The 57,671-nt window shown below is 34.3% G+C and carries 48 protein-coding genes (1 of these 48 running past the window's edge); 6 read left to right on the top strand and 42 right to left on the bottom strand.

The window, feature by feature from the left end:
* Positions 1 to 263 precede the first annotated feature (263 nt).
* The gene (map, locus tag QVO42_RS05085; protein WP_022425073.1) at positions 264 to 1,121 is read left to right on the top strand and encodes a type I methionyl aminopeptidase; all 858 of its coding nucleotides are present in this window, start codon (positions 264 to 266) and stop codon (positions 1,119 to 1,121) included.
* A 42-nt stretch (positions 1,122 to 1,163) separates the two neighbouring features.
* Here the strand turns inward: map and QVO42_RS05090 are convergent, their stop codons facing one another.
* From QVO42_RS05090 to QVO42_RS05110, 5 genes are all read right to left on the bottom strand, one after another.
* Positions 1,164 to 1,940, bottom strand: a complete 777-nt coding sequence (locus tag QVO42_RS05090; RefSeq protein WP_022425074.1) for a sulfite exporter TauE/SafE family protein — start codon at positions 1,938 to 1,940, stop codon at positions 1,164 to 1,166.
* A 1-nt stretch (position 1,941) separates the two neighbouring features.
* Complete coding sequence (locus QVO42_RS05095; RefSeq protein ID WP_022425075.1) at positions 1,942 to 2,373, bottom strand: MarR family winged helix-turn-helix transcriptional regulator; 432 nt, start codon at positions 2,371 to 2,373, stop codon at positions 1,942 to 1,944.
* A 93-nt stretch (positions 2,374 to 2,466) separates the two neighbouring features.
* Complete coding sequence (locus tag QVO42_RS05100; RefSeq protein WP_022425076.1) at positions 2,467 to 4,572, bottom strand: SWIM zinc finger family protein; 2,106 nt, start codon at positions 4,570 to 4,572, stop codon at positions 2,467 to 2,469.
* 23 nt (positions 4,573 to 4,595) lie between these two features.
* Complete coding sequence (locus tag QVO42_RS05105; RefSeq protein ID WP_022425077.1) at positions 4,596 to 5,936, bottom strand: MATE family efflux transporter; 1,341 nt, start codon at positions 5,934 to 5,936, stop codon at positions 4,596 to 4,598.
* Positions 5,937 to 6,108: 172 nt separating this feature from the next.
* Complete coding sequence (locus QVO42_RS05110) at positions 6,109 to 6,978, bottom strand: DUF362 domain-containing protein (RefSeq protein WP_022425078.1); 870 nt, start codon at positions 6,976 to 6,978, stop codon at positions 6,109 to 6,111.
* A 104-nt stretch (positions 6,979 to 7,082) separates the two neighbouring features.
* Here QVO42_RS05110 and QVO42_RS05115 point away from each other — a divergent pair, with 104 nt between their 5' ends.
* Positions 7,083 to 7,469 carry a MerR family transcriptional regulator gene (locus QVO42_RS05115; protein WP_006505079.1) on the top strand — a complete coding sequence of 129 codons (387 nt, stop codon included), beginning with the start codon at positions 7,083 to 7,085 and terminating at the stop codon, positions 7,467 to 7,469.
* A gap of 34 nt (positions 7,470 to 7,503) precedes the next feature.
* Here the strand turns inward: QVO42_RS05115 and QVO42_RS05120 are convergent, their stop codons facing one another.
* Genes QVO42_RS05120 through hypB form a run of 3 tightly spaced genes read right to left on the bottom strand, consistent with a single transcriptional unit; the run spans position 7,504 to position 11,199 of the window.
* Positions 7,504 to 7,848, bottom strand: coding sequence for a hydrogenase maturation nickel metallochaperone HypA (locus QVO42_RS05120; protein ID WP_022425079.1), 345 nt, complete (start codon positions 7,846 to 7,848; stop codon positions 7,504 to 7,506).
* 2 nt (positions 7,849 to 7,850) lie between these two features.
* Entirely contained in the window at positions 7,851 to 10,532 is a 2,682-nt protein-coding gene (locus QVO42_RS05125; RefSeq protein WP_022425080.1) for an FAD-dependent oxidoreductase, read from the bottom strand.
* Between the two features lie 4 nt (positions 10,533 to 10,536).
* On the bottom strand, positions 10,537 to 11,199 hold the full coding sequence (gene hypB, locus QVO42_RS05130) for a hydrogenase nickel incorporation protein HypB (protein ID WP_288163859.1): 663 nt from the start codon (positions 11,197 to 11,199) through the stop codon (positions 10,537 to 10,539).
* A 179-nt stretch (positions 11,200 to 11,378) separates the two neighbouring features.
* On the opposite strand from hypB, the gene QVO42_RS05135 reads away from it, so the two are divergent.
* A complete protein-coding gene (locus QVO42_RS05135) occupies positions 11,379 to 12,632 on the top strand; it encodes a methionine gamma-lyase family protein (RefSeq protein WP_022425082.1) in 1,254 nt (417 codons plus the stop codon).
* A gap of 34 nt (positions 12,633 to 12,666) precedes the next feature.
* Here QVO42_RS05135 and QVO42_RS05140 read toward each other — a convergent pair whose 3' ends face one another.
* The 10 genes from QVO42_RS05140 to QVO42_RS05185 all read right to left on the bottom strand — a co-directional run bounded on the left by QVO42_RS05140 (position 12,667) and on the right by QVO42_RS05185 (position 22,587).
* Positions 12,667 to 13,413 (bottom strand): SDR family NAD(P)-dependent oxidoreductase, encoded by a 747-nt coding sequence (locus tag QVO42_RS05140; protein ID WP_022425083.1) that lies wholly within the window; start codon positions 13,411 to 13,413, stop codon positions 12,667 to 12,669.
* 20 nt (positions 13,414 to 13,433) lie between these two features.
* Positions 13,434 to 13,991, bottom strand: a complete 558-nt coding sequence (efp, locus tag QVO42_RS05145; RefSeq protein ID WP_006504282.1) for an elongation factor P — start codon at positions 13,989 to 13,991, stop codon at positions 13,434 to 13,436.
* 83 nt (positions 13,992 to 14,074) lie between these two features.
* On the bottom strand, positions 14,075 to 15,304 hold the full coding sequence (gene pnuC / locus QVO42_RS05150; RefSeq protein WP_022425084.1) for a nicotinamide riboside transporter PnuC: 1,230 nt from the start codon (positions 15,302 to 15,304) through the stop codon (positions 14,075 to 14,077).
* A gap of 98 nt (positions 15,305 to 15,402) precedes the next feature.
* Positions 15,403 to 15,750, bottom strand: coding sequence for a helix-turn-helix domain-containing protein (locus tag QVO42_RS05155; RefSeq protein ID WP_022425085.1), 348 nt, complete (start codon positions 15,748 to 15,750; stop codon positions 15,403 to 15,405).
* A 93-nt stretch (positions 15,751 to 15,843) separates the two neighbouring features.
* Positions 15,844 to 16,794: a calcium/sodium antiporter gene (locus tag QVO42_RS05160; protein WP_022425086.1), complete on the bottom strand. Its 951-nt coding sequence runs from the start codon at positions 16,792 to 16,794 to the stop codon at positions 15,844 to 15,846.
* Between the two features lie 150 nt (positions 16,795 to 16,944).
* Positions 16,945 to 17,145, bottom strand: coding sequence for a rhamnulokinase (locus QVO42_RS05165; RefSeq protein ID WP_022425087.1), 201 nt, complete (start codon positions 17,143 to 17,145; stop codon positions 16,945 to 16,947).
* 201 nt (positions 17,146 to 17,346) lie between these two features.
* Complete coding sequence (locus tag QVO42_RS05170) at positions 17,347 to 18,963, bottom strand: SWIM zinc finger family protein (protein WP_022425088.1); 1,617 nt, start codon at positions 18,961 to 18,963, stop codon at positions 17,347 to 17,349.
* 178 nt (positions 18,964 to 19,141) lie between these two features.
* Positions 19,142 to 20,695, bottom strand: a complete 1,554-nt coding sequence (locus QVO42_RS05175) for an SWIM zinc finger family protein (RefSeq protein WP_353867243.1) — start codon at positions 20,693 to 20,695, stop codon at positions 19,142 to 19,144.
* 122 nt (positions 20,696 to 20,817) lie between these two features.
* Positions 20,818 to 22,143, bottom strand: coding sequence for an MATE family efflux transporter (locus tag QVO42_RS05180; protein WP_022425091.1), 1,326 nt, complete (start codon positions 22,141 to 22,143; stop codon positions 20,818 to 20,820).
* A complete protein-coding gene (locus QVO42_RS05185) occupies positions 22,144 to 22,587 on the bottom strand; it encodes a MarR family winged helix-turn-helix transcriptional regulator (RefSeq protein WP_022425092.1) in 444 nt (147 codons plus the stop codon).
* A gap of 316 nt (positions 22,588 to 22,903) precedes the next feature.
* Between QVO42_RS05185 and QVO42_RS05190 the strand changes: the two genes are divergently transcribed.
* Both QVO42_RS05190 and QVO42_RS05195 read left to right on the top strand, forming a co-directional pair.
* Positions 22,904 to 23,098: a hypothetical protein gene (locus QVO42_RS05190; RefSeq protein ID WP_022425093.1), complete on the top strand. Its 195-nt coding sequence runs from the start codon at positions 22,904 to 22,906 to the stop codon at positions 23,096 to 23,098.
* 267 nt (positions 23,099 to 23,365) lie between these two features.
* Entirely contained in the window at positions 23,366 to 23,629 is a 264-nt protein-coding gene (locus tag QVO42_RS05195; protein WP_288163862.1) for a hypothetical protein, read from the top strand.
* A 200-nt stretch (positions 23,630 to 23,829) separates the two neighbouring features.
* Here QVO42_RS05195 and QVO42_RS05200 read toward each other — a convergent pair whose 3' ends face one another.
* The 8 genes from QVO42_RS05200 to QVO42_RS05235 form a co-directional block, all read right to left on the bottom strand.
* Complete coding sequence (locus QVO42_RS05200; protein WP_022425094.1) at positions 23,830 to 26,397, bottom strand: hypothetical protein; 2,568 nt, start codon at positions 26,395 to 26,397, stop codon at positions 23,830 to 23,832.
* 449 nt (positions 26,398 to 26,846) lie between these two features.
* On the bottom strand, positions 26,847 to 29,378 hold the full coding sequence (locus QVO42_RS05205; protein WP_022425095.1) for a hypothetical protein: 2,532 nt from the start codon (positions 29,376 to 29,378) through the stop codon (positions 26,847 to 26,849).
* Positions 29,379 to 30,027: 649 nt separating this feature from the next.
* A complete protein-coding gene (locus QVO42_RS05210) occupies positions 30,028 to 30,876 on the bottom strand; it encodes an alpha/beta hydrolase (RefSeq protein WP_022425096.1) in 849 nt (282 codons plus the stop codon).
* Between the two features lie 29 nt (positions 30,877 to 30,905).
* Positions 30,906 to 31,058, bottom strand: a complete 153-nt coding sequence (locus tag QVO42_RS05215) for a hypothetical protein (protein WP_022425097.1) — start codon at positions 31,056 to 31,058, stop codon at positions 30,906 to 30,908.
* Positions 31,059 to 31,503: 445 nt separating this feature from the next.
* Entirely contained in the window at positions 31,504 to 32,370 is an 867-nt protein-coding gene (locus QVO42_RS05220; protein ID WP_217747645.1) for a LysR family transcriptional regulator, read from the bottom strand.
* Between the two features lie 30 nt (positions 32,371 to 32,400).
* Entirely contained in the window at positions 32,401 to 34,392 is a 1,992-nt protein-coding gene (locus QVO42_RS05225) for an oxidoreductase (protein WP_022425100.1), read from the bottom strand.
* Between the two features lie 386 nt (positions 34,393 to 34,778).
* Positions 34,779 to 36,323, bottom strand: coding sequence for a glutamine-hydrolyzing GMP synthase (gene guaA, locus QVO42_RS05230; protein WP_022425101.1), 1,545 nt, complete (start codon positions 36,321 to 36,323; stop codon positions 34,779 to 34,781).
* 20 nt (positions 36,324 to 36,343) lie between these two features.
* Positions 36,344 to 37,612, bottom strand: coding sequence for an adenylosuccinate synthase (locus QVO42_RS05235; protein ID WP_022425102.1), 1,269 nt, complete (start codon positions 37,610 to 37,612; stop codon positions 36,344 to 36,346).
* A 136-nt stretch (positions 37,613 to 37,748) separates the two neighbouring features.
* Between QVO42_RS05235 and QVO42_RS05240 the strand changes: the two genes are divergently transcribed.
* Positions 37,749 to 38,306, top strand: a complete 558-nt coding sequence (locus QVO42_RS05240) for a hypothetical protein (RefSeq protein WP_022425103.1) — start codon at positions 37,749 to 37,751, stop codon at positions 38,304 to 38,306.
* Here QVO42_RS05240 and QVO42_RS05245 read toward each other — a convergent pair.
* From QVO42_RS05245 to polA, 16 genes are all read right to left on the bottom strand, one after another.
* A complete protein-coding gene (locus QVO42_RS05245) occupies positions 38,301 to 39,350 on the bottom strand; it encodes a molybdopterin-binding protein (protein WP_022425104.1) in 1,050 nt (349 codons plus the stop codon). The genes QVO42_RS05240 and QVO42_RS05245 overlap by 6 nt on opposite strands.
* Complete coding sequence (locus QVO42_RS05250; RefSeq protein WP_022425105.1) at positions 39,347 to 39,826, bottom strand: GNAT family N-acetyltransferase; 480 nt, start codon at positions 39,824 to 39,826, stop codon at positions 39,347 to 39,349. The genes QVO42_RS05245 and QVO42_RS05250 overlap by 4 nt, the downstream gene beginning before the upstream one ends.
* Positions 39,827 to 39,901: 75 nt before the next feature.
* Entirely contained in the window at positions 39,902 to 41,737 is a 1,836-nt protein-coding gene (locus QVO42_RS05255; RefSeq protein WP_022425106.1) for an ABC transporter ATP-binding protein, read from the bottom strand.
* Positions 41,730 to 44,435, bottom strand: a complete 2,706-nt coding sequence (locus tag QVO42_RS05260) for an ATP-binding cassette domain-containing protein (RefSeq protein ID WP_022425107.1) — start codon at positions 44,433 to 44,435, stop codon at positions 41,730 to 41,732. Before QVO42_RS05260 ends, QVO42_RS05255 begins: the two co-directional genes overlap by 8 nt.
* Complete coding sequence (locus tag QVO42_RS05265; protein WP_022425108.1) at positions 44,428 to 44,874, bottom strand: MarR family winged helix-turn-helix transcriptional regulator; 447 nt, start codon at positions 44,872 to 44,874, stop codon at positions 44,428 to 44,430. The genes QVO42_RS05260 and QVO42_RS05265 overlap by 8 nt, the downstream gene beginning before the upstream one ends.
* A gap of 93 nt (positions 44,875 to 44,967) precedes the next feature.
* Complete coding sequence (locus QVO42_RS05270; protein WP_022425109.1) at positions 44,968 to 46,206, bottom strand: glutamate-5-semialdehyde dehydrogenase; 1,239 nt, start codon at positions 46,204 to 46,206, stop codon at positions 44,968 to 44,970.
* On the bottom strand, positions 46,206 to 47,330 hold the full coding sequence (gene proB, locus QVO42_RS05275; RefSeq protein WP_022425110.1) for a glutamate 5-kinase: 1,125 nt from the start codon (positions 47,328 to 47,330) through the stop codon (positions 46,206 to 46,208). Before proB ends, QVO42_RS05270 begins: the two co-directional genes overlap by 1 nt.
* Positions 47,331 to 47,450: 120 nt before the next feature.
* Positions 47,451 to 49,208 carry a threonine--tRNA ligase gene (gene thrS / locus QVO42_RS05280; protein ID WP_022425111.1) on the bottom strand — a complete coding sequence of 586 codons (1,758 nt, stop codon included), beginning with the start codon at positions 49,206 to 49,208 and terminating at the stop codon, positions 47,451 to 47,453.
* A gap of 307 nt (positions 49,209 to 49,515) precedes the next feature.
* On the bottom strand, positions 49,516 to 50,946 hold the full coding sequence (pyk, locus tag QVO42_RS05285) for a pyruvate kinase (RefSeq protein WP_022425112.1): 1,431 nt from the start codon (positions 50,944 to 50,946) through the stop codon (positions 49,516 to 49,518).
* 68 nt (positions 50,947 to 51,014) lie between these two features.
* Entirely contained in the window at positions 51,015 to 51,974 is a 960-nt protein-coding gene (gene pfkA / locus QVO42_RS05290) for a 6-phosphofructokinase (RefSeq protein WP_022425113.1), read from the bottom strand.
* Between the two features lie 95 nt (positions 51,975 to 52,069).
* The gene (locus tag QVO42_RS05295; protein ID WP_022425114.1) at positions 52,070 to 52,966 is read right to left on the bottom strand and encodes a primosomal protein DnaI; all 897 of its coding nucleotides are present in this window, start codon (positions 52,964 to 52,966) and stop codon (positions 52,070 to 52,072) included.
* A complete protein-coding gene (locus QVO42_RS05300; protein ID WP_022425115.1) occupies positions 52,963 to 54,201 on the bottom strand; it encodes a DnaD domain protein in 1,239 nt (412 codons plus the stop codon). The genes QVO42_RS05295 and QVO42_RS05300 overlap by 4 nt, the downstream gene beginning before the upstream one ends.
* Before the next feature lies 1 nt (position 54,202).
* Complete coding sequence (coaE, locus tag QVO42_RS05305) at positions 54,203 to 54,775, bottom strand: dephospho-CoA kinase (protein WP_022425116.1); 573 nt, start codon at positions 54,773 to 54,775, stop codon at positions 54,203 to 54,205.
* On the bottom strand, positions 54,763 to 55,716 hold the full coding sequence (locus QVO42_RS05310; protein ID WP_022425117.1) for a Gfo/Idh/MocA family protein: 954 nt from the start codon (positions 55,714 to 55,716) through the stop codon (positions 54,763 to 54,765). Before QVO42_RS05310 ends, coaE begins: the two co-directional genes overlap by 13 nt.
* A gap of 2 nt (positions 55,717 to 55,718) precedes the next feature.
* Positions 55,719 to 56,531: a bifunctional DNA-formamidopyrimidine glycosylase/DNA-(apurinic or apyrimidinic site) lyase gene (mutM, locus tag QVO42_RS05315; protein ID WP_022425118.1), complete on the bottom strand. Its 813-nt coding sequence runs from the start codon at positions 56,529 to 56,531 to the stop codon at positions 55,719 to 55,721.
* A protein-coding gene (gene polA, locus QVO42_RS05320) for a DNA polymerase I (protein ID WP_022425119.1) crosses the window boundary here: on the bottom strand, positions 56,531 to 57,671 show its 3' portion. The gene runs 1,463 nt beyond the window's last position; the window shows 1,141 of its 2,604 coding nt (coding positions 1,464-2,604); its start codon lies off the right edge, out of view — the gene reads right to left on this strand; its stop codon occupies positions 56,531 to 56,533. Before polA ends, mutM begins: the two co-directional genes overlap by 1 nt.

The following is a 57,671-nucleotide window of genomic DNA, read 5'->3' on the forward strand; positions in this document are numbered from 1 at the left end:
GCAATATCTATTGGGGTTAAAGGTCGGAGGTGTAAACCGTTAGTACGACTGGGCAGTTACAAGCCCATGACCTTTAGGTCGTGGGTAGTTGACACTTATATAATCTTCATTTAATTGTTGATGTAGTTCTCTTGCAATATATCGACTATTGCCTGTTCCTGTAAAATAATAAATCATTTGTGTACTCCTAGTTATATACAACTAACTTTCAATGTAATTTTTTAAAAAATGGTGTATACTTTATACAGAAAGAAGGTAAAAGAATGAAAAGAAAATGCTGGTGTGGTAGTCAGTTAGACTATCATGATTGTCATGAAGCTTTTGATAAAAAGCTTAAACAATATAAAAAACATGGTTATCTTATTCCTAATCATAAAATGATTAAGAATGAGAAACAGATTGAAGCTATTAAAAGAGCAGCTGTTGTCAATAATGGATTATTAGATTATATTGAAGAACATATTCAAATTGGTATGACAACACAGGATATTGATGATATGGCTGTAGCTTATACTTCAAGTCATGGAGGTTATTCTGCAGATTTAAACTATGAAGGGTATCCTAAGAGTATCTGTACTTCTGTCAATGATGAAGTTTGTCATGGTATTCCTGGAGATTATGTACTTCAGGATGGAGATATCATTAATGTGGATGCGACAACTGGAGTAAATGGCTATTATGCGGATGCTTCAAGAATGTTTATGCTAGGCAATGTATCAAAAGAAGCACAGCGTCTAGTAAAAGTGACTAAAGAATGTCTTGAAGAAGGTATGAAGGCTGTAAAGCCTTGGGAAAGTACTATTGCTGATATTGGTACAGCAATTGAAAAGCATGCCCATGCTAATGGATATAGTGTTGTAGAAGAGTTCTGTGGTCATGGTATTGGAAAAGCCATGCATGAGGATCCTTATGTATATCATTATACACCAAAAGAAAAGACTGTATTAATAGTTCCTGGAATGGTATTTACTATTGAACCAATGATTAACCAGGGAACACGTCATATCCATCTAGGTACTGATAATGACTGGACTGTTTATACAGATGATGGAAAACTATCAGCACAATGGGAACATACTCTTCTTGTGACAGAAGATGGTGTAGAAATTATTTCTAAGTAATTAAAAAATCTTCTTTACGTCATATGTAAAGAAGATTTTTTTTTATTTCACCATTGAAAATGCAAATACCACAACACCTAATATAACTAGAATGATACCTGTCACTCTATTTAATGTTTCTGGAGTCGCTTTATTCGCAAATCGCGCCGCAATTCTTGCCCAGATGAATGTAAAGATAACACATAGAATCCATACACCCCAGTCAGGTGTCCCACCAATCGCAAAATGGGATACAGCACCTGTTAAGGCAGTGAATGTCATAATAAAGACACTTGTTCCTACTGCTATTTTAAGTTCATAACCTAATACAGAAGTAAGAATAAGAAGCATCATCATACCTCCACCTGCACCAATGAAACCACAGATAAAACCAATAATAACACCACAGATGACTGACTGAATGGCTCTTTTTTGAGGAGAGACTGCTTCCATAGATTCTTTTGTTGTCATAACGGGTCTAAGGATAAACTTTACACCAAGAAGCATTGTCATAAAGACTGAGAAATTACCCATAGTGGCTGCTGGCACTAAACTAGAGATATAGCTTCCTACTACTGTAAAGCATAATACAGAAACCATCATGATTAAACCGTTTCTAATATCTAGATTCTTGTTTTTACCATATTCATAGGCAGAGACTGCACTTGCTAGTACATCTGAAGATAAGGCAATCCCTACAGCCATATAAGGATCCATTCCTAAGAAAGTAATCAACATTGGACTTATAACAGCTGCAGCACTCATACCTGCAAAACCAGTACCAAGTCCTGCACCCATACCCGCAAAGAATGTAACAAGAATAGTCATTAACACTGTCATATTATTGATCCTCCAATATCCTATCAAGATTATCTTCCATGATTTCCATACCTTTAAATAATATTTCTTTCATAGAATCTTCCATATTATTAAATAATATATCTTTAAAATCTTTCTGAACTACGCGTCCTTTTTCTATAATAGAATCTGCCTGAGAAGTACATACAAGTTCTGTCTTTCGGCGGTCTCCTGCCACTTCTCTTCTTTCTAGATACCCTTCTTTTACAAGCTTATCTACATTTATAGAAACAAGATTAGCTTTAATTTTTCTTACTTCTACAATATCTCTTGCTGTCTTATATTGAGGATTATTCGATAAAAACATCAATATATCAAAAGCTGTTTGTGGTAATTTTATTTCCTGACATAGTGGTTTACACATTACACTATATGCATGAGCCATTTTATTTGGAAACTCTATATTGAAATACATACTCTTACCTTCTTTCATATTTAGATAGTTCATATATGAACTATTATAATCTTATGCTATAAGAAGTCAATAAAAAGACTGCTCTCGCAGTCTTTAAGATACTTCCTTATGATGATTCATTGCTTCTATAACTTCTTGTTTTTTTACTTCATAAGCTTGACCTGTATGCTCATCTAAAATATCCAATGCTTTCTGATAGTTACCTTTTCTTACATAGTAATCAACATAATTGACTTGTACTGCTTCACTATCTGCATACTGACTTAAATAATCAAGAATCACTGATTCTTCTTTACCTGATTCTATAAGTAAATCCAAACCATATTTTGTCCAACGTTCATAAATAACCTTTTGCAGTTCTCTGTCATCATAAAGAGATGAATAGAGAATCTTCTGATGAATAAGGTTGAACTTCAAATCATAGAAGTGCTTACTATCAAAATCATTTAAGAGTACTGGATCAATCACACCTTCATAAAATGGCAGACAGCAGTCACTATAAAGTTCCTTCACTGCATTAAAGGCTTCTTCACTAGAAGGATAGATTTTTATAAGTTGTCTCAAATACTCGTGGATATCTGTAAGGAATTCATAGACTTCTTTCTTCGGATCTAAACATGTGACTTTACTTAATGTGCAGGCAATAAGCGCATGTGCTGTCTGGTAATCACGTTTTGATATAAGTTTACTTAAAGAGATACGAAGATACTTTTTCAACTTCTTTAAAAGTATTGATATATGATCTTCATTATCATCTATCAGTTCTACTAGATAGTCTAAGTATTTATCTTGAATTGTAGTTGTTTCAATAAGATCAATAAAGCGTTGCTGTAAAGATTCGTTAAATCTCATTTCATTAAAAAGGAGCTGTTCTAATTGATCTCTTGGAAGTGTATGAATACGTTCTTTGAGTTCTTTTATAAACTCGATATCTAGTTTTTCTTTGATATCATCATAATTTTCATGTTCACTGCATGCAAGAAGTACAGCTGCCATATGCTTACAATGATGTCCTTTATTGGCATAAGGACAATCACAATACATACCAGTGACCTGTTCATCCTTTAAATCTATAGTCACATGATAATCTTCTGATCCTTCTACTACAGCCGCAATACCATAAGGTTCCTGATAGAGTTTCTTGATCTTCTTCTTATAAAAATAATCATAACCACGCTTTAAGATGACATCTGTAAACTGATCCGCCCAATCTATAATATTAAGGTTTAGACAAGGTGAAATCTCCTCTTTCAACTTAAGTAAATCTTCATCTTCTTGATGATACTTTAATCCAAGTTCAACGACTTCAAGCGCTTTACTAGAATTTCTATTTTCTAAACATATATTCGCATATCGAGTAAACACTGGTGGATAATTATGATATGTATCAAGGAAATGAAGAATATCCTGATGAGACTGATGTGCTTCCTGCAACATCTTTAATCCTATGTATATCCAGCGAGAATATTGCATACGTCCATCCCAGATATCTTTCAAGGCTTCACTACCTAGAATCATATGATTCACAATACGATACTTGTCTTCATATAATTCTTCATCATTAAAACATTCTAGAAAGACTTCAGTGAGATACTCTTCATCTTCTTTCTCATACTTATGAAAATGGTATTCTCTTTCAAATACATCTAATAAAGTCTTTTTATTATGACTGCAAGAAATGATTATTTTTAAATCATTCTTAAGTTCTTCTAAGATATCATCTTTTTCTTCAGGTATAGATGAAATGAGGTAGAATGTTTCAAATACCAAATTAAGTGATCCAAGAGAGTCTTCTGTTATTGTAGGAAGAATTGAGCGTTTATAGGAAATGAGTTTATTGATCATCTCTTTATAGCTTCCACTCTCTGTAATAATATCTCTGATTACAGACTTGTACTTTTCATCAGTATCGGCTTCTTGAAAATCATGGAACTGATATGTCTGTTTAGGATCATAGGCATAAAGAAGTGCTGCAATATGTTCACAATATTCATCTTCATTCTCACAGCTACAATCCATATCTTCTATCATTCCATCACGTAAATAAACAATAGAGTAATAGTCTTCATCGTCAAATATGCTTCCTTTGATTGCATATTCATTATGTTGAATGTCTTCTACTGCACCTCTTTGGTACAGTTCATATCCTCTCTTTAATGTTCTTGGAGTGAACAATTGATTCCATCTTATCTTATTCATAAATGTACCTCTCTTATAATTAATTATAGCACACTTAATTCATCTTTCTTCTTCAATATACGATATGCGATTAAACAGATAATAACTGATAATAATGATCCTAAAGGAGCTGCAAGTCCCATTGGAAATAAATTGTGAGGATACATTATAGAAGCAATATAAGAACCTGGTACTCTGACTAATGAAATAGCAATAATATTGTGAATAAAGCCAATATAACTCTTTCCATCTGCTGCAAAGTAACCACTAAAGCTAAAGTGAATCCCTGCAAATATTGTATCAATAATATAAGAACTGATATATTGTACACCTAGTAAGATTACTGTAGTATCTTTAGTAAATAATCCAAGAAGTGTAGGTGCAGCACATTCTACAATCAAGGCAACAATGATTCCATAAAGAGTAGTAATTATAACCGCATATTTTAATACTGTACGAGCACGTCCGTAGTCTTTGGCACCGATATTTTGTGCAGATAAAGATGATACAGTCGCAAGCATTGTAGAAGGAATAATAAAGATGGCAGTAATCATCTTTTCTACAATACCTACTGCAGCGGCATCGTTTAATCCACGGCTATTCGCAATAATAGTAATGATTATAAAGGCAATCTGAATACATCCATCCTGTATTGCGACAGGAAAGCCTACTTTTAGAATCTGTTTAAATACTTGAGATTGAAGACGAAGGTCTTCTTTTTTGATATGAATGTCAGAAGTACGATATTTCATCGAGATGAGTGCGATAATAACACTCACGCTTTGTGACACAGTAGTTCCAAGTGCTGCCCCTATTGGTCCCATATGACATAATCCAATAAAGATATAGTCTAAGATAATATTTAATAAACAAGCAATCGCAATAATATACATAGGGCTTTTAGAATCTCCTAAGCCTCTATATATAGAACTGATGATGTTATAAGCAGTAATGAAAGGGATCCCTATAAAACATATGACAAGATATTGCACAGTTCCAGACATTGCTTCTTGTGGGACATTGAGTAACACAACAAGTGGTTTAACAAAAATAAGCAACAGAATAGTAGAAACAATAGAAATACATGCAAAGAGTGTAATCGTATTACCTATCGTTCTTTCTACTAATGTATGATTCTTAGCTCCTACTGCATGACTGATAGAAACAGTAACCCCCATAGCAAGTCCTACAAAAATTGCTGTCAACATATGCATGACCTGACTTCCATTAGAAACAGCTGTAATTCCATCTACCGCATTAAATTGCCCCACTATAAATAGATCAGCCATACCATAGAGTGTCTGTAAGAAATAAGATAAAAGATATGGAATCGCAAAAAATGCGATATGTTTTAATATATTTCCTGATGTAACATTATTTTCCATATAAGTCCCCCTTTGTAATCTGAATAGTATCATTAGGTTATATACTATGTAATTGCAAAAGTCAATAAAAAATATAGGTTTTCCAACGCCCATTTGTTGTCTTTTACCTATATTTTTATTTTATCTCAGCAATAATAGTCACACATTTACAGGAAAATATATAGTGACTTTGTCATGACTCGATTTCTATAAGTTCATAATCTCTAGAACCATATCCTAATGCTTCTGCTGCTTCAATAGTATGAACACCATTTCTTGATTCAATACGTTCAATAAGATGTTCTTTACCTGGATCATCTGAAGCATAGACAAGGTCTAAACATGCCTGATCAATAGCAATAGGATCAGTAGAAATCAAAATACCAATATCTTTCATACATGGATCTTCTGCCACTGCACAGCAGTCACAATCGACTGACATATTTTTCATCACATTGATATATACAATATTATCTTTAAAATAATTATGAACAGATGATGCAGCATCAGCCATAGACTCTAAGAATAAATCATGATTCGCTGTCCATATATCTTCCGGAACACCTGCACCATGTATATATGCTTTGCCATAAGAAGATGCACAACCAATAGAAAGCTGCTTTAAAGCACCTCCATATCCTCCCATTGGATGTCCTTTAAAATGTGATAAGACAAGCATGCCATTATAGTTTGCAATATCTTTTCCAACATAGTTTTTTTGAATCACTTTACCACCTGGAATATCTAATACAAGATCTGGTCCCTCTGCATCTAACAAATCAACATTAAAATATCGTGACCATCCATGTTTTTCGATTGTCTTTAGATGTTTTTCTGTTGTATTTCTTGATCCTTCATAAGCTGTATTACATTCTACAACTGTCCCATCAAGATGTCGGATTATAGGAGCCCAGAACTCAGGTGTTAAGAAATTCTGATTTCCTTCTTCTCCTGAATGTAACTTAATCGCAATATGACCTGTTAATTCTTTTCCTAACTCTTCATACATAGTAAGAACCATTTCCGGAGAAATTGTACGTGTAAATAATACTTTTGATTTCATTTATATCACCTCTCTAAAAAAATTGTAACGTTAAAGCAAGGTTTAAGGTCAAGAATTATTGAATCACATTCTATTATTTCTTATACTATTAAAGAGGTGATTGGATGACTTATACAATTAAACAGGTATCAGAAATGATGTCTTTACCTGTTTCTACTATTCGTTATTATGATAAAATGGGACTCATTCCTTTCTTAGAAAAGAATGAATCAGGTTATCGTATTTTTAAAGAAAAAGATATTTCTATGCTGCGTATTATTGAATGTTTCAAGAATACAGGTATGAGTATTTCTGAAATGCAACAATATGTAGAAATGGTTAAACGTGGTGATGAATCATTAGAAGAACGTTATCAACTCTTTGTGAGAAGAAAAGAGATTGTATTAGAAGAAATGCGACAATTAGAAAAACAACTAGAAACAATTGATCATAAACTCTGGTATTATGAAACTGCTATAAAAGCAGGTACAGAAGATATCCACAAAAAATAATCCTCTCGTTACAGAGAGGATTTTTTGTATGGAGTTATTCTCCTTCTATTTCTTTAATTAAACATTCATTGCCTTGCAGTAAGACAGTATTTCCACTATGACAATAGGGACATTCTCTGCCATAATCGATTGTAGAATAAGTATTTTGACAGTTATGACAGATTGTAATAGCTTCAATCCATTCATAATCAAGTGTGGAATACTTAAGCAATGGCACTTTCTTCTTATAGTATTCCCAGCAGTCTACTAAATAGTCTGGTTCAATACCACTGACCTTGCCTATCTGTAATGTGACCTTGCGGATATCTGTGAGACTATTTTCCTGTGCAACATCTTCTAATGTTCTGACAATATGTACGACAATACCTAATTCATGCATCTTTATTTCTTCTTATTACGTAAGATCTTAATCTGTCTTTTTGCAGCATAAGGAAGAATTGCCTTCAACTTATCTTCTGATCTTACCATATTGCTTCCTTCTGGAATATCTCTTGTAAGCTTGATTGCATCAAATTCACATTTAGTTGTACATAGACCACATCCAATACATTTATTAGGATCTACTACACTTGTACCACATCCAAGACAGCGTTTTGCTTCTGTTTTTACCTGTTCAGGCGTAAATGTAGAACGTAAGTCTTTAAATGTTTCTGTCGCAAGACCCTGTTTAGTACCTGGAATCTGTCTCTTTGAATGATCAAAGTCTAAAGTGATTAAAATATTGTCCTTATCAAACTGAGTAAACTGGTGTAAATCTCTACCTAAAGTTAAAGAATGCCCCTTATGTACATAACGATGCATTGATTCAGCCGCTTCTTTACCCTGTGCAATCGCATCAATCGCAAAGCGAGGACCTGTATAGACATCTCCTCCTGTAAAGATATCTTCTACAGAAGTCTGTAAAGTAATGGCATCCGCTTGAATTGTACCATTTGGATTTGTATTGATATCTAATCCTTCTACAGGAATAATATCCTGTCCTACAGATAATAAGACATAATCACATGGGTAACTTTCTGTTTGAGTTTCATCATAAGATGGATTAAAAGCACCTGTTTCATCCCTTAAAGATATACATTTCTTTAATGTGATTGTATGATCCTTGATTCCCTGAGGACCCCATCCACAATGCATAGTAATACCTTCATGGATGGCTTCTTCTACTTCATCAGGGCTTGCAGGCATGTCTTTTTCTGATTCTAAACAGAATAAGTCAACAGACGCTGCACCACTTCTTAAAGCACTTCTTGCCACATCCATGGCCACGTTACCACCACCAATGACAACCACATGACCACTAAGCATATCTTTACTCTCTTCTTTATTGACTTCTCTTAAAAAATCAACACCTGTCATAACATACTCTTCATTCATTCCAGGAATATTTAATTTCTTACCACCTTGTGCACCAATCGCAAGATAGATGGCTTCATAACCTTCTTCACGTAATCCATCAATAGTGATGTCTTTACCTATCTCTACACCACATCTAAATTCAATGCCCATTGCCTTAAGTACTTCTATTTCTGCATCAATGACATCTTTTTCTAATCTAAATGATGGAATACCATAACGAAGCATACCACCTGGTTTTTCTTCTTTTTCAAAGATAGTGACAGGATAACCCTTGATTCTTAAATAATAAGCAGCGCTCATACCAGCAGGACCTGCACCAATAATAGCCATCTTATGAGGATAGAATCCGCCCTCTTCATTTTCACATAATGGGATATAGCGTTCTTCCTCATTAAGTTCTCTTTCCGCGATAAACTTCTTGATTTCATCAATTGCGAGAGGGGCATCCAATAATCCACGTGTACATTCCTGTTCACATCTTCTGTTACATATAGAACCGCATACTGCAGGGAATGGATTAAAGTCTTTAATAAGTTTTAAAGCATCCATGTAACGTCCAACACTGGCCATCTTGATATAGCCCTGTACAGGAAGATGAGCAGGACAGGCTGTTTTGCAAGGAGCAGTTCCTGTTTCATAACAATTGACTTTGGCAGTATCTCTAAAATCAGGATTCCAATGATCTGGTCCCCATTTAATCATATCTGGTAATTCCACCTGTGGGTATTCAATAGGACCCTTCTTTGTACAAAGCTTCTGACCAAGCTTTGCAGCTCCTACTGGACATATTTCTACACACTTACCACAGGCTACACACTTGCTGACATCCATGTGTGCACGATAAGCACTTGCAGACATATTTGGTGTATTAAAGAGCTGACTTGTTCTTAAGGCATTACATACACCTGCTGCACAGTTACAAATCGCAAAGATCTTATCTTCACCATCAATATTTGTAATCTGATGCACATAACCTTTTCTTTCACATCTTTCTAATGTTTCAATAACATCTTCATAAGTACAGTAATGACCACCTTTATTTGTCTCTACAACATAATCAGCCATATCCCCAACCGCAATACATACATCGGCTTCAATATCACCTGTACCTTCTCCTCGAACTCTTTGTTGTCTACGACATGAACATGGAGATAAAGCATACTTATCATACTTATTCAACCAGTGAGAAATCTTTTCTACAGACACTGCTTCCTGATTGGCTTCAATAGATTTTTCTACTGGAATAACATGCATCCCAATACCAGCCCCTCCTGGAGGCACCATTGGAGTGACCTTTTCTAGTGGTAATCTTGTCATCTGTTCAAAAAAATCAGTTACAACTGGATGTTCTTTGACTAAATCATTATTCATAACCATGAATTCTGCAGAACCAGGGACAAACTGAGGCATCACATATTGTTTATGATGATCTTCGTTTTCCCAGTTATACTCAATCATCCCTATATCACATACTTCTTTTAATACACGTTCAACACGTTCTTCTTCCCAGCCTGTTCTTTTAAGAATTTCTTCAAAAGACATAGGTTTGCGTACTTCAAAAAATAAACATAAATTACATTGTTCATCATTCAAGATTTCACTTAAACATTTGTATTCAGGATCATCTTCCTTAAGCTTCTTAAACTTCACTGGTATTCGGTCTGTAATACGTCTTGCAAGTCTATCAATATTATCTCTATAGGCCATTATTTTATTCCTTCCATTCTCTTATGCGTGTTAAGAGGTAATCACACCAAGGCTTGATTCCTTCGCCACTTTTTGCACATATTTCAAACACCTTTGCATTCTTATTACGATAATGAATATTCTCTTTGCACTTTTCTATATCGAAATCAAAGTAAGGAAGAACATCCACCTTATTAATAAGTACTACATCACATACTTCAAACATAAGCGGATATTTTAAAGGCTTATCATCCCCTTCTGGCACACTCAATATCGCAATATTTAAAGAGGAACCTGTATCAAATTCCGCAGGACATACTAAATTTCCTACATTTTCTAATACTGCAAGATCTAGATTTTCCATTCCTAATTCATGTAATCCCTGTCTTGTCATATCCGCATCTAAATGACACATGCCTCCTGTGTGTAATTGTATTGTACGTACACCATACTGGCTAATAGTGTGCGCATCCACATCACTATCAATATCTGCTTCCATAACACCAATATTCACTTCATCTTTGATTGTTTCAATAGTGCGTGATAACGTAGTTGTCTTTCCTGAACCTGGACTAGACATGATATTAAGTAAGAAAACACCCTTCTCTTTGCATTCCTGTCTTAATAAATCTGCATCCTTATTATTATCTTCAAATATACTCTGTTTTACTTCTATAACCTTATACATATGTAAACCCCTTTCATTAGATATTCTAATAGATTTCTTGAACAGAGTAAACATAACAAAATAATCCTTCAACAAATCATCTTATTTGTAAGGATTTAAAATTCTAAGAGTTTGTGATTTTCTTTAAAATAGTGGTGTATTTGGTGTATAATAGCACAGGTATTCAAAGGAGAGGAATTATGATATTAGAACAAATAGATGAAAACTTATTAAGAATTGCGAATGAATCTGATGTTGTATTAAAAGATATTTATGAAAAGATTGATGATGTTTGTTTCTATAACTCAAACAGAGTTCTTTCTGCATTCATTGAGAATAATGTCAGCTATTCTGATTTTGCGGACATGAATGGATATGGCAGCTATGATTCAGGAAGAGATAAGCTAGAAGCTATTTTCGCAACTATTCTTGGATGCGAAGATGCATTAGTGAGACCACAGATCATGAGTGGTACAAATGCGCTTTATTTAACTTTATCTGCTTTACTTAAGCATGGTGATACAATGATTTCATTATCTGGAGCACCTTATGATTCTTTACAGGAAATGATTGGTATTTCAGGAGAATCTAGTCAGTCATTAAAGGCTCATGGTGTATCTTATGAACAGATTGATTTAGTTGATAATGATTTCGATGATGATAAAATCGTAGAACGTTTAAAAAAGAATGATGTTAAACTTGTAGAAATCCAGAGATCTAAGGGTTATTCTTCACGTTTATCTTTAACACTTTCTAAGCTTGAACGTATTATTACTAAGATCAGAGAAGTCAATAAGGATGTTATTATCATGGTAGATAACTGCTATGGTGAACTTGTAGAAAAGAAGGAACCAGGACATATTGGTGCTGATATCGTTGTAGGGTCTTTAATGAAGAACCTAGGTGGAGGTATTGCTCCTACTGGTGGTTATATTGCAGGTAGAAAAGATTTAATCTTTATGTGTGCTGAAAGATTAACTGCACCTGGTATTGGTAAAGATCTAGGAGCTAACTTCAATATGAATAATACATTCTTCAAGGGTGTGTTTATGGCTCCTAATGCAGTAAAGAATGCTTTAAAGAGTGCTGTATTTAGTGCTTATATGCTAGAAAAGTTAGGCTTTAATAATGTATCTCCAAGATATAATGAAGAAAGAACTGATATTATTCAGACGTTAGAACTTGGTACAGAAGAAAACCTAGTGAAGTTTACACAGGCTATTCAGAATAGTTCTCCAATTGATTCATTTGTAGCCACTATGCCTGCACCAATGCCTGGTTATCCTCATGATGAAGTAATGGCTGCTGGTACATTTACTTCTGGTAGTACAATTGAATTAAGTGCCGATGCACCTGTTGTTGCACCTTATACACTTTATATCCAGGGTGGTTTGACACTAGAATATAGTAAACTTTCTATTCTATTCGCCCTTACAAATGTTTTAAAGAAATAACACGAAAGGTCCTGATTGATTTCAGGACCTTTTTTTAACAGCTGCCTTTCTGGCCGCCATCTATTCTTATAATTGTATTGTTGATGAAATTCGCTTCATCACTAATAAGAAACTTCACAAGATAAGCCACTTCTTCTGGTTTACCATAACGGTTCACCATGATCTTTTCCTGTTCCTCTTTTAAGAATTCTTCGTCATATCCATCTAGTTCATTGTCTGTTCCAATGAATCCTGGTGCGATTGCATTCACATTAATATATGGCCCATATTCAAAGGCAAGATTATGTGTTAATGAGATCAACGCCGCTTTAGAGGCATCATAATCAATACACATTGGATAATAGGTATTTATCCCATTGGTAGAAGAAATATTAATAATACGTCCATATTCCTGATCAAGCATATGTCTATAGACACGCTTACTGCAATTAAATGCCCCTACGACATTGACATCCAATGTCTTTCTAAACTCATCTGCTGTCTTAAGATGAAAGAGATTGGATAAATCAACCGCAGCATTATTAATAAGAATATCAACACCACCCCATTTTTTCTCTATTAAAGAAATCATGGCATCCACTTCTTCTTCCTTTGACACATCTGCCTGAACAGTCATTACACGTACATCATAATTTTTTTTAATCTCTTCTTCTAATAAAGCCGCTGCTTTATTAGAAGTAAGGTAGTTGATCACTACATCATAATGGTTTTTCGCAAGTTCTAATACGATGGCTTTCCCTATCCCCTGAGCACCACCTGTTACAAGTACAACTTTATTCATATGTGAAAAAAGAGCTTATATTAAGCTCTTCCTGCGTATTTTCCATCAGATGAGAAGACAACGATTTCTTCGCCTTCTTCAATAAACTGAGGTACTCTTAATGTTAGACCAGTATTAGTAACAGCATCCTTAGTCTGGTTAGATGGTGCACCTTTAATAGCTGGGTCTGTCTTAGCAACAGTTAATTCAACTTTTTCTGGGATAGATACTGATAATAAATCACCTTCAAAGAACATAAGAGATGCTTCTCTTCCTTCTACGATGAAATACTTATTGAATCCAATCTGTTCTTCTGATAATTCATAAGTATCATATGTTTCCATATCCATGAAATAATAAGTAGAATCAGCTTCATATGAGTACTGTGCTGTTTTCTTTTCAATGTTAGCAGCTTCGAATTTTGTTGAAGCGTTGAAGTTTCTGTCCTGTGTAGAACCAGTCTTTAGGTTCTTCATCTTAGTCTTTAAGATAGCAGCACCTTTACCAGGTTTTACATGTTGGAAGTCTAAAACAACCCAAGGATCGCCATCAACGATTAATGTAAGTCCAGTTCTAAAATCTCCTGCAGCAATTGCCATAATAATCACTCCTGTTTCTTTATGTTTTTACGTTCCTATTGTAGCAGTTTTATAAGCTACTCTCAAGTTATAGAGAAATTTAATTAGAATAAAGATAGTTTTTCGTTTGTTTTCTGGTGTTCTCTAATATATTTAGTCCATTTAATATAACCATAAGTTGTATTAGTGAAATAACCAAGTTTAAGAATTAATAATACATATTGTCCAGATAAGATGTTAATGATAGCTTCTAAAGCAGCACAGATATACCATGCAATCCACTGTTCTCTTAATCTGAAGAAGATAAATAAACCATTCGCAATACCTACGGCAGAGGCACAGGCATCAATATAAATGATCCATGTTTCTAATGTCTTATTTGTATAGAAATCAGTTGCAATATCTAAACCACTAATGAAATAACCAACAACGATTGTCCATACAAAGATACCTACAATAACAAGTACTTCCTGGTAACCTTTTAGTTTTCTTACCATTGTTAATTCATCTTCTTCTTCATCTTTATGCTTAGACCAGTTGATATAACTGATGATATCAATTGGAAGCCAGAAGAATAATGTAGTCACCATTGTTGCAAAACGATACATTAATACAATACACATTGCGATTTCCGCAATTTCTACAGCAACAGATACTAAGAAGTTGTAACGAGACTGTTTAGAAATGAGTAATTCACATAAGATATTTAAGAATGTATCTAAAAGATACAATAACATGATAACAATACCATTCACACCATTTGCACTTTCTTCTGGGAAAGCAACAGCGAAAATAGTAGCAAGTACCATGATAGTCATGAACCAGCTCTTTTCATATGTTGTAAACTGTTTAGAGAATAACAACATTAAAGCCAATGATAAGCTTAAGATAAATAAAGAAGATGCAAGGTTAAAGATGTACATAGTCTTATTTGCCATGACCTGCTTATAAGAATGTTTAACTTCTTTCTGACTCACATCTTTGTGATCAAAGTATAAGTCAGTTCCATTACTTGTCTTGAATTCATAAGCAGTAATAGTCTTATTCTTTAACTGTGTATATTCTTCATAAGAATAAGAAACAACAAGCTGTTTGTCACCTTTACTATATGTAACATCACATACTGTGTTGTCTGAACTATAGTCTTCATCCTGTGTATTTCTTTTCATTACAATGCTTTGTACATAATCCACTTTACCAGGATTAGAATGTACTTCTTTAAGACCTACACAAAGAGAAATAATTGAACCTAATACTAACGCAATAAGAACAATAATTTCAGCTGTTCTTAATTTCTTTCTAGGTTCGATGTTGTTTTTAAAAAATTGAATCATACTACAAACTCCCCTTAAATTTTAAAATCAGTATTTAAAAAAAATACTTCACAAGTATAATAAATAATCACTTAAAATGGTAGGTATTTTTGTAAAGTTTATCGTATTTCTTTCAACATTTCTTCAGGTGTAATATCAAACAAACTTGCAAGCGCTATAAGATTAGTCGTACTTGGATCAGAAGAACCATTTTCCCATTTAGAGACTGCCTGTCTAGATACACCAAGTGTTTCTGCTACAAATTCCTGAGTCATCTGACATTCCATGCGGTGCTTTTTAATCATACCTCCTAGTGTTTTAGCATACTCTTCCTTTTCTTTACGTACTGGCTCTGATTTAATATATTTTTTTAATGCGACAATGAGCAAATAAACGACATAGATGATTACACCCCAGACAATAAGTGTAGGTATAAGCGCTATTAATAACATTAATGAAATTTTCATTTTTATTTCCCTCCTTACTTCAAATATAGCTTAATATCGTTAGTTGCGCTATCAACTATTAAGCAACTACAAAAAAAAGAAGGCATCGCCTTCTTAACGCATACAAATATAAACAAGATATGCTGTATAAATGACAAGCATCACAATACCCTGCCACTTAACAAGTTCTTTCTTCTTCCATGCAAATGCCCATACAAGAGTACTTACTGCAATTAAAATAAATGTATCAATCAAGTTTTCTGTAATAATGGCAACAGGACTAATGACCCCGGCAATACCTAATACAAGCAAGATATTAAAAATATTAGATCCAATAACGTTACCTAAAGCCATATCGATTTCATTCTTTCTTGCAGCTACAATAGAAGTGACAAGTTCTGGAAGACTTGTTCCTAAAGCGACAATAGTCAAACCAATAAGGTTCTGACTAAGTCCTAGCATAGTCGCAATAGCTGTAGCACCTTCTACGACGAAATCACCACCAAATTTAATAGCAGCCGCACCACCGACAATATATACAATACACTGCCATACTGGTAATAGCTTGATTTCTTCATCATTGTCTTCACTTAATGCTTTATTTCTTGCTTGTAATGCTGAGTAGATCATCCATCCTAAATATGCGGCAAATAATACAATAAAGATTGCACTATCTACTCTACCTAGCATACTATCTAAACCAAATACAAGTAATAAAGCAGCACAGATAATAGAGAATGGGAATTCTTTCTTTAATGTATCTGTAGAGACTGCAAGAGGTACAAATAATGTACATACACCACATACAACCATTAAGTTAAATAGGTTAGATCCTACTACATTACTGACTGCAAGAGCGTTATTGTTGCTCATTGAGGCAGTGACACTGACTGCACATTCAGGTAAGCTTGTACCCATGGCAACAATTGTAAGTCCAATGATCATTGAAGGGACTTTTAATCTTTTTGCGGCAGAAGAACTTCCATCCACAAAGAAATCTGCACCCTTAATCAATAATATAAAACCAACAATTAATATACCAATTTCCATGAAAGTATTTAACATTTTTTTATTCTCTTCCTTTATATATAAACTGATTAATAATCTATCATTTTATCCTACTGTTAGTCAATAGTATCCAACGAATGAAATATATCTATTATTTCATTAAAATTTCACGTATGAAGGTGACGATAATGACTGATTACTTGTTTATTAAAAATCTGTTTTAGCATATAATTCTTTTTCATCAATAACCTTATTAACTACTTTATTCATACCATCCGTACGATAATCACGATAACCATAAGAATCACCTACAACATGATTATTTTCATCTAGTAAGACATAATCCACTGCCCAAGTATCAATAGACATGCTGACAGGAATCTTGTTTAATTCCTTACACTTTTTCATTCCATTTTCAAAATGATATATTTCTTCTAGTTTGATTTTTCTCTCTTGTATACAGGCTAATATATGATGCTCACTAGAAGTTCCAATATCTACTACAAGATAATACTAGCTCATTTCCATTTACCTCCTTTTGTTTATGTTTTCCATTGATGAGTCTATTTTATGTAAAAGAAGGACGTAAAAAAAGTCCACCGGAGTGGACTATATTCCATTTAATTCATCAAGCATTGCGCTTCTGTTTTTATATTGAACCTTCCATTTCGTAATGATTTCATTAACGATTTTATTACCACCATTAATAGATTTCATTATTCTTAACTCTTCTACAATTTGATAATAATGTTTTCGGCTTCCAGTAGATTCAGCCTGTTTTTCAACATTTTCTCGATATATCTGAAGCAGCCGTTCAGGATATTTCTCACTAAGCAAATCAGTATATTGATGCAGCAAATATTTATTGTCACTTCTTAAGAGAACATCTAAAAGCTGTTCATATAGTTGCTCTGTTTCTAATATTTCACATAAGAACCTTCCAGGAGTAAGCTGTTCAATTATAGAGTCTCTTTCCTTGATCCATTCTTTATCAGAAAAAAGACTTCTCAGCTCAACATAATCCTCTAAATTAGTATCATTGAAAAAGAGAATCAAATTCTTTAATTCTTTCCTATAAGCTTCTCTGTTTCCCTGTTTCTTATAAACATCTTTCTTCATCATCATATCAAATTTCATAAGAGACTGGTTCTCATAATCAAATTCAATAAATTTATCGATATAACACAAAGCTTTATCAAATTCTTTATTATCTATACAAGCATGGATACAATCCATTCTAATAGGAGGATATCTCCAGTACTTTTCATGAATGGCACTTATCTCCTTCTTTGATGCACGACTCTTTTTTAATAAATCAAGATACGTTGTCGCAAATCTTTCAAGTGCATATTCTCTATCTAAAATATCATTATGACTCTCTATGTAGTCTAACTGTCCTTTCATAAAATTAAGTTGATGTTTTAAGAATTCTTTACCCGGTAAACAATCAAAGAGTATTTCAAGAATCTGTTGTATATCGTAATAATCTTTTATGTTGTTTAGATACTGTTTAAGTAAATTAAATGCTTCTATTCTTTCTAAGTCATCCATACCCCTAATTATATTTGCCCATTCGCTTATAATAGTAATTGAAAGTACATGCGTTTCACCTTCATGATCTTCAATATCTAACTTATAGAATATATCATAAGCTTTTAATAAGAATCTAAATGCGAGAGAATATTGATCCCTTTTCTTTAAAACATCAAGCCACTTGTCAATAGCATCTTCATAGTTATCACAAAAATCACGGCTAAATTCATAATCGATATAATGATAACCATCACTATAAGAATCACAAACTCCCTCCAAATCATCAATCATTGTATCCAGAGAAATTTCATTTTGTGTATAGTGTTTAAACGATTCTACTAAATTAGGATTATCATCAAGTACTTGAATAAGAAATGATCGTACATCCTCTTCTGAAGCATCTTCAACAAGCTGGGAACTATCTATTTCTGGACGAGTCACTCTTAGTTGCCACTCATATAAAACAGCTGCCATGTGCTTACAATTATGTCCATCTAATGCATAAGGACAATCACAGGACATGCCTATTATTTGATTTCCATTTAATTTAATTTCTACATGATAAAAATCTGTCCCATTAACAACTGCTTTAATCCTATTAGAATTAATACGTAAATCTTCTACGCGATCATCAAAATAATAGTCATACCCCCTATCCAATATTCGTTTTTGAAAATAAGTTTCCCATTCCATATAAGTACCTCCAATGTATAGTTTTATTATAGCAAGGTAGAAAAGAAGTAATATTAATATTATTTCTACACGTACGCTCAAAGAAATTACGATAACACTTCTTCACTTTACGGTAATGTCTTGTAGTCAGACTGAATGAGTGCCCTGCCAAGCATACAATAAGAAAATCACACCGGACTTATATTCTGCTTAACTCATCCATCATTGCAGTTCTGTTTTTGTATTGATCCTTCCATTTCTTGATAATTTCATCTACGACTTTATCACCACCATCAATACGTTTCATAGTTCTTAAATCTCTTACTAGTTGATGATAATATGATCTATTTCTTGCATGCTCTGCCTCTTTTTCAACAGCTACTCTATACATATGAAGTAATTGTTCAGGATATTCAACTTTAAGAAGATGACTATATTGTTTCAACAAGCTTTTATTGTTACTTTTTATTATACTATCAAGTAATTGTTTATGAAGGTTCTCATGGGCATATATATCACATAAGAGCCAATCAGAATTGATCTGTTTAATGATAGAATCTCTTTCCTTCACCCATTCTTCACTCATATAAAGATTCTTTAATTCAATATATTCTTCTATACTAGCATCACGGAAATCAAGGACAAGTATCTTTATCATTTCTCTGTAGCCTTCTCTATTTCCTTGTTTTTGATAGATATCTTTCTTCATCTCTATATCACGCTTATAAAGAGATTGATCTTTATAGTCAAGCTTAATACACTTATCTAGATATTTCAAAGCTTGGTCATATTCCTTATTAAGTATGCACTCTTTAACACAACTCATTCTCACAGAATCATATTTCCAATACTTTTTATAAACATCTTTTAACTCCTTTTTTGATGCATTGTTCTTTTCTAAAAGTTCAAGATAATCATTCACAACTGAATTAATCATAAACTCTCTATCAAATTTAGAAGGATACTTACCAAAATAATCATATTGTTCCTCTACGAAATCAAGCTGAGATTCTACATATTCATCTCCAATAAAACGACTAAGAAGAGTCTCTACAAGATCTATTTTAAAAGCATAATTCTTCATAGAATAGAATTGCTGGCGTAGTAAATCAAAAACTTCTTTCCTTTCGGATATGTCTATATAAGGAAGAACATATGTAAATGCCTCATTAATATAATATGACAAAGCATAAGGTTGTTGTTCATCTTCATCTATATCAAGAGAGTCTAGTATACTATAAGCCTCAGCTAAGAAACGAATCGCATTAAAGTATTCTTCTTTCTGTTCCAAAAGATCAAACCACTTAAATACGCACTTTTCATAATCCTCACAAAAAGGCACAGTATTATCAATATTAATATATTTATGAGCATATTGGTAATGATTTATAATTGTAAATAATTCGCTAGTCATTGCATCCATAGAATTATCTGTTGATGTAAATTGTTTAAAACGTTCTACTAACTCAGGATTTTCATTAAATAACTGCAAAAGAAAAGAACGTATATCATCATCTGATGCATCATCAATGATTTCTGAATTAGCTATTTCTGGATGACTCACACGTCTTTCCCATTCAAAAAGAACTGCTGCTATATGCTTACAATTGTGTCCATCTTGTGCATAAGGACAATCACAAGACATCTCTTTTATGTCATCCCCATTTAATGTAATTTCTACATGATAACGATGTGTTCCATAAACAACCGCCTTAATCTTTTTAGCGTTTATATATATATATTCTCTACATATCCATCTAGATAGTAATTAAAGCCTCTATTTAATATACGTTTAGAAAAATTATATTCCCATTCCATATAAGCACCTCCCATATATAGTTCTATTATACTAAAAAAGACAGCATTTTCTGCTATCTAATTCATTTTCTTATTCAAATAAATATAGAAACATACATTGAGGATAATCCCAGCAATAGTCGCAATTGGTGCTGCAAGCCCAATTTGAGTAAGGCTGGCATTTGGCTGAATAGACATATAATAAGAAAGAGGTAAACGTACAAGAAGTGTCTGTGCTAATCCTTGTACCATAACCCATACTGTTTTGTCATGTCCATTAAAATAACCAATCATACTAAAAAGTACTGCAGTGACTATTGTTTCCAATGCAAAGCCTTTTAAGTAAGCATAGCCCTGATGAATAACACCTTGTTCTGTTATAAAGATTCCTGTTAACATATTTCCTTTAAACATAACTAGACAAAATACAACAACGCCAATAAACAATCCTATACCCATACCTGTAAACATAGATTGTTTAGCTCTTTTCTCATTATTTGCGCCTACATTCTGAGCCACAAATGAAGCCATAGACTGCATTAAAGCACTTGGTACAAGCATCGCAAAGTTTACAATTTTACATGCTACCCCATATCCTGATGATGCCTCTAATCCTAAACGATTAATAAAGGCACATAATGCAAGGAAGGAAATCTGAGTCAAGCATTCCTGCAATGCGAGAGGTACACCGATCTTCATTGCACGAATGCAGTGAGAGTTGATTTTAAAATCATGTTTATGTATTTCAAATGGGAGTTTTCTTTTCTTTAATAATCCAAAGGCGAATAATACACTACATGCCTGTGCAAGTACTGTAGCCATTGCCGCACCTGCGGCATCTAAATGGAAACCAGCAACTAAAACTAAGTCTCCTACTACATTAATTAAACATGCTACTGCCACAAAGAGTAAAGGAGACTTACTGTCTCCTAAACCTCTAAAAATAGCTGATAATACATTATAAGCCACAATAAAGAAAATACCTGCACCACATATTCTTACATACATAGATGTAAGATTAAGTGCTTCTAAAGGTGCCTGCATCAGTATAGAGATAGGTGTTGCAAATAAAACCATGATAATAAATAGAATAACTGAAACAATACTAAATAAAACTGTAGCACCACCAATTAAAGCACCAATGTTTTCTTGTTTCTTTTCACCAATATATCTTGCAATGAGTACTGTAATACCCATTGCGAACTGAGTGATTACAAATGTCACAAGGTTTAATACCTGACTTCCTGTAGAAACAGCTGATAAGCCTGCTGTTGTTCCAAAACGTCCTACTACAAGTAAGTCAACCGCACCATAGGCTGCTTGCAAAACTAAAGCACCTAGTACAGGAATCATAAATGCGACTAATTTCTTAAAAATACTTCCCTGAGTAAAATCTGAATTCACTTATGCTTTTCTCCTTTCACACATCACTTGATAGAACTTTTCTATTGTTTCAATCATACAATCAGCCTCTTCTATAGAAATATCACTTAACCTTTGAGATAAGTCTTCAAAATAATCCTTATTGAACTTTTCGAATAAAGCCATGCCTTCATCACTAATTTCAATATAAGTGACACGTCTATCTTCTTTAGAAGATATCTTATTTAAATAACCTTTTTCTACCATAGAACTTACAGTACGTGTGACTCCTGGTCTAGGTAAATTGAGTGCAGTACTTAAATCTGATACTTTAACCTTTTCATGTGTTTCTTTTAAATTAAGAACCGTTTCTAAATAACGAATATAAGAAGGAAGAACACCTTCTGGAAGTTCTGGTAATAAGTCTAGTATTCTTTTTGCCATATAAAAGCTATCCAGCATTTCCTTTGTTTTTTGACTATTCATATACTTCTCCTTTTTTAATTACCACTCGTAATTATCTACGGTAATTACATGAATGATAAAATGAATGTCAAGCATAAGAAATAAAGTTTTACTTATATATAAAAAAAGATACAAAATAGCTTCATAATTGTGGATAACAAATCAAATAGAAAGATGAACACTGCCATCGTAGAAAACAGAAACAAGTCCATCAAGTTCCTCAAACATGCCTCAAATAGCTATTTGAACTGGGAGAGATTTCGTAATCATACCCTTTATACATCGAATGAGGATACAACCTTCTATTACACAAGTATCAGAAAGGATGGTAAATGATATGAGTAAGGTATTTAAACTTATTGTTGATGAGAATAATGAACCAGTAATACTTGAGGAAGATGAAGTTTTAGAGAAATATCTTATTCGTCTGGAGTCTATTTCTCACCGAATTGATGATATTCAGTGTTTCCTAATAAAAAATAATGAGGAAGACTCATCGCTAGATTTAGATATTTCTGAAATAGACTTCTAAACTATAAAGAATCACTGGGTGAATTTCACCCAGTGATTCATAATAACCCTAAAACGTAGGAAACCCCTAGTTATTTTAAATGGGTCTTTAATTTTTGTGGGGGTCAGACCTTAGCTCTAAATATTTGGGGGTCTTGGAAACAGCACCTTTAAATCTGTGGGGGTCACACTGTGGCTCCCACTTTTTTAGGTATTTTTGTGTAATTAAAAACCTTTCGCTGTATCATTAATTTGCTCATATAAAATCAAAGCGAAAGGAGATCACAAATTGGATAATGATCTAAGAATTATTTTAGGGGATTATGAATCCTTTGTACAGTCTCATATGACTGAAATCAATGAAAAAGAAGTGATTTATTGTATCACGCTTAAGAAAACCATTATCTCCTGTCCAGAATACGGCAGTAGAATGAACATTAAGGACTATAGAAAATGTAAAGTCATACATAACATGATAAGAGGCAGGAACACTTCTCTAATACTCAAAAGAGAGGATCTTATAAGAAAAAGAATAAATACAACATTTAAATAGGAGTAATATGAGCGCGCTAAAGGGCAGTCAGAAATGACTGCCCTTTACAAGTGGAAACCCCCAATAATTTAAAGCGAGTTTTCTATTGACCCCCCCCTTAAAAATTAAAGGTTCTTTTAAATTTCCAAAAAAACAGCCTGCAGGGAGAATTCCAACAAGCTGTTTCTTTATATTTAGATTAATCTTTTTATAGCTAATTACTATGCTCTGACTTTCTTCTTACGAAGTACAAATGCACAACCAACTAGTAATGCGAGTGAACCAATAGTAGCAACTAATGATGTAGTGACATCAGTTGAGTCACCAGTCTTAGCTGTACCCTTCTTATCATCAGTTTTAGTTGTTACTGTTGTAGTATCTTTTTTATCTGTATCAGATGGTTTAACTGTGATATTTGGTTTATCTGTTTCAGAAGGTTTTTCTGGTTCAGATGGGTTTGGTTTTTCTGGTTCAGTTGGCTTTGGTTTTTCTGGTTCAGTTGGTGTTGTTGGTTCAACTGTCTTAACTGGAGAAGTCATCTTCCATAACTGTGTACCATTGAATGGGTTAGCTGTACCAATTGCCATCCAGTCAGCACCTGTTGCAAATACACGACATCCATGGTTATATGGATCATTGAAACCATTTGTAGTAATAGTTGAGAATGTTTCACCATCACTTGTTACATACATATCAAATCCACGCTGTGCTGTAGAAAGATATTTTAATAGTTTACCAAATGCGATTAAGTTATCTTTCTTAGTTGCAGTAATTAGAATATCAAATAATACCTTTAATTCATCAGGAAGACTTGAAGAGAATTCATTATAATATTCATATACATCAGCATACTGGTCTACGAAATCCTGTGATCCTTTTTTATCTAATGAATCAGCCATTGGATCCATACCAGAAATGATTGTGAATAATTCAGCTGAAAGTTCATTATTTAAGCTATTTGCCTTAATTGAACCATCTTCAAGACCTTTTACAAGAGTGTTAATCTGTTCAGTTGTAAGTTTAATAGTTTCTACGTTATTGTTAGATGCAGCAGATGCGGCCTGTGCACCACTATATCTCTTAGATGCTGATTCAATTGCTTTCTGTACCTTTTCAGATGCAGTTAAATCAGTTTCTTCTTCTGTATCTTCTTCAACCTTTGCTTCGTCAGCATCAGTTTCAGCTGCTGTAATTGGCTGAGTAGGATATTCGATATATTTACTTAATAATAATTCAATAAATACTTTAAGATAGTTGAGCTGTGACTTCCATTCCTCTTTGCTCATCTTTAATAAATCACCATTTGATAACTGTCCGATAGGCTGTAATAAGCTACTGCTATCAAATGTACCGAAGTATAACTTACCGTCGTATACTTGAGACTGCCAAATATACTGGTTTTCACGACGTCCAAATCCAGAACTAATTCCAGAAATACCACCCTTAGGGAACATCTTAGTCGCATCACCAACAATCAATTCCATATTTTCATTCTTATCCATACGGTAAAGACTGACAGACTGTTCAATATTGTTAGCCATGAATTCTACATTTGTTTTGAATAGAAGATCATTTAATGCGATTTCGATATCTTCATATTCACCAATATATAAGTGATCCTTGTAAACAACTAAGTTACAAGCACCGGCACGTGTACGTTCTGGATCGATACCAAATGTATACTTAGCACCATCTGCTTTATCACCTACAACTGGTGTCCATTTCCAAGTACCGTCAGATTTTCTATCACCACGTACAATCGCAAATGACTGCATTGACTTTTCATCTGGCTTATTTTCTAAAGTACCAGTACATAACGCAACATATAAACTGTTATTAAATTCAACCATTTCCCAAATAGACCCACCATAGATACTATCAGTGAAATGATATGCAGGATAATTAAATAAATCTTCTTTAGTCGCAATCTTCTTGAATGAAGACTGTCCAGCTGATGGATCAGTAGACTCTAAAATATAAGGCCCATTTAATCCAACACAGCTTGCAATGAATTTTCCATCGAATACAGTCATTCCACGAATACCTGTATTGTAACCTTCTTTATATGCTTGACCATATTCTTGAAGAGTCATACCTGTATAAACACGTTTAATATCATCTGTCTTAGGATCGATACAATAAATGCTAGGTAATGATGCTCGTGATCCTTTTTCAGCTACAGCTCCACAGAAATAAAGTTTATCTTTATATTCAATTGCATTTCTAAAAGTTGGTGACTGTCCAGTTGTTGAATTAGACATCAATAACTTTAATTCACCTGTCTTAACATTAATCTTTACAAGAATACCTTTGGAATCTTCATCTGGTGTACCATCTTCTTTTTCATGTCCATAGAAAAAAGTACCATTATATAATGTTTTTAACGCTGCACTCATAACTTCCTTATCAAGTTTTGATCCTAGTGCACTACCCATTAATTGAATCGTACTGCCTGATGCTGCATAGCAAGTACCAACATACATCCAATCTCCATAACCAACAGCAGCCCAAGAATAGCTCTGTCCCTGATCTCCCTGACCTGTTGCAGCTGGGTCCTGACCAGTTACAGCGACTTTTCCATCACCTAGATAATCAACAAGACCATCAGTTGTAGCTTGCGCTTTATCTGGGTGTGAGATTTTTCCAAAAGTATAATCCCCCTTACTATAGTTAACAGATGGTGTGAATTCGGAATTATTCCCTGTTGCACTTACTGCAGAAGTACAAGAAAATGCAAGTGTCAATGCAACAAAAGAAGCCCCGACTTTTTTAAATAGGCTATTATTCATGTTAAGCCCTCCCTTTTTATTTTTTCCACTCCGCATGCTCAAATTTTATCACCTAAGCCCCAATTAGTAAAGCGCTTTCAGTCGAGTGACATAATATGTATTTTGTGACATGCAACAAATATACTAAAATTTGTGTAATATTACTAAATTTCTATGATAAATTCAACATTTTTTATAAACTCTAAAAGGCCTATATTTTATACAAAACAGTTACATATAGAATCAAAAAAAACAGCCTATTTAACGGAGATTTCTCCATTTAATAGGCTGTCCTATAGTATTCATATTCAATTGTTGAATGAGATATATTTTCAAAATAAACGGAATATAAATGCAAATATATCCATAGTTCACTTTTTTGAATATTGTCTTGTTTTTAGATAAATGTTACATAATATTCCTAAATCATATTTTTATGATCTAAGATTTTTATAGTTTGAGATGAGAGATTAAGCTCTTACCTTCTTCTTACGTAGCACATATGCACAGCCAACTAATAATGCAAGTGAACCAATTGCAGCAACCAATGATGTAGTTACATCAGTTGAATCACCAGTCTTAGCTGTACCCTTCTTATCATCAGTTTTAGTTGTTACTGTTGTAGTATCTTTTTTATCTGAATTAGATGGGGTAACTGTAATATTTGGTTTTTCTGAATCAGATGGATTTGGTTTTTCTGGTTCAGATGGGTTTGGCTTTTCTGGTTCAGTTGGTGTTGTTGGTTCAACTTTCTTAACTGGAGAAGTCATCTTCCATAACTGAGTTCCATAGAATGGGTTAGCTGTACCAATAGCCATCCAATCATCACCTGTTGCGAAAGCACGTAAACCATGGTTATATGGATCACCAAAACCATTTGTAGTAATAGTTGTAAATGATTCACCATCAGCTGATGTATACATATCAAAACCACGCTTAGCTTTAGATAAATAATTTAATACCTTACCAAATGCAATTAAATTATCTTTCTTTGTGATTGTCATGAAATCTTCAAATAATTTCTTTAACTTTTCAGGAAGCTGAGAAGAAATCTGTGTGTAGTGTTCATATACTTCAGCATATTCATCTGCGAATTCCTGAGAACCTTTTTCATCTAAAGAAGATGATAATGGATCTAATCCTGAAACCATAGTAATAGCATCATTTGATGCTTCATCACTTAAGCTATTTGCTTTAATAGAGCCATCTTCAAGACCATTCACTAAAGCCTTTACCTGATCATCAGAAAGTGTAACAGCTTCAGCATTATCACTATTTAAAGAATATGTTGATGTGCTATATCTTTCAGTTGCAGATTTAATAGCCTTCTGTACCTTTTCAGATGCAGATAAATCTTCTTCAGTATCCTCATCAACATCTGCTTCATCAGAATCTGTTTCAGCAATTGGCTGAGTTGGATATTTAGCGTTCTTGCTTAATACTAATTCAATGAAAACCTTAAGATAATTCATCTGTGATTTCCATTCTTCTTTAGACATTTTTAATAAATCACCATTTGTGAACTGTCCGATAGGCTGTAATAAGCTGCTGCTGTCAAATGTACCAAAGTACATCTTTCCATCAAATACAGTAGACTGCCAGATATACTGGTTTTCATGACGTCCAAATCCAGAACCAAGTCCAGAAATGCCACCTTTAGGGAACATCTTAGTTGCATCACCTACAACTAATTCCATGTTTTCATCCTTATCCATACGGTAAAGACTTACAGACTGTTCTAAGTTCTTAGCTAAGAATTCTACATTCTTTTTAAATACTAAATCTTCTAATGCGATTTCGATATCTTCATATTCACCAATATAAAGATGATCATTGTATACTAACATGTTACATGCACCAGCACGTGTACGTTCTGGATCGATACCAAATGTGTATTTAGCTCCATCTGCTTTATCACCTACAACCGGTCTCCATGTCCAAGAGCCATCTGCTTTTTCTTCACCACATACAATCGCAAATGACTGCATTGTATGTTCATCAGGTTTGTTTTCCGGTGTACCAGTACATAAAGCAACATAAAGCTTGTTATTGAATTCCACCATTTCCCAGATAGAACCACCATAGATACTATCTGTATAATGATATGCAGGATAATTAAATAAATCCTTCTTAGTTGCAATCTTCTTGAATGAAGACTGACCTGCTGATGGGTCTTTAGACTTTAAGATATAAGGTCCATCAACACCTACACAGCTCGCAATGAATTCACCGTTGAATTCTGTCATACCACGGATACCAGTACTGATACCTTCTTTATAGGCAGCACCTAGTTCCTGTGGAGTAATACCAGTGTAAACACACTTGATATCATCTGTCTTAGGATCGATGCAATAAATGCTAGGTAAACCTGCCTTAGCACCTTTATTACGTACAGAACCACAGAAATAAAGTTTATCCTTATAACGCATAGCGTTTCTGAAAAGTGGCCCTTTACCATTTAAAGACTTAGACATTAATAACTTAGTTTCACCAGTCTTAACGTTTACTTTACAAAGAATACCGTCAGAATCTTCATCTGGAGTACCATCTTCTTTTTCATGTCCATAGAAGAATGTTCCATTGAACATCGCTTTAAGTGCAGCAGTCATAACATCCTTATCGAATTTATCACCAAGAGTAGTATCCATTAATGTTAATGTATTACCCATTGCTGCATAACAAGTACCAACATACATCCAATCACCATAAGATGCTGCAGACCAAGCATAACTCTGTCCCTGATCTCCTTGTCCTGTTGCACCCTGGTCCTGACCTGTAATGCCAACATTTCCACCACCTAGGTAATCAACAATACCATCAGGTGTAGATACTGCTTTGTCTGGATGAGATAACTTAGCAAAAGTATAATTACCATTGCTGTAAGTTACCTTTGGTTGAAATTCAGAAGTATCTCCAGCTGCACTTACGGCAGAAGCACTGGAAAATGCAAGTGTAAGTGCTACGAAAGTTGCCCCAAATTTCTTAAATAGGTTTTTATTCATAATTTCCCTCCTCAATATATATTGTATTGCATTCCGTTCTATCTGCAATCCTATCATTAATTTATTTGAATGTAAACCGTTTGCAAAAAATACAAATTATACAAAATGACCTATTTGTACAAATAATTACTTATAAGTATTTTGTTTATATATGTTAATATTATAAAATCAATATTCAACTTATATTTTTTCATAAAAAAAAAGATTGTCTATTTCATTTAAAATCAACAATATTCGTCATTTTATTTCACTAATACTCAATTATCTTTATTAGTGTTTCTCTTTAATTACTTTTACTCTTTTTATGCTAGTATTATTCAGTGGTAAATTTAAATGCTTTTTTTAGCATTATCATAAACAAACATAGGATGAATGATGCACTTCCTAGACTTAGTCTTCCCAACACGCTTAACTAAGTAATACTTATGACAGCTTCAACAATCACACGAAAAGCCGGCAGGCCATTTCACTCGCTTCTTCCATTTAATAGACTGTTTGACAATATTTATATTCAATTGTTGAGTAAGATATACTTTCAAATTAAACGGAATATAAAGAATTTAAGGTTTCAGAAATAATAAAAAAACAGCACAATTACTTGTGCTGCCTAATATAGCTCTTTATCCATTATCAAGAAAGAACTAAATTCTTAATCCTGTTTATGTTTTTTTAAAAAAGTAATAATTGTATGATAAACATCTTCATTATAAAAAATACTTCTTCCATGATCTGCATCATGAACTCTACCAAAGGTTACCTCGTAATGATATTCTTTTAATTTTTCATAGAGTTCTATACTTTGGGTAATAGGTACAACATGGTCTTTATCCCCATGTAAAATAAGAAATGGTGGTAATTTCATATTTTCTTTTAAATAGGTCATTGGTGATACTTCAATTAAAAGTTCTTCATCTAAAGAGCCTAAAAAGTCACTTAAATTTTCTTTTTCATACCAATCATATTTAGAATACCAATCATTAAATGTCATAAAATTTGTAATACCATATAAATCAATAATGCCTTTAAACGAATAATTATTTTGTAAAGCTACTAATAAAGCAATATGTCCTCCTGAAGAATCTCCACTTAAAAAGACATTTTTAAAATCAATAGGATAGTTTTGATAGTTTTCTTTTAAAAACTCTATTGCTTTTAATACATCATTGACTTGAGTTGGATATTTTTTATCTGGTGCACCATGATATTGAACAATGGCATATGCAAATCCAGCTTTAACAATAGGCATAAAATCAAAAATATGATCACTCATATCTTGATGATACCATCCTGATCCTTGTACATGAACAACAAGAGGATATTTTCTTTCTTCATCTAAAATTGTATTTGGAAATAAGAAACGAATGATACATCCTGGTTGATATTCTATATCATACATTCGACATCTTAAATTTTCCTTATTACCTTTAAGTTCTAAAGCCCCTTCTATTTCCATCGTATATCTAGGAAATGTTTCATAAGAATAATCTTTTACTTTCATTTAATAATCCCCCTATTCTATACTTTCAATTATTTTTTAACTAAATTCACAGAAATAATATCATAATTATTTTCATGAGGTGCTAATGCATAAGCATAAGAAACATCTCTTGTTTGAGTCGTTGGATCATTGATCCAGTCTTTACATAAACTATGAATTTGATTAATTCCTGCATAATCCATTAATTCCACTTCCTGCAAGTATTTCTATGCAAAAACGAAAAATCCAGCCATATTAATAGAAAACTCATTACATTCCTGATTTTCAATAATAGTAGAAGTATCATAAAGTACACATAAATTCATAACTATCCCATTCACACATCTTAGAAATTCCTTATACACTTTAGAAATTGTTTCATTAATATGTTTTTCTACAAATTCTATATCTTCTTTTGTGGCTGGATCATTTTTCTGTATATAATCAATATTATTGTACTCATAATTTTACTTTCCTGATAGTTATTATTGCATATTCTACTCATTCTTCCAATGTATTTCCCATATTAAGAAATTATTCCAAGAATAGAGTCATATCCCCATTAATACAGCATTCGTCGCAATAAAAAAACCGTGTAAATCAATTTTGTTCACACGATTTTTTATATAGTTTCAAACAAACCTTTAATTAGATTTGTGGCAATAATGCAGCTTGAAGCTTTTTTATTGAATCATCTTTAGAATTTTTTCTAAAAGTACCATAAATATCCCAATGATAGGGCTCTTCAAATGCAATTGCCTTTAATCCTGCTGGTGCTTCATCTTCAAATTTTGGTGAAATCGCAATTCCTATTTTTTGTCTACATAAATGCATCAAGGTTCCGCCATCCATGGTTTTTGCTTTTATGTTTGGAGTAAACCCCTTTATTTTACAGGCTTTAATGAAATCATTATATATATGAAAACTCTCATTCATTATTATAATATTTTCATCCCTCAGCATGTCTAGAGGGATTTTTTCCTTCTCATAATAAGGATGTCCTTCATATACATATAAAACAAGATTACATTGACATAATTTTACTTGTTCTAAATTAGGATAATCATGTAGTCCAACAACAATACCATACTCAATATCATAATTAAGAAGCTTATTTATGACTTCTTCATTACTGTACTCACTCCATTCTACATGAAGAGTTTTATTTGAGTTTGCAAAATCTAATATTGTCTTAAGTTGAATAGCCTTTAAGATACCACTTGCACAACCAATTCGTAAGCGATTTATTCCGTTATTAAGATTATTTATTTCAGTTTTAATATGAGCATCCTGCAAAACTAATTCTTTGCTCCAGTCATAAAATAATTTTGCACTATCTGTAGGAATGACACCATTTTGAGAGCGAACGAAAAAAGTTGTGTTATACTCGTGTTCAAGATTCTTGATGATTTTACCAAGACCTTGTGCAGAAATAAATAAATGTTCAGCTGCTCTATGCATACTATGCATTTCATATACTTTCTGAAAATATATAAAATTCTTTATATCACCCAATTTAAATCACCAGTCACCTTTATATCACTATTAAATATGGTTAGCTACTTCGAATGCATCCCAGATTGCATACATGATGTTGGATACTTTTTTTGCATCTCCAAGCAAATAAAGATCAGGAATATCAAACTGAAGATTATTATAAAGTGTATTCTCTTCTTTATATCCAACTGAAAGGATAACACTATCACTCATAATAGTCTTACTACCTTCTTTAGTATCTACTTTCACTTCTCCATTCGCAAATTCTGTAACCTTTGCACCTGTGATAATTTCTACTCCATTAAATGGTAGCAATGCTTCCAACATTTCTTTATTTGCAGCACAAAGTGGACCATTTACAGCCATTACCTTATCTAATGCTTCAACAATTGTAACATGAATTCCATTCTGCGCCAACCACAAAGCAGTTTCACAGCCTACAAGTCCACCACCTACAACGACAGTTTTCTTTCCAGCATCCTTCTGTTTCAATAAAACTTGTTCTGCTGTATAAGTATGTGAATCATCACCCAAAGAGAATACTTTTGGTTTAGATCCTGTCGCAAGAATCACAGTATCATAATCCATAGCTTTAATTTCTTCTTCATTAAGTTCCGTATTCAAATGAACATGTACACCTAAACGATTCAATTCATTTGTATACCAATCTGCTAATGCAATATCATCTTCTTTAAAATCAGGAGCTCCACCTGGAATTAAATTACCGCCAAGTCTGCTTCCTTTTTCATAAACTACTGGTTGATGTCCTCTGATAGCTAATACACGTGCAGCTTCACAGCCTGCAACACCACCACCTACAATCAACACTTTCTTTTTCTTTAAAATAGGCTCATATGCATTAACACGCTCTCTAGCTGCCTGTGGATTTACAGCACAATTAAGAAGAGAATATGAAGCAACTCTTCCCATACATCCTTCATGGCAAGAAATACATGGACGTATCTGTGTGATTTTACCACATCTTAATTTATTACAATAATCTGGATCTGCTAGTAGTGGTCTACCTAGATCAATAACATCACATTCACCATTTTCAATAGCTTCTAATGCCATGTCTGGATTATCCATACGGCCTGCACAGAATACTGGGATATCTACTACTTCTTTTACCATTTTGCAGTATTCTCTGTAAAGTCCTTTCTTTTGATACATAGGAGGATGATTCCACCACCAGGCATCATATGTTCCAACATCAGTATCCAACGCATCATAGCCATAGCTTTCAAGTAATTTAGCAGCTTTTAAGCCTTCTTCTGTGTCTCTGCCCTTTTCTTCAAAATCTTCTCCTGGTAATGCCCCAACACGCCAATCTTTTATCATACTTTTTAAACTAAAACGAAGTGTAACAGGGAAATCATCACCACATGTTTTTTTAATTTCTTCTACTATTTCCTTTGCAAAACGAAGTCTGTTTTCAAGAGAACCTCCATATTCATCAGTTCTTTGGTTAAACATTGAAATTGCAAATTGGTCAATTAAATAACCTTCATGTACAGCATGAATCTGCACACCATCAAAACCTGCTCTTTTTGCATGGAAAGCAGCTTCACCAAACTGTTTTACAATAGCATGAATTTCATCTATAGTAATGGCACGACAAGTCTTATCTAACCAGCGATGTGGGATTGCAGATGGTGCAATAGGTGGAATATCACCTACATTTGTAGGAATAGTCACACGACCAAATCCTCCTGATAACTGTAAAAAGATTTTACTTCCATATGCATGAATTCGCTCTGTCATTTCTCTACTTGTTTTCACAAAGTTAACAGGCTTGTAAAGTGGATTAGGAACAGTTGTAGGGTCCTGTTTTTCCACAACCTGATCAAAAAATGTGACACCTGTAATAATAAGTCCAGTTCCACCCTTTGCTCTTTCTACATAATAATCAATGCCACGCTGGTTCCAGCCACCATTGGCATCTGCAAGACCTAAAGGTCCCATTGGAGCCATCGCAAATCGATTTTTAATAGTTATACTTCCAATTTTTATTGGACTAAATAATTTTGAATATTTCATAAAATTTGCATCCTTCCTTGTTATTTTATTCTCATGACTACATGATAACATATGTCTTTAGGACTTAATATCAATGAAACGTTTACAGTTATAAACAAATATTTTCTACATACTACTAAAGGTATCAACCTGTAAAAAAGTTGATACTTTTATAATGTGTGGCATAAGCCACATATTTAATGAACAAACTTTTCATGATATTTAATATGTTTTGTATCTGAAGCACATAGGTTGTGTTAAACCTAACAAATATCTTTACTTAAACTCAGATAAATATCACATGACATATCGTTATGGAATTTTTGCTGAATAAGATAACTTAAAGCAACAATTCACTTAAAAAGAGCGATAAAAAAAGAAGCGATATTCTCGCTTCTTCCAATGGTTTATTCGAATTCAATAGTTCCAGGTGGCTTAGATGTAATATCATACATTACTCTATTCACACCACGTACTTCATTGATGATTCTATTCATCGTCTTATTTAATACTTCATAAGGGATTTCAGCTGCTTCTGCAGTCATGAAATCAACAGTATTAACAGCTCTTAATGCAACAGCATAGTCATAAGTTCTTTCATCACCCATAACACCTACTGACTGCATATTAGTTAATGCTGCAAAATACTGACCGATAGAACGATCTAATCCAGCCTTTGCAATTTCTTCTCTATAAATCGCATCTGCATCCTGTACCATACGTACCTTTTCTGCAGTGACTTCACCAATGATTCTAATACCAAGACCTGGTCCTGGGAATGGCTGTCTGAATACTAAATATTCTGGAATACCAAGTTCAAGACCAACTTTTCTTACTTCATCCTTGAATAAGTCTCTTAATGGTTCAATGATTTCTTTGAAATCTACACAATCAGGTAATCCACCAACATTATGGTGAGATTTGATCACTGCAGATTCTCCTCCAAGACCGCTTTCTACAACGTCTGGATAAATAGTACCCTGTACTAAGAAATCAACGGCACCAATCTTCTTTGCTTCTTCTTCAAAGACTCTGATGAATTCTTCACCGATGATTTTTCTCTTGCTTTCAGGTTCAGTCACACCCTTAAGCTTAGAATAATATCTTGCCTGTGCATTCACTCTAATGAAGTTTAAGTCATAGCTGCCATCTTTACCAAATACAGCTTCAACTTCATCACCTTCGTTTTTACGAAGTAAACCATGATCTACAAATACACAAGTTAACTGATTTCCGATAGCCTTAGATAATAAGACTGCTGCAACAGAAGAGTCAACACCTCCAGATAAAGCACATAATACTTTACCATCGCCAACTTTTTCTCTGATTGCTTTAATAGATTCTTCTACGAAAGAATCCATCTTCCAGTCACCAGAACATCCACATACATCGATTACGAAGTTTCTTAACATCTTCTTACCTTCTGCTGTATGTAATACTTCTGGATGGAACTGAATACCATAAAGGTTCTTTTCTCTGTTTTCACATGCTGCAACTGGACATTCATCAGAATGTGCTACAGATTTGAAACCAGGAGCTAAAGCTGAAATATAGTCATTATGACTCATCCAGCATACTGTCTTTTCAGATACATCTGAGAATAATGGTGAAGTTGTATCAACAACGATTTCAGTCTTTCCATATTCTCTAGTAGGTGCAGCTTCTACATTACCACCTAATACATACTGCATTAGCTGAGCACCATAACATAAGCCAAGTACAGGAACACCACATTCGAAAAGTTCTTTTTCACATGTTGCAGCTCCTTCTTCATAGCAGCTATTAGGTCCACCAGTTAAGATGATTCCCTTAGGGTTGAGTTCTTTGATTTTCTGCATAGCAACCTTATATGAATAGATTTCACAATATACGTTGCTTTCACGAACTCTACGCGCTACGAGCTGATTGTATTGGCCACCAAAATCAATAACCAGTACTAATTCTCTCTTCATAAGTTCTCCTTTACTATTTATTAAAATACTTCCTTAAGCACAATTGTCTGAGTACGATCAGGTCCAACTGAGAACATAATCACTGGGCAGTGAATAAGTTCTTCAATCTTCTTGATATAGTTCTGAGCATTAACAGGAAGTTCTTCAAATGAAGTGACATTTGTGATATCTTCCTTCCAGCCTGGTAATTCTACATAAACTGGTTCTACTCTTGCTAATTCTTCAATTGTAGAAGGTAAACCATGAATTTCTTTACCATCTAACTTGTAAGCAGTACAAATCTTAATAGTATCTAAACCACTTAATACATCTAACAACATTAATGAACATCCAGTTAATGAAGCCATTCTTCTTGACTGGTTAACGACAACTGCATCGAACCATCCAATTCTTCTTGGTCTCTTAGTTACTGTACCAAATTCATGACCTGCATTTCTGATATAATCACCTAATTCACCTTCAATTTCAGTAGGGAAAGCACCAGAACCAACACGAGTAGTATAAGACTTAATAACACCTACTACATCAGTTAAATAAAGAGGACCAATGCTTGCACCAGATGATACACCATTAGCACCTGGGTGAGAACTTGTTACATATGGATAAGTACCATAATCAATATCGAGCATAGTACCCTGGGCACCTTCAAATAAAATCTTCTTCTTTGCCTGGAATGCTTCATCTAATAAGATACCAGTATCACAAACCATAGGTTTGATTACTTTAGCATATTCCTTATATTCTTCAAAGATTTCTTCTGCAGTACACTGTAATCCAGGATACTGTTTCTTCTTGAATGCTAATGTTTCTTCAAGTCTCTTCTTAAATAATGGTTCATTAATAAATTCACCAATACGAATACCGATACGGTCATATTTATCTACATAAGTAGGTCCAATACCTTTCTTAGTTGTACCGATACTTGCAGCACCACGCATTTCTTCTTCTAATTCGTCAATTTCAATATGATAAGGTAAAGTGACATGTGCACGATCTGAGATGTGCATCTTATCAGTCTTGATACCTGCATCATTTAAATACTTCATTTCTTCAAGTAAAGCTTTAGGATTGATAACCATTCCGTTACCTAATACAACTTCACCAGTTGTAAAGATTCCGCTAGGAATAAGTCTTAAGGCAAATTTCTGGCCATTAAATTTAATAGTATGACCTGCATTATTACCTCCAGAATATCTCACTACTAGATCTGCCTGCTGTGCAAGATAATCTGTAACCTTTCCTTTTCCTTCGTCGCCCCACTGGCTTCCAACAACAACGACTCCTGCCATTTATGTTCATCCTTTCTTTCATTAAAATACAACTATATTATAGAGGATAAAGAACATTATGTAAAACATAAAACTCTCGTTAAATCAATGAAATTATATGAATAAGTGCTATAATCAAATCACACGAGGTGATTTGATGAAAAAACTAGCAGTTCTATTTCCTGGAATTGGTTATCATTGTGATAAACCACTCCTCTACTACTCTAAAAAATGTTTATCAGCCTATGGCTATGAGATCATTGAAGTGAATTATAAACACTTTCCTCATATGAAAGATAAAGATGAATTAATTAAGCAGGCAGAAGATATTGGTTATAAGCAAGCTGAAGAAATTCTTAAAGATATTCCATTTTCTACTTATGATGAAATCCTATTTGTATCAAAAAGTATTGGTACTGCCATTAGTGCACGTTTCAATGAAGAACATCATGTGAATGCGTATTCTATTTATTTCACACCACTTTCTGCAACTTTCAAGTATAGCTTAAATGGCATTGCCTTCCATGGTACAAATGATCCATGGGCCAAAACGAATCTCATTCAATGTGCATGTGATGAAGCACATATTCCACTTATTCTCTATCGTGATGCAAATCACTCATTAGAATGCGGAGATGTGCTTGTGGATATTTCTAATCTTCATGACATCTTTCTTCATGTCATAGAAGCGATTCAAACAGTTTATCCACTATAGGGGTAAACTGTTTTTTAAATAACGATAAAGATAAAGCTGTAGTTTGCTTGTTAAACGATTCATTGAAAGATGATAATCCTTCAACATCCCATCTGTAAATCCTTTATCGTTATTCACATGGATAGTGACCTGATCACCTAAAGAGACATGCTCCACCTTAGAATAAATAACTAAGTCAGCATCCTCTTTTACATAAGGCTTAAACCATGTGGGGACATCTATATCCCCTATGAATTGAATAGGGACCATGATGTCTTTGAGGGCTTTTTCTATAGAACCTCCTGGAATCAGATAACCTTTTAATAGTGTTTCTATCTCATTCCTCATTGGGGTCATATGTTGATAAGCTTCTTCTTTTGTTTTGGCTTTAGTCGCTATGCGTACTCTCACAAAGCCTTCTCCTGCATACATTGCAAGAGTGACATCTGTCTGTTTATATTGGGTTTCTGTCAGTTTTTCATCAATCATACTTTCCCCAATACCCATCACTAGAAAGTCTTCCGTATAGATTTGTTCCTGGCGATAGTGTTCTAGATAGGGTTTTAAAGAATGTTCTACGACATAATTGAATTCCTTAGGTGGACCAGGAAGGTTGATGATCATTTTTTCGTCTTTGCTCATTACACAGCCATTGGCTGTTCCTACATCATTCTCTAATATATAAGCATTTTCCGGGAAATAAGCCTGTTTGAAGTTGTTGTCAGAAACAACATCGAGTCCTGTCACAAAGCGACATTTTTCATCCACCTTACGAGCTTCTTCTTCGTTATAGACAAGTTCTAGTCCTAGATATTCTGCTGAGAGTTCCTTCGTTAAATCATCCTGCGTTGGACCAAGTCCTGCAGTAGTGATGACACAATCAGCCCCTCTTTTAAACGCAATATCGAGACATTCTAATAAACGTTGTGGATTATCACCTACAGTCGTCTGATGATAAATATCAAATCCTAATTCCTTACACATCTTAAAGAGTACCGGAGCTTCTGTGTTGATGATTTCACCAAGAAGAAGTTCAGTCCCTACATTAATCACTTCTACATTCATATCTCCAAATACATATCATTCCATTTTGCTTCTCCATGAGTAGAAGAAGAGACACCAAGATGCTTATAGCCAAAACTTTCATAAAAGCCAATCAAGTGATCCTTGCATGTAAGAAATATTCCTTTTTTTCCTCTTTCCTTCGCAAGAGTGATATAACCATTCATAAGCGTATGCGCTAAGCCTTGATGCTGATAATCAGGATGTACATCTAAACCAAAGACTGTCATATAATCACCACTCGGATCATGTAATGAAGCATCTTCATAAAATGCATCTGGTAAGCCTTTAATATTCGATGTATTCCCATTAATAAAGCCAATAACATCTTTATCTTCTAATACAAGAAAGTTTTCTGAAAAGGCATTAAAGCGTTCTTTAAACTGCTCATAAGTCGCTGCTTCAGCTTTAGGAAAACATAGAGACTCTATATGAGAGATAGCTTCTATATCACCTATAACTGCTTGTCTTAATATCATGACATGTCCTCCTTTCAAAATATTTTTTGTATCTTATACAAAAAAGACTTGATAGTCAAGAGACTATCAAGCTTTTTACTGTCCATTTTCAAATTGTGAACGATAAAGTGTTGCATAGAAACCATTTTCTTTAAGTAATCCTTCATGATTACCGATTTCTACAATATCACCATCACGCATAACGATGATTGTATCAGCATCTCTAATAGTAGAAAGACGATGCGCAATAACAAATGATGTTCTATTCTTCATTAACTCATCCATTCCCTGCTGAATTAATACTTCTGTTCTTGTATCAACTGAAGATGTAGCTTCATCAAGAATCAAAATCTTAGGATCCTTCAAGAAAGCACGGGCAATAGTCAATAACTGCTTCTGACCTGCACTGATATTAGAAGATTCTTCATTGATCATAGTGTTATAGCCATCAGATAATGTATGAATAAAGTGATCTACATGCGCATTCACACATGCTTTTTTTACTTCTTCATCAGTGGCATCTAATCGACCATATTTCAAGTTATCCATGATAGTACCATTAAATAACCATGTATCCTGTAATACCATGCCAAATAATGAACGAAGATCACTACGTTTCATTTGCGTGATATCTTCACCATCAATCATGATAGAACCACCATTGAGTTCATAGAAACGCATCAACAATTTAATAATAGTTGTTTTACCTGCACCAGTCGGACCAACAATGGCTACCTTCTGACCTGCATGAACATGGAGTGAGAAGTCATTGATGATGATCTTATCTGGATTATAACCAAAGTGAACATCCGCAAAAGTGACAGCACCCTTCATATTCTGTACTTCTTCAGTTGTAAGAGTGGCTGAGTCTTCTGTAAGTTCTTCTTCCTCTAAGAATTCAAAGACACGTTCTGCAGCTGCACCAGTACTTTGTAATAAGTTAGCCGCCTGAGCAATCTGTGAGATTGGCTGGTTGAACTGTCTAACATACTGGATAAATGCCTGGATATCACCAATAGTGATTGTTTTGGAACCTGCTAGAATACCACCGATAATACAAACACCTACATAACCGATATTACCGATAAAGTTACTAATAGGCATCATGAGTGATCCAAAGAATTGTGATTTCCATGCAGATGTATAAAGTGATTCATTGTATTGTTCAAACTGTTCTACAGATTTTTCTTCACCATTAAACGCTTTGACTACCTGATGTCCACCATACATTTCTTCAATATGACCATTGACATCACCAAGTGAGTTCTGCTGCTGAGTGAAGTATTTCTGTGAATGTTTCATGACTAAACGCATTAAGGTCATTGATACAGGTAATACAATAACTGCAATTAAAGTCATCTGCCAGCTGATTGTAAGCATCATAATAAAGATACCTACAAGAGTAACTACATTAGAAATAAGTGTGGATAAAGACTGGTTAAGTGACTGAGCGATTGTATCAATATCATTAGTCACACGAGAAAGAATATCACCACTTGTATGCTTATCAAAATAAGAAAGTGGTAAACGGTTCATCTTTTCAGAAATATCTTTTCTAAGTGAGAAGGCTGCATCCTGTGACACACCAGAGATAATCCAACTCATAATATAACTAAATAGAGAACTAGCAGCATATAATACAACAAGAATCAATAAAATCTTGACGATATAATTAAAATCAATACCACCGGTATTGGCTACTTTAGCCATGATACCTTCTGATAATTTATCTGTTGCTTTTGCAAGAACCTTAGGACCTATAATATTAAAGATAGTAGAACATACTGCAAATACCATAACAAAACAAATCTTTAAATGATATGGTTTTAAGTATGCGAGTAACTTCTTTAATGTACCACCTAAATCCTTAGCTTTTTCATTATTACCACGGCCTCTGCCCATACCCATTGGAGCGCGACGATTTTTATTCATTGTCCAATTCCTCCTTTGATAACTGAGATAAGGCGATTTCCTGATAAACAGAACATGTTTTCATTAATTGTTCATGTGTGCCTTTTCCTACAATCTTACCTTCATCAAGTACGATGATCTGATCAGCATGCATGATAGATGCAATACGCTGTCCAACGATTAAGACAGTGTTATGAGTCTTGGCAGTCATTTCTCCTAGACGTTTTCTAAGTGTTGCATCAGTCTTGAAGTCAAGTGCTGAGAAGCTGTCATCAAAGATAAGAATTTCAGGATTTTTCGCAAGTGCTCTTGCAATTGCAAGACGCTGTTTCTGTCCACCTGATACGTTTGTACCACCCTGAGAAATAGGCTCTTTAACACCTAATGGTTTTGTTTCAATGAATTCTTTTGCCTGCGCAACATCAATCACTTCAGCCAATTCTTCATCAGATAAATCAGGGGCACCATATTTAATATTTGATTCAATTGTACCTGAGAATAATAATCCCTTCTGAGGTACTACACCAATACGGTCTCTTAAATCATGCATAGAAACATGTCTTACATCCACACCATCTACCATCACTTCACCTTCAGTGACATCGTAAAAACGAGGAATAAGGTTAATAAGCGTTGATTTACCTGAACCTGTTGAACCAATAAAGGCTGTTGTTTCACCAGGACGGGCTTTAAAGTCAATATCAGTTAAGACTGGTTCATCAGCACCAGGATACTTAAATGATACATGTTTGAATTCCACAAGACCTTTCTTGTCTTCTTCAAAAGAAGTGATCTGTTCTGGGTTTTCAATTGTAGGTTCAGTATTTAATACTTCAGCTACACGGTTTGCGGCTACACTTGCACGAGGTAACATAACTGCAATCATTGCGACCATTAAGAAACTCATAACGATAATCATGGCATACTGTAAGAAGGCCATCATTTCACCAATCGCAATATTACCTAAATCAACCTGCTTTGCGCCAAAGTAGATAATAAGTAAAGTCATACCCTGCATGATAAACATCATGATAGGCATTAATGAGACCATCACCCTATTAACAAATAAGTTTGTATGTGTTAAATCCTTGTTTGCCTGATCAAAACGTTTTTCAGATTCTTCTTCATTTCCAAATGCACGAATGACAAGAATACCTGATAAGTTTTCTCTCATTGCTAAGTTTAATTTATCAATTAATTGTTGGATAATCTTGAATTTAGGCATTGCGATAAAGAAAGTCACACCAAGTACTCCAAATATAATAATGACAACTAGGAAGATCATCCATGTCATGGATGGTGAGTTCTTGACAGCTTTCATAATACCACCAATACCATTAATTGGCGCAAGCATACACATTCTTACGATTATCACAAGAACCATCTGGATCTGAACGATATCGTTTGTACTACGAGTAATTAAAGAGGCTGTAGAGAACTTATTGAATTCAGTATTAGAGAAGCTTTCAACCTTCTTAAATACAGCTAAACGTAAATCTCTTGCAACTGCTGCACCAAGTCTAGATGCTAAGAATGCAACACAGATAGAAGCCACAGCACCAAGTAAGGCAATAGCTAACATCTGAATACCTTTATGGGCAATATACTGGTTCTGTACTTTATTGATATCAGCACCAAGTTTCTTATATTCTGCTTTGACACCTTCACCAGCTGCAATCTTCATTGTAGATTCACCCATAGTCTTCATCTGCTTATCGACGCTTTCAAACATCTTATTACGTTCATCTTCACCCATTGAACCAATGAAATAATAAATATCTCCATTGTTTAAATGTGTTTCCATGTCATCAATCTGTGCTTTTGCATCATCTAGTTTCTTCTTAGATTCATCTAATTGAGGTTTTGCAGAAGCGACTTTTTCTTTAGCCTGATCAAGCTGTTTCTTGATTGTTGAAGACTGGCTCTTCATTTGCGCCATCTGAGCTTCTGAGGCATTGAGTTTTTCATAACCAGCGACTGCCTGAGAAATACCGGCTAATTGAGCCTGAAGCTTAGTTTTTGCCTCACCCTCAGGTAATGCATTATATTGTGCAGTTAAAGTGTTCTGCATTTCTTTGGCTTTATCATATGAACCAAACTGAGTGTTGAGTGCGTTTAATGCACTATCATACTGCTTAATAGCAGTCTGCATCTGTTCATACTGCTTCACACCCTGATTGTATTTAGCCATGCCAGCAGTATACTGTTCTAAACCTTTATTATAGCCATCTAAGCCTTTTTGATACCCTTCCTTAGCAGAATTAATAGCTGAATCAATCTTTGTCTCAAATGACTTATACTGCTTTGTACCAGGTTTCATTTTATTCATAGAATAAACAATCAACATTGGTTTAGTGAGTACTTTATTGAGTTTTTCTTCATCTACATCTTTCTTTAAGATGTATAAAGTCTGATTCTTTGCTTTTTTGAATGTTTTATAATAAGACTTGTCTACATCCTTTGCAGGAGTCTTCTTATACGCATTTTCTAATACTTTTTGATCTTTTGAAGAGACAAATAATAATAAATGATTATAAGTTTCTTCACTTAATACAGGAGACACAGCTGAATCAAACCCTCCTGCCTGAATACCGCTAGATACGATATCAGACATATAATCAGGAAGTGTTAATTCAGTATAGGCCTGTCCAAATATACAAACGATGGCTAATACAAATAATAACCAATATTTCTTAAAATATTTCTTTAGCTTAAGCATCGTCTTCCTCCTTTAATTCATCTTCCATATTCTTAATAATCATATCAATCATATGTAATACGGCATCATGATCTTCTTTTGTAAGTCCTCTGCTGCATACTTCTTCCATATGCCTCATCTTATCCTTACAGGTTTCTAAATACTCTTCACCTTTTTTACTTAAACGCACTGTAGAATGACGTTTATCTTGAGGATTCTGTTCACGAATAATATAGCCTGCTTCTTCTAGACGCTTGATTCTTACTGAAAGTGTTGCATCAGAGATATGAAGATATTGTGCCACTTCTTTTTGAGAATGACCATGTTCTTTAATCACAAATAACAAGCGTGATTGATCGCCTGTTAAAGGCATATCCTTAAAGTTACGCATCATATACTTTCCTACTACTTTTCTAAGTACTGCAACCTTATCTATCATCACTTTGACATTCTCCTGCATGTCCGTTGTACACCTCCTTACTATTAGTTAGTATACTAAATATTATAGTTAGGGTGCTAACTATTGTCAATAAAAAAAGAATAGTATTTTTTACTACTCTCTAATCTGGCCATTTCCTTCAATTTTGTATTGATAAGAACACATTTCTTTTAAACCAAGTGGACCTCTGGCATGAAGTTTCTGTGTACTGATACCAAGTTCTGCCCCAAAGCCAAATTCTCCACCATCTGAGAATCTTGTAGAAGCATTATGATACACACAGGCACTATCTAAGCTATTCATAAATAATGCAGCTGTTTCATCATTTTCAGTAATAATGGATTCTGAATGTTTTGTAGAATATGTATAAATATGATTGATTGCTTCTTCTACTGAGTCAACAACTCTAATATTCACAATATAATCATCATATTCTGTTGCATAACTGTCATCTGTGACATGTTCACAGCCAATGATCTGACATGTTGCATCATCCCCTTTGATTTCTACTTTTTCAAAGGCTTTTTTAAGTTCAGGTAAGAACTTGTCTGCAACATCTTTATGTACAAGTATTGTTTCTATCGCATTACATACAGAAGGTCTTTGAATCTTTGCATTGACTGCAATAGTTAATGCTTTATTAAGGTCTGCATCCTTATCAACATAAAGATGGCAGATACCAGCGCCTGTTTCAATAACAGGTACTGTTGAATTCTTAACAACAAACTGAATGAGTCCTGCACCGCCTCTAGGTACAATAACATCCACATATTCATTGGCATGGATGAGTTCTCCTACAATGGCATGATCTAGTTCTGTGATCAGTTCAATCGCACCTTCTGGTAAGATATCTTTAGTGGCACACTTCATGATTTCTACTAATTTCTTATTTGTATGAATGGCTTCTTTACCACCTCTTAAAACACAGGCATTGCCTGATTTTAAGCAAAGAGAGGCAATATCTACAGTCACATTAGGACGGGCTTCATAAATAATTCCAAAGACACCAATAGGCACTCTCACTTTAGAAATTTCTAGACCATTTGGTCTTGTCCAGGATTCCATCACTTCACCAACAGGATCAGGTAATGTGGCTACCTTCTTGACTCCATCACTCACTCCTACAATACGTTCATGAGTAAATAAGAGTCTATCCTGCATAGCCTTAGTCATATTGACTTCCTTAGCATGTGCCATATCTTTTTTGTTGGCTTCTATAATTTCTTCACTATGCGCAATTAATGCGTCGGCGATTTTATCTAATGCCTGATTCTTTGTGTAAGTAGGCATATTCTTTAAAAGACGTGCAGCAACTTTAGCACGCTTTAATTGTGTTTCTAATAATGTATTCATTATCTTTCCTCCAATACAACCATGTTATTCGCATGTACTACTTCATCATAGTCATGACGTTGTAATATGTCATCTATTTCAGAAGACTGGTGTCCTTTAATCAGTCTGATTTCATCACTGGCATAATTGACAACACCCTTCGCAATTGTATTTAACTCTTCATCCTTGATATCAACAACCTGTCCTTCTAAGAATCTTCCTTCTACATCTTTAATACCTGTAGGTAAAAGACTGACATGATTGTCAACAATCGCTTTTCTACATCCTGCATCAACTATAATTGTTCCTCTAGGTTTTGTACGATAGGCAATCCAATGTCTTCTAGCATTCATATTTGTGCCTGAAGCCCCATTGAACCAAGTTCCTTCATTATCTAAGGCATTTAATATACTGTTTTCTTTCTGTCCATTCACAATACACATATGACTGCCTAATGCATTGACCATTTGAGCTGCTTTTAGTTTAGTCGCCATACCACCTGTACCTAGACCACTGACTGCATCTCCTGCATAGCTCAAAATTGTATCATCAATCTTATCTACATAGTGGATAAGCACAGCATCAGGATCAGTATGAGGATTGCCTGTATAAAGACCATCAATATCACTCACGAGAATTAATAGTTGTGCTTCTACTAGAGGAACGATAAGTGAAGCCAATGTATCATTGTCTCCTACCTTGATTTCATCTACTGCCAAAGCATCATTTTCATTAATAATAGGAACAACACCATAATTGAGCAGTGCATTAATTGTATGGTTTAAGTTCATTAAACGATGACGATCATCAAAGTCATCATGGTTTAATAAGATCTGAGAACATTTCATATTAAAGACCTGGAATATTTCTTCATAGATTTCCATTAGTCTTGCCTGCCCAATCGCAGCTAAAGCCTGTTTTTCCGGTAGTGTTTTCGGTTTACTGTCTAGTCCTAATGCGCCCATACCAGCTGCAATAGCTCCTGAAGAGACTAGAACAACGATATAGCCTTCCCTTTTTAGTTTGGCAATCTGCCATGTTAACATCAATATTTTTTCTTTATTGATTTTTCCATCTTTGTCACAAAGTGAACTTGAACCTACCTTAATGACAATTTTCTTTACTTCTTCTATTCTACGTTTCATTGAAAACACCCCTTTATTGTTTAATCTATTATAGGGGGTAAAACACTTTAAAAGCAAACAAAACATACTGATTTTTGTCTTTTGACAAAAAAAGACTCCCAGTAAAGGGAGTCAAATGTATTAGTGGCTTAAAGTTTTGTTTTCTACTTCTGTATTTAATAATTCTACGAATTCTTCAAAAGTCACCGTAGTCTGTTTCTTTTCACCATGTTTACGATAAGTCACAGTACCATTATCTCTTTCATTATCACCAAGTACTAACTGATAAGGAATCTTCTTTAACTGTGCTTCTCTGATACGATAACCAAGTTTTTCATCTCTATTATCGTTATTTACTCTGAAGTGTGCTTTTCTTAACTTAGCCACAACTTCTTTTGCGTATTCATCATGGTATTCAAGTTTAACTGGAATAACCTGAACCTGAGTAGGTGCTAACCATAGAGGAAGGTTACCTTTTGTTTCTTCTAATAAGAAGGCAACGAAACGGTCTAATGAACCTAAGATTGCTCTATGAATAACAACTGGTCTTACCTTATCACCATTTTCATCAACATAAGTTAGTTCGAATCTTTCTGGTAACTGGTAGTCTAACTGGATTGTAGATAAAGTAACATCATGTCCTAATGCACTCTTTACCTGTACGTCAAGTTTAGGACCATAGAATGCTGCTTCGCCTTCTGCTTCATAGAATTCTACATTCATTTCTTTTAATACTTCACGTAATTCGTTTTCACTCTTTTCCCATAATTCATCATTACCGAAATACTTTTCTTTGTTGTTCTTATCTCTTAATGATAAACGGAATGAGTAATCTTTGAAACCAAAGTCCTTATATACATCAAGAATTAAATGTGCTACATTCTTGAATTCCTGAGCAATCTGGTCTGGACGACAGAAGATATGTGAATCATTCTGTGTGAAGGCTCTTGCACGTTCAATACCAGTTAAAGCACCACTTGCTTCAAAACGGAAATCGTTCGCAATTTCCGCAATTCTAACTGGAAGATCACGATATGAATGTAATGTAGATTTATACATAACCATATGGTGTGGACAGTTCATAGGTCTTAATACATATGCTTCATCATCTAATTCCATAGCTGGGAACATATCATCTTTATAATGAGCCCAATGTCCAGATTTCTTGTATAACTTAACGTTACCAAGAGAAGGTGTCATAACATGTTCATAACCTAATTCTAATTCTTTGTTCATGATGTAATCAGATAATAAACGTCTTACAGTAAAACCATTTGGTAACCACATTGGTAAACCTTTACCTACGATATCCGCAAACATGAAGATACCTAATTCTTTACCAAGTTTTCTGTGATCTCTTTCCTTTGCTTCTTCTAATAACTGAAGATGTGCTTCTAATTCTTCTTTAGTTGGGAAACATACACCATAGATTCTCTGAAGAACCTTGTTGTTCTTATCACCTTTCCAATAAGCACCTGAATGTTTGATTAACTTGAAGTTCTTACATAACTTAACTGTTTCTACATGTGGACCACGACATAAGTCAGTGAAATCACCTTGTGAATAAGTAGTGATTGTACCATCTTCTAAACCATTGATTAAGTCTAGCTTATATTCATCATCCTTGAATTCTTCTAAAGCTTCTTCTTTAGAGACTTCATGTCTCACGATTCTCTTACCATCTTTACAAATTTTCTTCATTTCTTTTTCAATCTTAGGTAAGTCATCATCAGAAATAGTCTGATCACCTAAATCGATATCATAATAGAATCCTTCTTCTACTACTGGGCCTACCCAGAACTTAGCCTGTGGGTAAAGATGTTTAACTGCCTGTGCTAATACGTGTGCACATGAATGATTTAAAGTATTTAAATCTTTGTCATTTAAAAAATCGCTCATATTCTCCTCCTATAAATAAAAAGAGACCTCATCAAAGGACGAAGTCTCGTGTTACCACCTTTATTCGTTATGCAATGCATAACCTCTCATCTCTTAACGCGAGTCACGGAATCTCTTTCGAGTTCAGCATCACAGGGAGTACCTTTAAGTAAATATCTTGGAAGTTTCCACCTATTCTTCCTCTCTAGTAAGCTTTTATCTTAAAGACATATCCTGTTTCGTAGCTTGCAACTTTATTGTACACCACTTCAGTTAATTGTCAATAAAGAAAAAAGGAATAGGTCACCCTATTCCTAATTATCAAAAATTATTTGATTGTAACGATTTCTAAGTAACTTGTTAAACCAGAAACACCTGGAGTACCACCAGTTACGATTACCTGTTCACCAGCTGAAATTCCGTTTTCCTTAGCGATAACCATTGCAAGATCCATTAAACCTTCTCTTGATTTCATAGATTTGCAAAGTACAGGCTTAACACCCCAGTTAAGAGCTAATTTCTTAACTGTATCATCAGATGGAGTTGGAGCGATGATTGGGCAATGTGGTCTATAACGTGACATACGTTTTGCAGTAGCACCTGTTTCAGTGAATGCGATGATAGCTGAAACGTTGAAGTTTGCAGCAATTTCAGCAACTGACATACAGATAGCTTCTGAAGAGTTAGAGTTATCAGCAGTTCTGATAGCTCTTCTTAAGATTGAAGCATAGTCTAAGTTTCCTTCGATCTTATGAGCAATCTTGTTCATAGTTAATACTGCTTCTTCAGGATATTTACCCTGAGCAGATTCACCAGATAACATGATAGCATCAGTACCATCATAGATAGCGTTAGCTACGTCAGATACTTCAGCTCTTGTTGGTCTTGGGTTTTCCTGCATAGATTCAAGCATCTGAGTTGCAGTAATAACGATCTTACCAGCAGCATTACATTTCTTAATGATTGACTTCTGGATTAGAGGTACATCTTCAGCAGGTACTTCTACACCTAAGTCACCACGAGCAACCATAATACCATCAGCTACTTCGATGATTTCATCGATGTTTTCAACACCTTCAACACATTCGATCTTTGGTAATACTTTGATATCTGGCTTACCGTTTTCAGCAATTAATTTCTTAATATCTAATACATCCTGTTTTCTTCTTACGAATGAAGCAGCGATGAAGTTTACATCCTGTTTGCAACCGAAGATTAAGTCGTTCTTATCTTTTTCTGATAAGAATTCGAACTGTAACTTAGTACCAGGAACGTTGATACCACGAGTGTTCTTAACTCTACCATCGTTAGCAGCTACACAATAGATATCCTGTCCTTCAACGTGGTCAACTACTAATGCAACCTGACCATCGTTAACTAAGATATAAGCACCAGGCTTAACATCTTTGTATAATTCCTTATAAGAAATTGTGAAACGATCTGCAGAACCAACAATTTCTTCTGGAGTGATTACTGAAACCTGACCTTTCTTGAATTCAGTGAATCCACCTTCGAAAGCACCAGTACGGATTTCAGGACCTTTAGTATCAAGCATGATAGCTACATCAGTACCTAATTCCTTGTTTACTTCTCTTAAAGTATCCATCTTCATAGCATGTTCTTCATAGTCACCATGAGAGAAGTTACAACGCATTACGTTCATACCAGCTTTAATAAGCTTCTTTAACATTTCTTTATCCTGTGAAGCAGGACCAATAGTACAAACAATTTTTGTTTTTTTCATTTTTTCTTTAACCATTTTAGACTCCTTAATCAACCAAATAAATTTACACTCCGTTATATATATTTAACAAACACACTGAGAAATTAACGTAACTTCTTAGCGTCTTCGTAAATACCAGCATCAGCTACATGCTTATGACTTAATACTTCTGTGATAGGGAAAGCAGTAATCTGGCCATGTACTTCACCTACGCAAAGTCCACCTTTACCTTCTTCAAGAAGTTCTACAGCCTTAACACCCATACGGCTTGCTAAGACACGGTCTCTTGCAGTTGGTCTACCACCACGCTGTAAATGACCTAAGACATTCGCACGAGTTTCGAAACCTGTTGCAGCTTCGACTTTCTTTGCAAGTTCATTGACATCAGTGATATGTTCAGTAATAACCACGATTGCATGGTCCTTATCAGATGCCTTTGACTGTTTTAATCTTTCGATGATCTTATCTTCATCATAACCAGTATCAGAAGTGACTACTAGTTCAGCGCCAGCTGCGATACCTGCATTAATTGCAAGGTCACCACATCTTCTACCCATAACTTCAAGGATAGTACATCTCTGATGTGAAGAAGAAGTATCTCTTAATCTGTCTAATGCTTCAACAATTGTATTTAATGCAGTATCAAATCCAATTGTGAAATCAGTATCAGGAATATCATTGTCAATTGTTCCTGGAAGACCAATACAATTAACTCCCATTTCTGTAAGCTTTAAAGCACCATGATATGAACCGTCACCACCGATGACTACTAATGCTTCCATACCTACTTTTTTCATCTGTTCGATTGCTTCTTTTCTGATTTCAGGATCTTTGAATTCAGGGAAACGAGCAGATTTTAAAATAGTACCACCATTATTGATGATATTACGAGTACTATGACGATCGAATTTCATGAACTTACCTTCATGAAGACCTTTATAGCCAAGTCTAACGCCATAAACTTCGATACCCTTATTAAGACAAGTTCTAGCTACTGCACGAATTGCAGCATTCATTCCAGGAGCATCTCCCCCAGAAGTTAATACACCAATACACTTAACCATTTTTTTCTCCTCTCAACTTATGCATTCTATTTAATAAACATTCTAGCATAATTGTTCGTTCCTTACCATCACCAATTCTATTCCAATCAATTTTTTTAGTCAATAATTATTTCACAACATAGCGCTTTCATTTTAGAAACAATATTCTTTGCACGAAGCTGTTCACGTTTATCATTATATTTATTCGTGTAAATCGTTTCCAAGTCTTCAAAACCATATGCAGAAGTCATGAAAGTAGGTAATTCATTTAAGATACGATAGTCTAAAATCATCGCAAGAACTTCATCTCTAGACCAGTTAGTAACATTTTCTTCACCTACACTATCTAAGAGTAAATAAGGAATGTTTTTTACTAGATCCACTAAAGAAGTATCTTCATTTGAATTAAAGCTTGCTTTGACATCTGCCATAAGTGTAGGTACATGACATAAGCCTACTTCATAGCCACGTCTCGCTAGTTCATTCATCATACCTGCCATGATTTTTGTACGATTTGGTCCACCACATACTAAGAAGCCTTTTGTTTGTGGTCGATTGACATATTCAATCAATTGCTTAGTTAAAATCATCATACTTGCATCTTTTTTATTCATTGCTTCAGCTGCCATATCTTTCAAGCTAATAAGTGCAAGTCTGGTAGACATATTGTTGTAATGAAAGCGAGAAAGAAGCTGATCATTTTCATGCTTTTCAAGACCATATTGACAGCTTTTGACATCACGATGGACATAAGTTTCATAGCTCAAAGTAATCTGCTGACCTTTATTCATCTTAGGGCATTCATTGATTCCATGGCAATGTAAACAAGGTTCATGATCATCTACATAGGCAAGTAAATCTACCCAGGCATCTTCTAGAGCTTTTTTAGTTAAATGATTCTTTTCTACAAATTCTCTAATATCCTGTCTTTTGACTAACTCCTGCAAACTTTGGTTTCTTGTATTTTCTAATTCTTTATCAAAAGAAAGAATCTGTCCTGCTTTTATCATCATAGATCACCTCCTAGACCTTCCATTAATCGTCTTAATTCTTCTTGATCCTGCGCACTGACTTCTACAGGTTTATTTTCTTTTTTCTTTGTAGTCTTTTTGATTGTTTTTTGAGTTTTCGTATTATGAACCTCCTGATACGCATCACGAGCTGTCTTTAACCCTTTTCTAACCCATGAAGCACCAATTGTTTCACAATAATTCTTGTCTAGTCGTCCATTACTTCTACCTAAAACATATTCTATCAACATATTAGTGACTGCAGGAGTAAGTCCCATAGCCATCAATGATTCCGCAATATTGAGATCATGAAGGGCTGGTTCTTTTCCTCCCTGCTTATTCTTTAATAGCTGATAAGGTGAGATTGTCTCTAGATATCTAAAGTGCTTGTTTAAGTTATCATCATCAGTTTGTGGTGAAGCATGCTGGATGGGCTGAGTGTGATAGACCTCTTTAAGTGAACTTGCTGAATCAGCACTATAGTAACGTTTAGCCTGTTCTACTAAAGCTTTACGATTAAACTTACCTTCCACAATCGCATCCTTAACCATTAAGGCGAGAGATAATTGATCTATCGCATAAAGAGTCGCAATCTGCTTAATTGTATCTTCATTACGATTCACTATTTTCATAGGGACCTGATAATCCTTCAATGTTTCATAGAAGAGAGTGAGATCATAATTAATAATTGGACGTTCACTTTCTTCTTCTTGATATCCTGATTCATGTTTCAATGGTTTGTTTTGTGATAAATCAATGGTAAAGACATCTTCAAAGCATGATGTGACTTCCTCATATTCAGTGAGCTTTTCTAGTCCTGAACGGAAGTAATTCTTAGTTTTTGTATATTCTTCTACACCGATTGTCTTCTGTAATAAACCTGCAAGTATCTGATTTCTAAAGAAGGCATTGACAGAAAGTGGTGTCATTAAGTGAAAGACATAGACACCCTGTCCTTCTGATTCTTTATAGTAGGACTTAAGTAAACTTAAGCCTTCTAATGTTTTTCTTGCCTGGTCAAGTTCTTCCAAGTCTAGATTTAATGCCATAGTTAAGCGACTGATCGCACAAGGCTGATGGAAATGACGCATACGCATGGACTCTACATTTAAATACATATAAAGACTATAAGCCTGCGTTTTAAGTAATGGGGCATACAAATAAGTGAGAATATCACAATCATTACTACTTAATGGTAATGAACGTTCACTTAAATAAACATCTGTCGCATATAACATCTTACTCCACCTCCTTTAAGACTTTGAGTATTTCTTTTTCTAAATCATAGTAGTTTGTATTGTTTCTAATGATATAGTCTGCACGTTGTTCTTTGTCTTCTAAAGACATCTGATTTCTAATACGGTCTAATGCCTGCGTACGTGTACAATGGTCACGGGATAAGACTCTTTGAATCTGTGTTTCTTTGTCACAACTGACCACTATTGTAGAATCACATAAATCATCCCAGCCAGCTTCAAAGAGTAATGGTACATCAATAAAGACAAGGTTGTTTTTAGATTGTTTGATTTTTTGTACAATGACGCTTCTAATATAGGGATGTAGGATGCCTTCTAGATAGTTCTTTTCATTCTGATTATTAAAGATAATATCTGCAAGTTTCTGTCTATTAATAATTCCATCGGTAAGTACAGGAAAATGTTCTATAACCTGTTTAAAAGCCTCTGTACCCGGTTCTAAGGCATGACGTGAGATATCATCTGCATCAATGACTTCATAGCCATGAGTAATCAGATAATAACTGACAGTACTTTTACCACTCGCAATACCACCAGTGAGTCCTATAACCTGCATATTGTTTCTCCAATACGTTCCATAAGTTCTATACAATCAATACTATCCTGATGACTCATACGATCACTTTCTACCTTAATATAGGCAATAGCTTCATGACAGGCTTCTATTTCAGTATGGAAATCATCGATATCATAAGGGATTTCTCCTGTAAAAGATTCACCATTAAATGAAATAACTGCTTTTGTAGGACGATAGAATGGATCTAGTATGATAGTCCCTTTAGTACCTGTAATAATCATATCTTTTCTTACTGGTCCATCAAGTGACGCTTCCATAAAAGCTTTGACACCATTTTCAAATTCTAGAGTAATCGAATCGTGAACATCTACACCATGTTCTACTTTCACATCATTAGAAATAGAAACAACTGAACTCTTCACAAAATCTAAGACAGTCGCAATATTATATATACCTGTATCATATAATGCACCACCTTGTTTTGGATCATAAATATAAGAATGTTCATCATAAGATACAATGGATTGGAAATGGTTTTCTATAGAAACAATATCTCCAATAATACCTTTTTCTATTTCTTTATGTACTTGATTGATCATTGGAATAAATCTAGATTTCATGGCTTCCATAAAAAAGACATGATTCTTTTCTGAGTACTCACAAAGTGTTCTTATTTCTTTGCTTGTCAAGGTGGCTGGTTTTTCTACTAAAACAGCTTTATGATGTTTCATTGCTTCTAATGCATACTTGTAATGAGAGGCATGTGGCAATGCGATATAGACAATGTCTACATTTTCATCTTCTAGTAACTTCATATAATCATCATAGAGTCTTTCTGGATGATAGAGTTCTTTAAATTGTTGTCTTTTTTCTGGATTATGTGATGCCCCTGCATAAAAGCATGCTTCATCAAAATGAGAGAGACTCTCACAGAATCTCTGGGCAATTCTTCCTAATCCTATTACACCCCAATTCAACATATTTAATATCTCCTTTTCTGACAATGAGGACAGTAATATGTTCCTCTTCCTGCAATTGTGATTTTTTTTATAGGTCCCTTGCATTTTGAACATGTTGTTTGTGCATGAACAGATAAAGTAACCTGAAATAAGCCATGGATGCCATTGGCATCAAATGAATGGATGGTTGTGCCACCCTGGGCAATGGCTTCCTTCAAAATAGTACTGGATACTTCTATTAATTCTAAAATACGTTTCTTTGAAAGTCTGTCTCCTCTTGTACGAGGATCCATACCCATTCTAAAACATATTTCATTCGCATAGATATTCCCAATCCCTGTAAAAATAGATTGATCTAGTAACAATTGTTTAATAGGCAGATGACTTTGATGAATACGTGGATAGATGTAATCAAAAGAAGCTTCCATCGGTTCCTGTCCTAAACGATTAAGTGGTGGTATTTCACGATAGTGATTCTTGTCTACTAACTGCATACGACCAAACTTTCTTGTATCGTTATAACGAAGATCTGTGCCATCTGTCATATGAAAGATAATATGATCATGTTTATCATAGGGTTCATCTTTCATTTTTATATTGTATTTCCCTTCCATTCTAAGATGAGAAATAAATGCATCATGATCTAAAATAAAGATCAAATATTTACCATATCTGTCTATATCACAAATAGATTGATGAATGAGTGTAGTGACGAATGTCTCTACATCTCCATCAATAATACGTGGATAAAGTACTTCTATAGAGTCTATTGTTTTATGAAGTACGAAGTTCTTTAAGGTTCTTCGTACTGTTTCTACTTCTGGTAATTCAGGCATTATTTTAATTCACACCAGTTCTTGGCATAGTTGCCTTCTACAATAAGAGGGACATCCATCTTAATGCAGTTTTCCATCTTCTCTTTTACTAAAGACATGACTTCTTCTAATTCATCTTCAAATACATCAAAAATCAGTTCATCGTGTACCTGTAAGATCATCTGTGATTTAAGATTCTTTTCTTTAAGTGCTTTATCTACTTCAATCATCGCAAGCTTCAAAATATCAGCACCTGTTCCCTGAATTGGTGTATTCATTGCATATCTTTGCGCCTGCTGGCGTACCATAAAGTTCTTATCATTGATTGTAGGAATATATCTTTTTCTATTAAGTAGTGTAGAGACATAGCCCTGTTTCTTACATGTTTCTACAACTTCATCCATATATGTTTTTACTTCTGGATATGTTTCAAAATATTTATTAATAAAGTCTCTTGCTTCAGAAATAGACATACCAATATCTTTAGACAGTCTAAATTCACTCATACCATAAATAATACCAAAGTTAACGGCTTTTGCCTGTGAACGCATTTGTGGAGTGACTTCTTCATCCTTTACGCCAAATACTAAAGCTGCAGTATGTCTATGGATATCTTTGCCTTGATTAAAGGCATCAATCAAATTAGTGACATGAGCCATATGTGCAAGAATTCTTAATTCAATCTGTGAATAGTCAAATGAAACAAGATAGCCATTATGTGATACAAAGGCTTTTCTAATGAGTTTTCCTTCTTCACTTCTAACTGGAATATTCTGTAAATTTGGATCTACAGAAGAAAGACGTCCTGTATGAGTGAGAGTCTGTTTATAGATTGTGTGAATTTTGTTGTCTGGGAATACCTGCTCCTGTAGTCCTTTTAAGTATGTAGAAGAGAGTTTGGTCAACATTCTATATTCTAGTACTAATGGAACAACGGGATGGGCATCAATAATTTTTTCTAAGACATCCTGACTTGTAGAATAACCAGTCTTTGTCTTCTTACCACCCTTTAATCCTAAATCTTCAAATAAGACCTGGCCTAATTGTTTAGGTGAAGAGATATTGAATGTAGTACCTGAGATACGATAGATATCATTGGCTAGTTTTTCAATTGTTTCATCAAAAGCTGTATCCATTTCCTTTAATACATTTAAGTCTATT

This window comes from Catenibacterium sp. CAG:290, from assembly GCF_000437715.1.
In the GTDB taxonomy this organism is placed as follows: domain Bacteria; phylum Bacillota_I; class Bacilli_A; order Erysipelotrichales; family Coprobacillaceae; genus Catenibacterium; species Catenibacterium mitsuoka_A.

Excerpts from the sequence above, each read along its gene's own strand:
- proB (WP_022425110.1), bottom strand. The coding sequence starts at position 47,330 with ATGAAACGTAGAATAGAAGAAGTAAAGAAAATTGTCATTAAGGTAGGT.
- QVO42_RS05140 (WP_022425083.1), bottom strand. The coding sequence starts at position 13,413 with ATGAATAAAGTTGTACTTGTAACAGGTGGTGCTCAGGGGATAGGGAAA.
- QVO42_RS05235 (WP_022425102.1), bottom strand. The coding sequence starts at position 37,612 with ATGGCAGGAGTCGTTGTTGTTGGAAGCCAGTGGGGCGACGAAGGAAAA.
- QVO42_RS05100 (WP_022425076.1), bottom strand. The coding sequence starts at position 4,572 with ATGAATAAGATAAGATGGAATCAATTGTTCACTCCAAGAACATTAAAG.
- QVO42_RS05250 (WP_022425105.1), bottom strand. The coding sequence starts at position 39,826 with ATGATATTAAGACAAGCAGTTATAGGTGATATAGAAGCTATCTCTCAT.
- map (WP_022425073.1), top strand. The coding sequence starts at position 264 with ATGAAAAGAAAATGCTGGTGTGGTAGTCAGTTAGACTATCATGATTGT.
- QVO42_RS05265 (WP_022425108.1), bottom strand. The coding sequence starts at position 44,874 with ATGCAGGAGAATGTCAAAGTGATGATAGATAAGGTTGCAGTACTTAGA.
- QVO42_RS05155 (WP_022425085.1), bottom strand. The coding sequence starts at position 15,750 with ATGAAAATTTCATTAATGTTATTAATAGCGCTTATACCTACACTTATT.
- QVO42_RS05205 (WP_022425095.1), bottom strand. The coding sequence starts at position 29,378 with ATGAATAAAAACCTATTTAAGAAATTTGGGGCAACTTTCGTAGCACTT.
- pfkA (WP_022425113.1), bottom strand. The coding sequence starts at position 51,974 with ATGGTTAAGTGTATTGGTGTATTAACTTCTGGGGGAGATGCTCCTGGA.
- QVO42_RS05105 (WP_022425077.1), bottom strand. The coding sequence starts at position 5,936 with ATGGAAAATAATGTTACATCAGGAAATATATTAAAACATATCGCATTT.
- coaE (WP_022425116.1), bottom strand. The coding sequence starts at position 54,775 with ATGCAGGTTATAGGACTCACTGGTGGTATTGCGAGTGGTAAAAGTACT.
- thrS (WP_022425111.1), bottom strand. The coding sequence starts at position 49,208 with ATGAGCGATTTTTTAAATGACAAAGATTTAAATACTTTAAATCATTCA.
- QVO42_RS05215 (WP_022425097.1), bottom strand. The coding sequence starts at position 31,058 with ATGGATTATGCAGGAATTAATCAAATTCATAGTTTATGTAAAGACTGG.
- QVO42_RS05255 (WP_022425106.1), bottom strand. The coding sequence starts at position 41,737 with ATGAATAAAAATCGTCGCGCTCCAATGGGTATGGGCAGAGGCCGTGGT.
- QVO42_RS05310 (WP_022425117.1), bottom strand. The coding sequence starts at position 55,716 with ATGTTGAATTGGGGTGTAATAGGATTAGGAAGAATTGCCCAGAGATTC.
- pnuC (WP_022425084.1), bottom strand. The coding sequence starts at position 15,304 with ATGATTCAATTTTTTAAAAACAACATCGAACCTAGAAAGAAATTAAGA.
- QVO42_RS05225 (WP_022425100.1), bottom strand. The coding sequence starts at position 34,392 with ATGAAATATTCAAAATTATTTAGTCCAATAAAAATTGGAAGTATAACT.
- QVO42_RS05260 (WP_022425107.1), bottom strand. The coding sequence starts at position 44,435 with ATGCTTAAGCTAAAGAAATATTTTAAGAAATATTGGTTATTATTTGTA.
- pyk (WP_022425112.1), bottom strand. The coding sequence starts at position 50,946 with ATGGTTAAAGAAAAAATGAAAAAAACAAAAATTGTTTGTACTATTGGT.
- QVO42_RS05245 (WP_022425104.1), bottom strand. The coding sequence starts at position 39,350 with ATGAATGTAGAAGTGATTAATGTAGGGACTGAACTTCTTCTTGGTGAA.
- QVO42_RS05210 (WP_022425096.1), bottom strand. The coding sequence starts at position 30,876 with ATGAAAGTAAAAGATTATTCTTATGAAACATTTCCTAGATATACGATG.
- QVO42_RS05160 (WP_022425086.1), bottom strand. The coding sequence starts at position 16,794 with ATGTTAAATACTTTCATGGAAATTGGTATATTAATTGTTGGTTTTATA.
- QVO42_RS05300 (WP_022425115.1), bottom strand. The coding sequence starts at position 54,201 with ATGTTATATGCGACAGATGTTTATTTAAGTGAACGTTCATTACCATTA.
- QVO42_RS05090 (WP_022425074.1), bottom strand. The coding sequence starts at position 1,940 with ATGACAGTGTTAATGACTATTCTTGTTACATTCTTTGCGGGTATGGGT.
- guaA (WP_022425101.1), bottom strand. The coding sequence starts at position 36,323 with ATGAAGAGAGAATTAGTACTGGTTATTGATTTTGGTGGCCAATACAAT.
- efp (WP_006504282.1), bottom strand. The coding sequence starts at position 13,991 with ATGGCAATTGCTGCAGGAGATTTTAGAACTGGACTTACATTAATCGTT.
- QVO42_RS05240 (WP_022425103.1), top strand. The coding sequence starts at position 37,749 with ATGAAAAAACTAGCAGTTCTATTTCCTGGAATTGGTTATCATTGTGAT.
- QVO42_RS05165 (WP_022425087.1), bottom strand. The coding sequence starts at position 17,145 with ATGAAAAAGTGTAAGGAATTAAACAAGATTCCTGTCAGCATGTCTATT.
- QVO42_RS05115 (WP_006505079.1), top strand. The coding sequence starts at position 7,083 with ATGACTTATACAATTAAACAGGTATCAGAAATGATGTCTTTACCTGTT.
- QVO42_RS05295 (WP_022425114.1), bottom strand. The coding sequence starts at position 52,966 with ATGATGATAAAAGCAGGACAGATTCTTTCTTTTGATAAAGAATTAGAA.
- QVO42_RS05095 (WP_022425075.1), bottom strand. The coding sequence starts at position 2,373 with ATGTATTTCAATATAGAGTTTCCAAATAAAATGGCTCATGCATATAGT.
- QVO42_RS05135 (WP_022425082.1), top strand. The coding sequence starts at position 11,379 with ATGATATTAGAACAAATAGATGAAAACTTATTAAGAATTGCGAATGAA.
- QVO42_RS05270 (WP_022425109.1), bottom strand. The coding sequence starts at position 46,206 with ATGAATACATTATTAGAAACACAATTAAAGCGTGCTAAAGTTGCTGCA.
- hypB (WP_288163859.1), bottom strand. The coding sequence starts at position 11,199 with ATGTATAAGGTTATAGAAGTAAAACAGAGTATATTTGAAGATAATAAT.
- QVO42_RS05190 (WP_022425093.1), top strand. The coding sequence starts at position 22,904 with ATGAGTAAGGTATTTAAACTTATTGTTGATGAGAATAATGAACCAGTA.
- QVO42_RS05170 (WP_022425088.1), bottom strand. The coding sequence starts at position 18,963 with ATGGAATGGGAAACTTATTTTCAAAAACGAATATTGGATAGGGGGTAT.
- QVO42_RS05125 (WP_022425080.1), bottom strand. The coding sequence starts at position 10,532 with ATGGCCTATAGAGATAATATTGATAGACTTGCAAGACGTATTACAGAC.
- mutM (WP_022425118.1), bottom strand. The coding sequence starts at position 56,531 with ATGCCTGAATTACCAGAAGTAGAAACAGTACGAAGAACCTTAAAGAAC.
- QVO42_RS05110 (WP_022425078.1), bottom strand. The coding sequence starts at position 6,978 with ATGAAATCAAAAGTATTATTTACACGTACAATTTCTCCGGAAATGGTT.
- QVO42_RS05185 (WP_022425092.1), bottom strand. The coding sequence starts at position 22,587 with ATGAATAGTCAAAAAACAAAGGAAATGCTGGATAGCTTTTATATGGCA.
- QVO42_RS05200 (WP_022425094.1), bottom strand. The coding sequence starts at position 26,397 with ATGAATAATAGCCTATTTAAAAAAGTCGGGGCTTCTTTTGTTGCATTG.
- QVO42_RS05120 (WP_022425079.1), bottom strand. The coding sequence starts at position 7,848 with ATGCATGAATTAGGTATTGTCGTACATATTGTCAGAACATTAGAAGAT.